General features: G+C 70.0%; 51 protein-coding genes and 3 tRNA genes (1 of these 54 cut by a window edge). 31 read left to right on the forward strand and 23 right to left on the reverse strand.

Annotation, left to right across the window (positions count from 1 at the left end; all coding sequences use genetic code 11):
* Positions 1 to 671 carry the final stretch of a helicase HerA-like domain-containing protein gene (locus tag A3Q40_RS04600; protein ID WP_068100028.1) on the forward strand. Its footprint begins 907 nt before the window's first position, so 671 of the gene's 1,578 nt are visible here — the last part of the coding sequence; the start codon falls outside the window, past its left edge; the stop codon is at positions 669 to 671.
* A 118-nt stretch (positions 672 to 789) separates the two neighbouring features.
* Here the strand turns inward: A3Q40_RS04600 and cmrA are convergent, their stop codons facing one another.
* Together cmrA and A3Q40_RS04610 are read right to left on the reverse strand one after the other, a co-directional pair.
* On the reverse strand, positions 790 to 1,596 hold the full coding sequence (gene cmrA / locus A3Q40_RS04605; protein ID WP_068100030.1) for a mycolate reductase: 807 nt from the start codon (positions 1,594 to 1,596) through the stop codon (positions 790 to 792).
* Between the two features lie 47 nt (positions 1,597 to 1,643).
* Positions 1,644 to 3,674, reverse strand: coding sequence for an NADPH-dependent 2,4-dienoyl-CoA reductase (locus tag A3Q40_RS04610; protein ID WP_068100032.1), 2,031 nt, complete (start codon positions 3,672 to 3,674; stop codon positions 1,644 to 1,646).
* A 75-nt stretch (positions 3,675 to 3,749) separates the two neighbouring features.
* Here A3Q40_RS04610 and A3Q40_RS04615 point away from each other — a divergent pair, with 75 nt between their 5' ends.
* Positions 3,750 to 5,081, forward strand: a complete 1,332-nt coding sequence (locus tag A3Q40_RS04615) for an MFS transporter (protein WP_068100034.1) — start codon at positions 3,750 to 3,752, stop codon at positions 5,079 to 5,081.
* 17 nt (positions 5,082 to 5,098) lie between these two features.
* On the opposite strand, the gene A3Q40_RS04620 is transcribed toward A3Q40_RS04615, so the two are convergent.
* Entirely contained in the window at positions 5,099 to 5,908 is an 810-nt protein-coding gene (locus A3Q40_RS04620; RefSeq protein WP_068105238.1) for an alpha/beta fold hydrolase, read from the reverse strand.
* Between the two features lie 10 nt (positions 5,909 to 5,918).
* A complete protein-coding gene (locus tag A3Q40_RS04625) occupies positions 5,919 to 6,587 on the reverse strand; it encodes a TetR family transcriptional regulator (RefSeq protein ID WP_068105240.1) in 669 nt (222 codons plus the stop codon).
* A gap of 211 nt (positions 6,588 to 6,798) precedes the next feature.
* Between A3Q40_RS04625 and A3Q40_RS04630 the strand changes: the two genes are divergently transcribed.
* The 4 genes from A3Q40_RS04630 to A3Q40_RS04645 all read left to right on the forward strand — a co-directional run bounded on the left by A3Q40_RS04630 (position 6,799) and on the right by A3Q40_RS04645 (position 10,848).
* Positions 6,799 to 7,911, forward strand: a complete 1,113-nt coding sequence (locus A3Q40_RS04630) for a ferredoxin reductase (protein ID WP_068105248.1) — start codon at positions 6,799 to 6,801, stop codon at positions 7,909 to 7,911.
* Between the two features lie 26 nt (positions 7,912 to 7,937).
* Positions 7,938 to 9,140, forward strand: coding sequence for a fatty acid desaturase family protein (locus tag A3Q40_RS04635; RefSeq protein WP_068100036.1), 1,203 nt, complete (start codon positions 7,938 to 7,940; stop codon positions 9,138 to 9,140).
* A gap of 11 nt (positions 9,141 to 9,151) precedes the next feature.
* Complete coding sequence (locus tag A3Q40_RS04640) at positions 9,152 to 9,388, forward strand: hypothetical protein (protein ID WP_068100038.1); 237 nt, start codon at positions 9,152 to 9,154, stop codon at positions 9,386 to 9,388.
* Between the two features lie 275 nt (positions 9,389 to 9,663).
* Positions 9,664 to 10,848, forward strand: coding sequence for a winged helix DNA-binding domain-containing protein (locus A3Q40_RS04645; protein ID WP_068100040.1), 1,185 nt, complete (start codon positions 9,664 to 9,666; stop codon positions 10,846 to 10,848).
* A gap of 32 nt (positions 10,849 to 10,880) precedes the next feature.
* Here A3Q40_RS04645 and A3Q40_RS04650 read toward each other — a convergent pair whose 3' ends face one another.
* Positions 10,881 to 11,678, reverse strand: coding sequence for a LuxR C-terminal-related transcriptional regulator (locus A3Q40_RS04650; protein WP_068100043.1), 798 nt, complete (start codon positions 11,676 to 11,678; stop codon positions 10,881 to 10,883).
* A gap of 144 nt (positions 11,679 to 11,822) precedes the next feature.
* Between A3Q40_RS04650 and A3Q40_RS04655 the strand changes: the two genes are divergently transcribed.
* Positions 11,823 to 13,346, forward strand: coding sequence for an AMP-binding protein (locus A3Q40_RS04655; RefSeq protein WP_068105256.1), 1,524 nt, complete (start codon positions 11,823 to 11,825; stop codon positions 13,344 to 13,346).
* Here the strand turns inward: A3Q40_RS04655 and A3Q40_RS21050 are convergent.
* A complete protein-coding gene (locus tag A3Q40_RS21050; RefSeq protein ID WP_068100045.1) occupies positions 13,343 to 13,771 on the reverse strand; it encodes a DUF732 domain-containing protein in 429 nt (142 codons plus the stop codon). The two genes, A3Q40_RS04655 and A3Q40_RS21050, sit on opposite strands and share 4 nt — an antisense overlap.
* Before the next feature lie 35 nt (positions 13,772 to 13,806).
* Between A3Q40_RS21050 and A3Q40_RS04665 the strand changes: the two genes are divergently transcribed.
* The gene (locus A3Q40_RS04665) at positions 13,807 to 14,448 is read left to right on the forward strand and encodes a YoaK family protein (RefSeq protein ID WP_068100047.1); all 642 of its coding nucleotides are present in this window, start codon (positions 13,807 to 13,809) and stop codon (positions 14,446 to 14,448) included.
* 112 nt (positions 14,449 to 14,560) lie between these two features.
* Here the strand turns inward: A3Q40_RS04665 and A3Q40_RS04670 are convergent.
* Positions 14,561 to 14,633: transfer RNA gene (locus tag A3Q40_RS04670), tRNA-Arg, on the reverse strand.
* Positions 14,634 to 14,745: 112 nt separating this feature from the next.
* On the opposite strand from A3Q40_RS04670, the gene A3Q40_RS04675 reads away from it, so the two are divergent.
* Positions 14,746 to 16,767: a cytochrome c oxidase assembly protein gene (locus A3Q40_RS04675; protein ID WP_068100049.1), complete on the forward strand. Its 2,022-nt coding sequence runs from the start codon at positions 14,746 to 14,748 to the stop codon at positions 16,765 to 16,767.
* Here A3Q40_RS04675 and A3Q40_RS04680 read toward each other — a convergent pair.
* Both A3Q40_RS04680 and A3Q40_RS04685 read right to left on the reverse strand, forming a co-directional pair.
* Complete coding sequence (locus tag A3Q40_RS04680) at positions 16,764 to 17,171, reverse strand: GtrA family protein (RefSeq protein WP_308124844.1); 408 nt, start codon at positions 17,169 to 17,171, stop codon at positions 16,764 to 16,766. The genes A3Q40_RS04675 and A3Q40_RS04680 overlap by 4 nt on opposite strands.
* A 49-nt stretch (positions 17,172 to 17,220) precedes the next feature.
* The gene (locus A3Q40_RS04685) at positions 17,221 to 17,652 is read right to left on the reverse strand and encodes a MarR family winged helix-turn-helix transcriptional regulator (RefSeq protein WP_068105269.1); all 432 of its coding nucleotides are present in this window, start codon (positions 17,650 to 17,652) and stop codon (positions 17,221 to 17,223) included.
* 99 nt (positions 17,653 to 17,751) lie between these two features.
* On the opposite strand from A3Q40_RS04685, the gene A3Q40_RS04690 reads away from it, so the two are divergent.
* From A3Q40_RS04690 to A3Q40_RS04715, 6 genes are all read left to right on the forward strand, one after another.
* Positions 17,752 to 19,599: an ABC transporter ATP-binding protein gene (locus A3Q40_RS04690; protein ID WP_082833756.1), complete on the forward strand. Its 1,848-nt coding sequence runs from the start codon at positions 17,752 to 17,754 to the stop codon at positions 19,597 to 19,599.
* 136 nt (positions 19,600 to 19,735) lie between these two features.
* On the forward strand, positions 19,736 to 20,215 hold the full coding sequence (ssb, locus tag A3Q40_RS04695) for a single-stranded DNA-binding protein (RefSeq protein WP_068100055.1): 480 nt from the start codon (positions 19,736 to 19,738) through the stop codon (positions 20,213 to 20,215).
* Between the two features lie 119 nt (positions 20,216 to 20,334).
* Positions 20,335 to 22,014 (forward strand): energy-dependent translational throttle protein EttA, encoded by a 1,680-nt coding sequence (ettA, locus tag A3Q40_RS04700; protein WP_068100057.1) that lies wholly within the window; start codon positions 20,335 to 20,337, stop codon positions 22,012 to 22,014.
* 247 nt (positions 22,015 to 22,261) lie between these two features.
* On the forward strand, positions 22,262 to 27,121 hold the full coding sequence (locus A3Q40_RS04705; RefSeq protein ID WP_068100058.1) for an NAD-glutamate dehydrogenase: 4,860 nt from the start codon (positions 22,262 to 22,264) through the stop codon (positions 27,119 to 27,121).
* Positions 27,122 to 27,196: 75 nt separating this feature from the next.
* Positions 27,197 to 27,589, forward strand: a complete 393-nt coding sequence (locus tag A3Q40_RS04710) for an acyl-CoA thioesterase (RefSeq protein ID WP_082834073.1) — start codon at positions 27,197 to 27,199, stop codon at positions 27,587 to 27,589.
* A complete protein-coding gene (locus tag A3Q40_RS04715; protein WP_068100062.1) occupies positions 27,586 to 28,254 on the forward strand; it encodes a hypothetical protein in 669 nt (222 codons plus the stop codon). The genes A3Q40_RS04710 and A3Q40_RS04715 overlap by 4 nt, the downstream gene beginning before the upstream one ends.
* 84 nt (positions 28,255 to 28,338) lie before the next feature.
* Here A3Q40_RS04715 and A3Q40_RS04720 read toward each other — a convergent pair whose 3' ends face one another.
* The gene (locus A3Q40_RS04720) at positions 28,339 to 29,961 is read right to left on the reverse strand and encodes a glycoside hydrolase family 13 protein (RefSeq protein ID WP_082833757.1); all 1,623 of its coding nucleotides are present in this window, start codon (positions 29,959 to 29,961) and stop codon (positions 28,339 to 28,341) included.
* 142 nt (positions 29,962 to 30,103) lie between these two features.
* Here A3Q40_RS04720 and A3Q40_RS04725 point away from each other — a divergent pair, with 142 nt between their 5' ends.
* On the forward strand, positions 30,104 to 30,541 hold the full coding sequence (locus A3Q40_RS04725) for a cupin domain-containing protein (protein ID WP_068105282.1): 438 nt from the start codon (positions 30,104 to 30,106) through the stop codon (positions 30,539 to 30,541).
* A 19-nt stretch (positions 30,542 to 30,560) separates the two neighbouring features.
* Here the strand turns inward: A3Q40_RS04725 and A3Q40_RS04730 are convergent, their stop codons facing one another.
* A complete protein-coding gene (locus A3Q40_RS04730; protein ID WP_068100065.1) occupies positions 30,561 to 30,989 on the reverse strand; it encodes a globin in 429 nt (142 codons plus the stop codon).
* An 11-nt stretch (positions 30,990 to 31,000) separates the two neighbouring features.
* Positions 31,001 to 31,924 carry a mechanosensitive ion channel family protein gene (locus tag A3Q40_RS04735; RefSeq protein WP_068100067.1) on the reverse strand — a complete coding sequence of 308 codons (924 nt, stop codon included), beginning with the start codon at positions 31,922 to 31,924 and terminating at the stop codon, positions 31,001 to 31,003.
* 249 nt (positions 31,925 to 32,173) lie between these two features.
* Here A3Q40_RS04735 and A3Q40_RS04740 point away from each other — a divergent pair, with 249 nt between their 5' ends.
* The 3 genes from A3Q40_RS04740 to A3Q40_RS04750 are packed head-to-tail and all read left to right on the forward strand — an operon-like array spanning position 32,174 to position 33,657.
* Complete coding sequence (locus tag A3Q40_RS04740) at positions 32,174 to 32,875, forward strand: HNH endonuclease (protein ID WP_082833759.1); 702 nt, start codon at positions 32,174 to 32,176, stop codon at positions 32,873 to 32,875.
* Between the two features lie 37 nt (positions 32,876 to 32,912).
* Positions 32,913 to 33,188, forward strand: a complete 276-nt coding sequence (gene ctaJ, locus A3Q40_RS04745) for an aa3-type cytochrome oxidase subunit CtaJ (RefSeq protein WP_068100069.1) — start codon at positions 32,913 to 32,915, stop codon at positions 33,186 to 33,188.
* Positions 33,175 to 33,657 (forward strand): DUF5130 family protein, encoded by a 483-nt coding sequence (locus A3Q40_RS04750; RefSeq protein WP_068100071.1) that lies wholly within the window; start codon positions 33,175 to 33,177, stop codon positions 33,655 to 33,657. Before ctaJ ends, A3Q40_RS04750 begins: the two co-directional genes overlap by 14 nt.
* Before the next feature lie 56 nt (positions 33,658 to 33,713).
* Here A3Q40_RS04750 and pepN read toward each other — a convergent pair whose 3' ends face one another.
* Positions 33,714 to 36,302 (reverse strand): aminopeptidase N, encoded by a 2,589-nt coding sequence (gene pepN, locus A3Q40_RS04755; protein WP_068105289.1) that lies wholly within the window; start codon positions 36,300 to 36,302, stop codon positions 33,714 to 33,716.
* Between the two features lie 177 nt (positions 36,303 to 36,479).
* Between pepN and A3Q40_RS04760 the strand changes: the two genes are divergently transcribed.
* Positions 36,480 to 37,091, forward strand: a complete 612-nt coding sequence (locus A3Q40_RS04760) for a mycothiol-dependent nitroreductase Rv2466c family protein (RefSeq protein ID WP_068100073.1) — start codon at positions 36,480 to 36,482, stop codon at positions 37,089 to 37,091.
* 68 nt (positions 37,092 to 37,159) lie between these two features.
* On the opposite strand, the gene A3Q40_RS04765 is transcribed toward A3Q40_RS04760, so the two are convergent.
* Positions 37,160 to 37,852, reverse strand: a complete 693-nt coding sequence (locus tag A3Q40_RS04765; protein ID WP_157889510.1) for a DUF429 domain-containing protein — start codon at positions 37,850 to 37,852, stop codon at positions 37,160 to 37,162.
* A gap of 16 nt (positions 37,853 to 37,868) precedes the next feature.
* On the opposite strand from A3Q40_RS04765, the gene A3Q40_RS04770 reads away from it, so the two are divergent.
* Complete coding sequence (locus A3Q40_RS04770) at positions 37,869 to 38,360, forward strand: ribose-5-phosphate isomerase (RefSeq protein ID WP_068100075.1); 492 nt, start codon at positions 37,869 to 37,871, stop codon at positions 38,358 to 38,360.
* A 34-nt stretch (positions 38,361 to 38,394) separates the two neighbouring features.
* Positions 38,395 to 39,189, forward strand: coding sequence for an Fpg/Nei family DNA glycosylase (locus A3Q40_RS04775; RefSeq protein ID WP_068100077.1), 795 nt, complete (start codon positions 38,395 to 38,397; stop codon positions 39,187 to 39,189).
* Here A3Q40_RS04775 and A3Q40_RS04780 read toward each other — a convergent pair.
* From A3Q40_RS04780 to A3Q40_RS04795, 4 genes are all read right to left on the reverse strand, one after another.
* Positions 39,186 to 39,983 (reverse strand): hypothetical protein, encoded by a 798-nt coding sequence (locus A3Q40_RS04780; protein ID WP_068100079.1) that lies wholly within the window; start codon positions 39,981 to 39,983, stop codon positions 39,186 to 39,188. The two genes, A3Q40_RS04775 and A3Q40_RS04780, sit on opposite strands and share 4 nt — an antisense overlap.
* Positions 39,984 to 40,050: 67 nt before the next feature.
* A complete protein-coding gene (locus tag A3Q40_RS04785) occupies positions 40,051 to 41,067 on the reverse strand; it encodes an iron-containing redox enzyme family protein (protein ID WP_068100081.1) in 1,017 nt (338 codons plus the stop codon).
* Between the two features lie 9 nt (positions 41,068 to 41,076).
* The gene (locus tag A3Q40_RS04790) at positions 41,077 to 42,369 is read right to left on the reverse strand and encodes a sensor domain-containing phosphodiesterase (RefSeq protein WP_068100083.1); all 1,293 of its coding nucleotides are present in this window, start codon (positions 42,367 to 42,369) and stop codon (positions 41,077 to 41,079) included.
* Positions 42,366 to 43,250: a universal stress protein gene (locus tag A3Q40_RS04795; protein ID WP_069972904.1), complete on the reverse strand. Its 885-nt coding sequence runs from the start codon at positions 43,248 to 43,250 to the stop codon at positions 42,366 to 42,368. The genes A3Q40_RS04790 and A3Q40_RS04795 overlap by 4 nt, the downstream gene beginning before the upstream one ends.
* 276 nt (positions 43,251 to 43,526) lie before the next feature.
* On the opposite strand from A3Q40_RS04795, the gene A3Q40_RS04800 reads away from it, so the two are divergent.
* On the forward strand, positions 43,527 to 43,961 hold the full coding sequence (locus A3Q40_RS04800) for an STAS domain-containing protein (RefSeq protein WP_068100086.1): 435 nt from the start codon (positions 43,527 to 43,529) through the stop codon (positions 43,959 to 43,961).
* 87 nt (positions 43,962 to 44,048) lie between these two features.
* Here A3Q40_RS04800 and A3Q40_RS04805 read toward each other — a convergent pair.
* Positions 44,049 to 44,122, reverse strand: a tRNA-Gly gene (locus A3Q40_RS04805).
* Positions 44,123 to 44,310: 188 nt separating this feature from the next.
* Here A3Q40_RS04805 and A3Q40_RS04810 point away from each other — a divergent pair.
* From A3Q40_RS04810 to clpX, 5 genes are all read left to right on the forward strand, one after another.
* Positions 44,311 to 44,384 (forward strand) — tRNA-Pro (locus A3Q40_RS04810).
* A gap of 57 nt (positions 44,385 to 44,441) precedes the next feature.
* A complete protein-coding gene (gene tig, locus A3Q40_RS04815) occupies positions 44,442 to 45,821 on the forward strand; it encodes a trigger factor (RefSeq protein ID WP_068105297.1) in 1,380 nt (459 codons plus the stop codon).
* 225 nt (positions 45,822 to 46,046) lie between these two features.
* Positions 46,047 to 46,643 carry an ATP-dependent Clp protease proteolytic subunit gene (locus A3Q40_RS04820; protein WP_068105298.1) on the forward strand — a complete coding sequence of 199 codons (597 nt, stop codon included), beginning with the start codon at positions 46,047 to 46,049 and terminating at the stop codon, positions 46,641 to 46,643.
* A 67-nt stretch (positions 46,644 to 46,710) separates the two neighbouring features.
* Complete coding sequence (locus A3Q40_RS04825) at positions 46,711 to 47,382, forward strand: ATP-dependent Clp protease proteolytic subunit (protein ID WP_068100088.1); 672 nt, start codon at positions 46,711 to 46,713, stop codon at positions 47,380 to 47,382.
* A 141-nt stretch (positions 47,383 to 47,523) separates the two neighbouring features.
* A complete protein-coding gene (gene clpX, locus A3Q40_RS04830) occupies positions 47,524 to 48,804 on the forward strand; it encodes an ATP-dependent Clp protease ATP-binding subunit ClpX (RefSeq protein ID WP_068100090.1) in 1,281 nt (426 codons plus the stop codon).
* A gap of 85 nt (positions 48,805 to 48,889) precedes the next feature.
* Here the strand turns inward: clpX and catC are convergent, their stop codons facing one another.
* Genes catC through A3Q40_RS04850 form a run of 4 tightly spaced genes read right to left on the reverse strand, consistent with a single transcriptional unit; the run spans position 48,890 to position 52,139 of the window.
* Positions 48,890 to 49,174, reverse strand: a complete 285-nt coding sequence (gene catC / locus A3Q40_RS04835; protein WP_068100091.1) for a muconolactone Delta-isomerase — start codon at positions 49,172 to 49,174, stop codon at positions 48,890 to 48,892.
* 5 nt (positions 49,175 to 49,179) lie between these two features.
* A complete protein-coding gene (gene catA / locus A3Q40_RS04840) occupies positions 49,180 to 50,046 on the reverse strand; it encodes a catechol 1,2-dioxygenase (protein ID WP_068100093.1) in 867 nt (288 codons plus the stop codon).
* A gap of 42 nt (positions 50,047 to 50,088) precedes the next feature.
* Positions 50,089 to 51,192 carry a mandelate racemase/muconate lactonizing enzyme family protein gene (locus A3Q40_RS04845; protein ID WP_068100095.1) on the reverse strand — a complete coding sequence of 368 codons (1,104 nt, stop codon included), beginning with the start codon at positions 51,190 to 51,192 and terminating at the stop codon, positions 50,089 to 50,091.
* On the reverse strand, positions 51,189 to 52,139 hold the full coding sequence (locus A3Q40_RS04850; protein ID WP_068100097.1) for a LysR family transcriptional regulator: 951 nt from the start codon (positions 52,137 to 52,139) through the stop codon (positions 51,189 to 51,191). The genes A3Q40_RS04845 and A3Q40_RS04850 overlap by 4 nt, the downstream gene beginning before the upstream one ends.
* A 210-nt stretch (positions 52,140 to 52,349) precedes the next feature.
* On the opposite strand from A3Q40_RS04850, the gene benA reads away from it, so the two are divergent.
* Genes benA through benC form a run of 3 tightly spaced genes read left to right on the forward strand, consistent with a single transcriptional unit; the run spans position 52,350 to position 57,109 of the window.
* A complete protein-coding gene (gene benA / locus A3Q40_RS04855; protein WP_068100099.1) occupies positions 52,350 to 53,708 on the forward strand; it encodes a benzoate 1,2-dioxygenase large subunit in 1,359 nt (452 codons plus the stop codon).
* A gap of 1 nt (position 53,709) precedes the next feature.
* On the forward strand, positions 53,710 to 54,252 hold the full coding sequence (benB, locus tag A3Q40_RS04860; RefSeq protein WP_068100101.1) for a benzoate 1,2-dioxygenase small subunit: 543 nt from the start codon (positions 53,710 to 53,712) through the stop codon (positions 54,250 to 54,252).
* A gap of 19 nt (positions 54,253 to 54,271) precedes the next feature.
* A complete protein-coding gene (benC, locus tag A3Q40_RS04865) occupies positions 54,272 to 57,109 on the forward strand; it encodes a benzoate 1,2-dioxygenase electron transfer component BenC (protein WP_068100103.1) in 2,838 nt (945 codons plus the stop codon).
* Positions 57,110 to 57,115 lie beyond the last annotated feature (6 nt).

Consider the following 57,115-nt stretch of genomic DNA (forward strand, 5'->3'; position numbering starts at 1 on the left):
AAGCCTTTCTGCAACAGGTGGAACAGACGGTCAAGCTCATCCGCTCGAAGGGGGTGGGCATCTTCTTCTGCACGCAGCTGCCCACCGACGTTCCCGGGCCGGTGCTCTCCCAGCTCGGGGCGCGCGTCCAGCACGCGCTGCGTGCGTTCACCCCGGACGATCAGAAGGCGCTGACCAAGACGGTGCGGACGTACCCCACGAGCGAGGACTACGACCTCGAGGAGGCGTTGACGACGCTCGGGACCGGCGAGGCCGTGGTCACCGTGCTGTCCGAGCGTGGCGCGCCGACTCCCGTGGCGTGGACCAGGATTCGGCCGCCGCAGTCGCTCATGGACACCATCGGCACCGAGGCGATCGCCGCCGCGGCGACGGCGAGTTCGCTGCACGCGACGTACGCGGAGACCGTCGATCGCGACTCGGCGTACGAGCGCCTGTCCGCCCGGCTCGCCCCCGCGCCCGCTCCGGTGGAGCCGACGGCCGAGCCCGAATTTCCGCCGCTGCCAAAGACGTACGACCTGCCGCCGCTGCCGGCTCCCGAGCCGGCCGGCCCGTCCGCCGCGGAGCGGATCATGAGCAATCCCGCGGTGAAGAGCTTCCTGCGGTCCGCCGCCAGTGCGGCGGGGCGGGAGATCTCGCGGAGCATCTTCGGGACGGGGCGCCGCCGGCGGTGACGGCAGTCGGGTTCAGCCGGCGGTGACGGCAGTCGGGTTCAGCCGGCGGTGACGGCAGTCGGGTTCAGCCGGCGGTGACGGCAGTCGGGTCAGCCGGAGATAGCGACGTCCGCGGTGATCACTCGCCGCCGAGCTTCTTGTAGAAGCTGCCCACGATCGGCGCGGTGATGAAACGCGGACTGTACTGTCCCGCAACGGACATGCCCTTGCTGAGGATGCCGGGTACGATGCGCATCTTGTTCTTCTCGAGCCCGTCGAGGGACAGTCGCGCGGTGTAGGCGCTGTCGATCCAGAGGAAGTCGGGGACGAGCTTGTCGACGATCGACGCGTCGGTCGGGTCGGGGGTCTCGGTGCGGACGGGGCCGGGCGCGAGCAGGGTGCAGTGCACGCCGGTGCCGGCGAGTTCGGCGCGCAGGGACTCCGAGAAGGTGTTCACGAAGGCCTTGGTGGCGGCGTACGTCGCGTTGTTCGGGATGGCCATGTTGCCCGCGGCGGAGCCGGTGATCAGGATGCCGCCGGCGCCGCGCGCGATCATGCCGGGGAGGACGGCGAGGGTGAGGTCGTGCACGGCCACCGCGTTGAGCTGGACCTGGGCGCGCTCGTAGTCGGGATCGAGTTTCGCCACCGGGCCGAAGGTGGCGATGCCGGCGTTGTTGCAGAGGATCGAGACGTCGCGGTCGGCGAGCTCGTCGGCGAGGGTTTGGCGCTGCCCGGGGTCGGACAGGTCGCTGACCCGCACCTCGACGGCCACACCGTGCTCACGAGTGAGGCGGTCGGCGAGGGCGTTCAGCAGGTCACCGCGCCGCGCGACGACGATCAGCGAGTGACCGCGAGCGGCGAGCTCGGCGGCGAGGGCTTCGCCGATGCCGGACGACGCTCCGGTCACGACGGCACGGGCATCGACGGTGGGTGCGGGGAGGCTCACGACCGCTCAGGCTAGCGAAGCCGGCGGAGGTCCGGCACCGGGAGAGGTCACAAACGTGCGGCCACCCGCGTCCCCTGCTCGATGGCCCGCTTCGCGTCGATTTCCGCGGCGCGCTCGGCCCCACCGATGACGTCGACACCGATCCCGGCCGTCGTCACGGCGTCGAGCAGCGTCCGAACGGGTTCCTGACCGGCGCAGACGACGACGGTGTCGACGGCCAGGGTGCGCGGTCGGCCGTCGACGGAGATGTGCACGCCGGCGTCGTCGATACGGTGGTAGGTCACGCCGGAGAGTTGCTCGACGCCGCCGTCGACGAGATGCGCGCGGTGGACCCATCCGGTGGTCTTGCCGAGCCGGGTGCCGATGCGTCCTTCGGTCCGCTGGAGCAGGTACACCTGCCGTCGCGGGCTCTCGGGTCGTCGTTCGGTCAACCCGCCGCGCGCGGCCGGATCGTCGGTCACGCCCCACTGACGTCGCCACCGTGCGACGTCGAGGGTCGGCGAGGACGTCGTGGTGAGGAACGTGCAGACGTCGACACCGATGCCGCCCGCCCCGACCACCGCGACGCGATCGCCGATCGGGGCGCGGCCGAGGACCGCGTCGGCGTAGCTGACCACGCTGGGGTGGTCGATTCCGGGAATCGTCGGCACCCGCGGGACGACGCCCGTCGCGAGGACGACGTGGTCGGCGCCGACGAGGTCGTCGACGGTGGCGGTGACGCCGAGGCGGACGTCGACGCCGGCGCGCTCCAGCGAGTGAGTGAAGTAGCGGATGGTCTCCGTGAACTCCTCCTTGCCGGGGATGCGGCGAGCGATCTCGAACTGGCCGCCGATGCGGTCGGTGGACTCGAAAAGCGTCACGCGGTGGCCGCGTCGGCCCAGTTCGACGGCGGCGGCCAACCCGGCCGGTCCGGCCCCGACGACGGCGATGTCGCGCGCCCGCACGGTCGGCGCGAGGACGAGTTCGGTCTCCCGGCCGGCACGCGGGTTGAGTAGGCACGAGGCCTTGCGGTGGACGAAGACGTGGTCCAGGCACGCCTGGTTGCAGGCGATGCAGGTGTTGATCTCGTCGCGCCGACCCTCGGCCGCCTTGGTCACCCAGTCCGGGTCCGCCAGCATGGGACGGGCCATCGAGATCAGGTCCGCGGCGCCGTCGGCGAGCAACTGTTCGGCGACCTCGGGCATGGAGATACGGTTGGTGGCCACCACCGGGACGCGAGCGACGTCGCTGAGGCGACGAATCTCGTCGGCGAAGGCGGCGCGCGGGACCGACGTGACGATGGTGGGGACGCGGGACTCGTGCCAGCCGATGTCGGAGTCGAGCAGATCGACGCCGGCGTCCTCCAGATCGTGGGCCAGGGCCACCACCTCCGGCCAGGTCTGCCCGTGCGCGACGAGGTCCGCGATCGACAGGCGGAACATCAGAAGGAAGTCGGGACCCACGGCCTCCCGCGTGCGGCGCACGATCTCCACCGGCAGCCGACGGCGGTGCGCGGCCGAGCCGCCCCAGCGGTCCGTGCGGCGGTTCGTCGCCGGGGCGAGGAACTGATTGATCAGGTAGCCCTCGCCGCCCATGATCTCGACGCCGTCGTAGCCGGCTTGCTGCGCCAGGCGTGCACACCGCACGTAGGCGTCGATCTGCCGCTCGATGCCGCGGTCCGTGAGCCGCCACGGACGGAACGGGGAGATGGGGGACTTCCGGGACGACGCCGACGCGGCGCCGGGGTGATAGGCGTAGCGGCCCGCGTGCAGGATCTGCAGCACGATACGGGCGCCCTCGTCGTGCACCGCGGCGGTGATGCGGCGGTGCCGGCGCGCCTCGATACGGTTGGTCAGCTTGGCCGCGAAGGGGAGGAGCCATCCGCGCCGGTTCGGGGCGTACCCGCCCGTCACGATGAGGCCGACCCCGCCGCGGGCTCGCTCGGCGAAGTACGCGGCGAGCTTGCCGACGTCGTGCGCACGGTCCTCGAGCCCGGTGTGCATCGAGCCCATCACGACGCGATTGCGCAGGGTCACCGAGCCGATCGTGATCGGGGTGAGCAGCGTCGGATACCGGTGCGCCTGCGAGGTGTCGGTCACGGTCGCCGAGTCTAGGGACGAGGCGCGGCGCCGGACCGGAATCGAGCCGTCCCCGTCGCGACCTATGCTGCGAGCATGGTGGTGGTCGGTGGTCCCGGCACGGTGTCCAGGAAGCAGATCGCGGCGTGGGGCCTGTGGGATTGGGGCGGCGCCGCCTTCCAGGCGGTCATCCTGACGTTCGTCTTCTCCGTCTATCTCACCGACGCCGTCGGCGACGACCTCCCCGGCGGCGTCTCCGCCAGTTCGTGGCTCGGCTGGTCGCTGGGTCTGGCCGGACTGCTCATCGCCGTGAGCGCTCCGGTCTCCGGCCAGCGCAGCGATGCCAGGGGGCGGCGCAAGCGGTCGCTCTTCCTGCTGAGCATCGCCACCGTCGCCGCGATGGCCGGCTTGTTCCTCGTGAAGGACGACTACCACTACCTGTGGCTCGGACTGGTGCTGCTCGCCGGTGGGTCGGTTCTCTTCGAACTCGCTCAGGTGCCCTACACCGCCATGCTCCGGCAGGTCTCCACGCCGGACAATCTGGGCCGGGTGTCCGGGTTCGGCTGGGCGATGGGCTATTTCGGCGGCATCGTGCTCCTGCTGGTGTCCTACTTCGGCTTCATCGCCGGGGAGGGCGACACGCGTGGCTTCCTCGGGATCTCGACCGAGGACGGTCTGAACATCCGCCTGGTCGCGCTGTTCGCCGCGGCGTGGTTCCTCGTCTTCTCCCTACCGGTCCTGCTGGCGGTGCCGGAGCTGCCGCGCACCGATGCGGACTCCGCCGCCGCCCGCGCCGGGTACGTCGAGTCCTACCGAGTCCTGCTGCGCGACGTGCGTGACCTGTGGCGCACCGACCGCCGCACGGTGTGGTTCCTCGTCGCCAGTGCGCTCTTCCGTGACGGCCTCGCCGGCGTGTTCACCTTCGGCGCCGTTCTCGCCGTCACCGTCTACGGCATCTCGGCTGCCGACGTGCTGCTGTTCGGCGTCGCGGCGAACGTCGCCGCGGCGCTGGGGGCGCTCGCCGCGGGGCGCGTCGACGACGCGATCGGACCCAAGCGCGTCATCGTCGTCTCGTTGGCCGCCATGATCGCCACCGGCATCGTCCTGCTGGTGGTGTCCGGGCCCACGATGTTCTGGATCTTCGGCCTCATCCTGTGCCTGTTCGTCGGGCCCGCGCAGTCGTCGTCACGCACGTTTCTCACCCGCATCGTGCCGCCGGGACGCGAGGGCCAGATGTTCGGGCTCTACGCCACCACCGGCCGCGCCGTGTCCTTCCTGGCGCCGAGCCTGTTCGGGTTCTTCGTCTTCGTGTTCGGCTCGGACCGCGCCGGCATCGTCGGGCTGCTGGTGGTGCTCGCCGCCGGGTTGGCCGCGTTGCTCCCCGTCGCTGCGCCGCGTGGTGATCTGGCTCGGGATGCGGTGGTCTGATTCGGCCCGAGAGGTGCTCAGCGAGCGAGGATCTCGTCCGCGAGACGGTCGGGGTCGTCCTCCGGAACCCAATGGCCCACGCCGAGTTCGACGAACTCGTACGGCCCCTCGACGTGCTGCGCACAGCGCTCCGCCGCCACGCGGCCGATGGCGGTGTCGTCGTTGCCCCACACGAACGTGGTGGGCACGGTCACCGGACCGAGGTCGCCGAACTCGCGGGTCATGGCGCGGTACCAGTTCAGCGCGCCGGTGAGCGCGGCGCGATCCCCGACGACGGGCAGGTGGCGATCGACGATCGTCGGGTCCGCCGCGCCGGAGAACATGGCGATCAGGCGACGGGCGTCGTCGGCCAGCAGGACGTCCTCGGCCTTGTTCGGCTGACGGAACAGCTGCATGTACGCGCTGCGCTCCTTCTGGTCCGCGTCGTGGCGCAGGGCCCAGCCGAACGCGCCGGGGTGGGGGACGGACACGGCCGTGAGCGAGCGCACCCGCGCGGGATGCCAGACGGCGACGTGCCAGGCGACGATGGCGCCCCAGTCGTGCCCCACCAGGTCGACCGCGTCGAGGCCGAGGGAGTCGAGCATCCCCACGACGTCCGCCACGAGTTCCTCGATGCGGTAGGCCTCGACGCCGTCGGGTCGGGCGTCGGGGGAGTAGCCCCGCTGGTCCGGGGCGACGACGTAGCGGCCGGCGTCGGCCAGGCGGACAGCGACGTCGTGCCAGCTCGCGCCGGTCTCGGGAAAGCCGTGCAGCAGCAACGCCGGGCGGTTCGCCCGGTCGCCGTACTCGCGTGCGTCGAAGGTCAGGTCGCCCACGGGGATGCGCATGGGCCCCACGCTAGCCGCGTGCGGCGGGGCCTCGCTCCCGGATCGCGGTGCGCGGTTGCCATTGACCCATGCCCAGCATGACCACACGCAGTTGTGCGAGGGCGCGTTCGACGACGTCACGCTCGGCCACGCTGTTCGGCCGCACGTCGAGCAGGTCGACCACGGCCGCCAGCATGGTGTTCACGATGAGGTTGGCGACCATGTCGAGATCGTCGGTGGGCCAATCCTGCAGTGCCGGAATGCGTTCGAGATCCTGAACCAGCTCGTGCACGATGAGCCGCAGCTCGGTGGCGATGGCCCGTCGGACCTCGGGAACTCCGCCGTTGCGCTCGCGGAGGAGAAAGCGGAACTGGACGTCGTGGTCCCGGATCTGACCGACGAGCAGGCCCAGGGATTCGCGCGCGTTCTCGGCCGACGGGTGTCGACGCGCGTCGCGCATGACGCGTCGCAACATGCGCATGCTGTCCTCGACGACGGCGACGCCGAGATCCTCCATCGACGCGAAGTGGCGGTAGAACGCCGTCGGGACGATGCCCGCCGCGCGGGTCACCTCCCGAAGGCTCACGCTGGCGAAACTGCGGTCCTCGATCGTGGCCAGCGTGCCGTCGACCAGCGCACGGCGCGTGCGCTCCTTGCGCTCGGCCCGGCTGGCCGTGGCGGTTCCGGATCGGTCGGACATGAGCTCACAGTAGCCCACCTGCGTGTATGCGTGTGCACTCCGCCGATATCGATGGTGTCCGGGTCACTGCTGGTGAAGGGACGTGTCCGTCGTCACATTGGCCTTGAACGTCCCTGCTCCGGGCTGTCACACTCGTTTCCAGTGAACGGATGTGCACTGTTGTCGGGTGCGGATCCGACGCCCGCGTCCCGCCGACATCGAAGGAGGCTCGATGAGCATCGCCGAACCGGCCGCTCGCCGCCGTCCGTCCCTGCTGTCCAAGCTGCGTCCGCGCCTGTTGGAGACCCTGACCACGCCCCACGCCGTCGACCGCTACCTCGAACTGGTCGACCCCATGGTCACCGTCGACGAGATGCGGGCCGAGGTGGTCGCCGTCCGTCGTCAGACCGCGGACACGGTCACCCTGACCCTGCGGCCGACCTGGCAGTGGGAGGGCCACACCGCCGGACACTTCGTGCAGATCGGCGTCGTGGTGAACGGCATCCGGCACACCCGCTGCTACTCGCCCGTGGGCGCCGCCGGCGCCGACGGCACCATCGAGTTGACCGTCAAGAAGCAGAAGGACGGCATCGTCTCCACCTACTTGGTCGACGCGGCCGAGCCCGGACTGGTGGTGAGCCTCGCGCCCGCCACCGGTACGTTCGAGCTTCCGTCGCCTCGGCCGAGCCACGTCCTGCTGATCAGCGGCGGGAGCGGCATCACCCCGGTGATGTCGATGCTGCGCACCCTGGTGCACGAGGGGTACACCGGGCGCGTCGCGTTCCTGCACTACGCGTTCACCGAGAAGGACGTCTGCTACCGCGCCGAACTCGACCGCATCGCGGCCGAGAACGACAACGTCGACGTCGTGTACGCGTACACCGATCAGCAGGACGGTGGTCATCTCCACGGCTTCTTCGACGCCGACCACCTGACCACCGCCGCGCCCTGGTACGAGTCGGCGCAGACCTTCCTGTGCGGGCCGCCCGGGCTGATGAACGGTGTCACCGCCGTGTTCGACGAGCTCGGGCTCGCCGACGCCCTGCACAAGGAGGAGTTCGTCACCGCGACTCCCGTCGCGGACGGCGACGCCACGGGCACCGTCACGTTCTCCGCGTCGGGCGCCACGGCGGAGAACGACGGCGCCACGCTGCTCGAGCAGGCCGAGAACGCCGGGCTCACTCCGGAATTCGGATGCCGCATGGGCATCTGCTTCACGTGCACCTCGGTCAAGAAGTCCGGATGCACCCGCAACGTCAAGACCGGCGAGACGAGTTCGGATCCCGACACCGAGATCCAGCTGTGCGTCTCCGTTCCCGTGGGCGACGTCGACATCGACGTCTGACCACACCACCACCAGCAGGAGGCATCATGTTCGGACTGTCCTTGTCCTTCCTCCCGTTCGTCGGCTCGGGCTCGAGGCCGGAGCCGACGTCCACCGCCCTCGACAAGCCCGGCACCGACGGCCCCGTCGTCCTGTCGTACGAAGCCGTCGAGGAACTCGGCCGCAAGCTCGACGACCTGCGTGCGCGCACCGTCGCCGATCTCGGCCAGGAGGATCGCGACTACATCTACAAGATCATCAAGGCCCAGCGGGGATTCGAGGTCGCCGGGCGCGGCCTGATGTACCTCGGCTTCTTCCCGCCGGCGTGGATCGCGGCCGTCGGCGCCCTGTCGATGTCGAAAATCCTCGACAACATGGAGATCGGCCACAACGTCATGCACGGCCAGTACGACTGGATGCGTGAGCCGGGCCTGAACTCCAAGAAGTTCGAGTGGGACACCGCGTGCCCCGCCGACCAGTGGCGGCACTCGCACAACTACATGCATCACACGTACACGAACATCCTGGACATGGACCGGGACATCGGGTACGGCATCCTCCGCATGGACAAGGACCAGAAGTGGAACCCGTACTACCTGGGCAACCCGGTGTACGCGTTCCTGCTGATGACCTTCTTCGAGTGGGGCGTCATGCTGCACGATCTCGAGGCCGAGAACGTGGTGCAGGGCAAGCGCAAGTGGAGCGACATCAAGCCGTTGGTCCAGGGCTGGTGGCGCAAGGCCGGCCGCCAGGTCCTGAAGGACTACATCGTCTTCCCGGCGCTCACCGGTCCGCTGTTCGTCCCGACGCTGGTCGGCAACGCGACCGCCAACATCGTGCGCAACGTGTGGGCCTACTCGATCATCTTCTGCGGCCACTTCCCGACCGGTGTGCAGACCTTCACCGCCGAGGAGACCGCGCAGGAGACCCGCGGCCAGTGGTACGTCCGGCAGATGCTCGGCTCGGCCAACATCGAGGGCGGGCCGCTGTTCCACATCCTGTCCGGCAACCTCTCGCACCAGATCGAGCACCACCTCTTCCCGGATCTGCCCGCGCACCGGTACCCGCAGATCGCCCCCGAGGTTCGGGCGCTGTGCGAGGAGTACGGCCTGCCGTACAACACCGGCGGCTTCTTACATCAGATCGGTACTGTGTGGGGCAAGATCTTCAAGCTCGCGCTGCCGAACCGGTTCACCGGTCCGGACACCGTCACCGGTGTGATCATCGAGCGCGAGAAGGCCGCAGCCTGAGGAGGACCTTCGTGGTCGGCAAGTTCGAACGCAACAAGGACACCGTGCAGGAGCTGACCGAGTCCGCCGCCATGCACGTGGGCCGGATCGCCGTCATCATCGCCACGGCGGTCCGCGACGTCACCCGGGAGATCGGCGACCTCGTCACCGACGGCATCGAGATGCGCGAAGCATCCCGCCGCGCCCAGCGCGACAACCGATCCTTCGAGGTGATCGACGGAGAGTTCGAGCAGGTCGCGGAGAAATAGCTCGACCGACGACGCCCCACCCCGGCCGGGGTGGGGCGTTCGTCGTGTGTGGGGTGGGGTCGTGGAGTCTGGACCCCGTATTCCGGTGCCTGGACACCACTATTCGGCCGAAACCGTCGGTGAGCGGTGGGCTGTCAGTTGCAGAACACCTGCTCGTCGGACTTCGCGGACGGGTCGGGCGACCCCGGACGAATAGTGGAGTCCAGGCCCCGGATGCCGGGGCCGGGGTTCCACTATTCCTGTTGCCGCGGACTCACGTGCACGACACTGTCCTCGTGAGAATCACCGACACCCAGCGCCGCGCCCGCCTGATCTCCCGGCATGCGGTGGGAACGGGGGAGTCGCTCACGCCCGACGCGGTGACCGCCCGAGTCCTGGCGCTCCATGCGACCGATCCCGCCAGCGTCTCGCTGCAGGTGATCGCCCGGTCGCGGACCGCCACGCTCGCCGACATCGCGACCGCCATGTACGACGCCCGCACGCTGGTCCGCGTCCTCGCCATGCGCCGGACCCTGTTCGTCGTCGAGAAGCCGTTCATGCCCGTCGTGCAGGCGGGCGCGAGTGCCGGGGTGGCGCGCACCCTGCGGACTCGATTGGTCAAGGAACTGTCGACCAAGCCGACGGACCCCGTGATCGACGACGCCGAGGCCTGGCTCGCCGGCGTGGAGGCGGACGTCGACGTGGCGCTGCGCGCGGCCGGGACGGCGACGGGCGCCGAATTGTCCACGGCCGTACCGGCATTGCGCACCGCTTTTCTGCCGACGACGGACAAGAAGTACGACGTGCGTCGTAACGTCACGTCCACGCTGCTCGCCTTGCTGTCCGCCGAGGGGCGCATGGTGCGGGTGCAGCCGCGGGGGTCGTGGTCGTCGCGGCATCACACCTGGGCGCCGGTGGACTACTGGTGGCCCGACGGGCTGCCCGTGATCGACGAAGCCGAGGCGCGAAACGAGCTGGCACGGCGGTGGCTCGAGGTGTTCGGCCCCGCCACTGTCGACGACCTGCAGTGGTGGACCGGGTGGTCGAAGGGGCACACGCAGAAAGCCGTGGCGGCCGTGGGCGTCTGCGAGGTCGAGCTGAACTCGGGGCCAGGAATCATGCTGTCGGACACGGAGATCGAACCGTCAACCGGTGGTGCGGCGTTGGTGCCCGCGCTGGATCCGACGCCGATGGGCTGGAAGGACCGTCGGTGGTTCCTGCCCGACGCGCTGCGCCCGGCGCTCTTCGACACCTTCGGCAACGTGGGCCCCACCGTGTGGTGGAACGGCCGCGTGGTCGGGGGGTGGGCGGTGCGGCCGGGGGAGGGCGTCGTCACGCGACTGCTCGAGGACGTTCCGTCTCGAGCCGTCGCGGGAATCGCGCGAGAGGCGGCCCGCATCTCCGTCGTCCTGGACGGAACACCGGTCACCCCGTCGTTCCCGACGCCGCTGGAGAAGGAACTGCGAACCTCGGTGCAGTAGTCCACCCCCACGGTGGACAACTGCACCGACAGTCAGGGCAGCAGGCCCGCCCGTCGCGCGGAGGTGGCCGCTTCCATGCGCGTGGTGGCGCCGAGCTTGACCATGATCGACTTCATGTAGCTCTTCACCGTCCCGACGGTCAGCCCCAGCGAATCCGCCACGGCAGCATTGGATTTGCCGGTGGCGACGAGGGCGACGACATCGAGTTCGCGCGCGGTGAGCGAGCAGGACGAGTCGGGTTCGACGCCCCCGACCACGGCGCCGGCGAGGTCCGCTCCGGCTCGGTCGAGCGCGGCCTTCACGGCCGGATCGTCGACACGCGCGGCGAGCATGCGGAGGTTCGCGTACGCGCTGCGAATGTGTTCGCGCAGCCGATCGGAGCGAGCCCGCTCCTCGTCGACCGCGAGTTCCTGCCCGACGCGACGGGCCTCGTCGCTCAACGCATCCAGGACCCGTCCGCCGATGATGCCGACGCGGTGATTCGCGCCGTAGAGCACGCCGACGTGGCGTTCGTTCACCACGACGGGCGCCGCGATCATGGCGCGCAGACCCTCGGCGGCGATGATCGCGTCGTACCGGTGGCTGATGACCGACGTGGTGGTGTAGTCGTCGACCGAGACGGTCCGGCCGATCTGCAAGACTCGCCCACCCAGGCCCTGCCCGGGATCGAGGGTCACGCCGTCGAGTGCGCCGACCGACCGGCCGCAGAAATGGGCGAGCGACAACTTCCGCGACGCGCCGACCGTGCCGCCGAAGGCGAGCGAGACCCCCGTGGCCTCCCGCAACCGGGCGACGGCGGTGTCCATGCGCGTACTCGTACTGGCGATCATCTCTCCGTCTCCCTGCCCATCACTCACTTCGGAGGGTATCGGGCGCCACGTGGTGTGGACCACACTGAATCACAGAACGAGCGAAAGGACACCACTGTGCACGGAGTTGCCTCGGCACCTGCAGCGGCCGACACCACGGCCGCCATCACCGCCCTCGCGGAGACCTACGGCGCCGCATCGCTGAACGTCGCTGCCGTGCTCTGCGACGACCACGATCCGTCGGCGATCGCCTTCACGTTCGTCGACGTCGACGCCGCCGGCGCGCTCACCCACCACGATCTGACCTTCGGCGACCTCGCCGACAAGTCCGCGCGCTTCGCCACGGGACTCACGTCGATGGGCATCGGTGAGGGCGACCGCGTCGGCGTGCTCATGAGCAAGCGGGAGGAGCTGATCGTCGCGCTGCTGGCGATCTGGCGACTCGGCGCCGTCCACGTGCCGCTGTTCACCGCGTTCGCGACGCCGGCGATCGAGATGCGGGTGACGGCCGCGGCGGCGCGCGTGGTCGTCGTCGACAGCGACCAGCGGCCCAAGCTCGAGGGCATCGACGGCATCGTCGTCGTGGAGACCGGCCCCGGTTTCGACGCGATGGTCACCGAGAACGAGCCCCTGGCGTCGTCGGTCGCGGTGGGTGGCGACGGCATCATCGTCCAGCTGTTCACCTCGGGCACCACGGGTCGCCCCAAGGGCGTGCCGGTGCCGGCGCGGGCGCTGGCCTCGTTCGTCGCGTACATGACCTACGGACTCGACGTGCGCGAGGACGACGTGTTCTGGAACGCCGCCGACCCCGGCTGGGCGTACGGGCTGTACTACGCGATCCTCGGGCCGATGGCGATGGGTCGACGCAGCCTGATGCTGCACGCCGGCTTCACCCCCGCGGTGACGTCCGCCGTCATGACCACCTTCGGTGTCACCAATTTCGCCGCCGCGCCCACCGTCTACCGCAGCCTGAGCAAGGACCCGTCCGTGGGCGGGCTGTCCCTGCGTCGGGCGTCGTCGGCGGGCGAACCGCTGACGCCCGACGTCCTCGTCTGGGGCGAGAAGGCGCTGGGGGTGACCGTGCGGGACCACTACGGGCAGACCGAACACGGCATGGTCATCGTGAACGGATGGCACGACGACGTGCGCGCCGAGGTGATTCCGGGGTCGATGGGCACGCCGTTGCCGGGCTTCGCCGCGGGGGTGATCGACGGCCAGATCGCGTTCGACGTCGCCGGCTCGCCGCTCATGTGGTTCGACGGCTACCTCGACGACCCCGACAAGACCGCCGAACGGTTCACCGAGGACCGCGCCTGGTACCTCACCGGCGACGCGGGCCGGGTCGAGGACGGCTCCTACTTCTTCTCCGCGCGCAACGACGACGTCATCATCATGGCCGGGTACCGCATCGGCCCGTTCGACATCGAGAGCGTGCTGGTCGAGCACCCGTCCGTGATCGACGTGGCCGTGGTGGGCCAGCCCGACGACATCCGCGGCGAGGTGGTCGAGGCGTACGTGGTGCTCGCGCCGGGCACCGAGGGCTCGGCCGAACTCGAGGCCGAGTTGCAGCAGCTGGTGAAGACGAAGTTCGCGGCGCACGCCTACCCGCGGACCGTGCACTTCGTCGACGCCCTGCCCAAGACGCCGAGCGGCAAGATCCAGCGATTCCTGTTGCGCCGCAAGCGTTAGTTCGGCAGCAGGGCGCGGAACTCGGGGCAGTACGCCCCGATCGCGGAGCCGACGATGGCCCCGGCTGCACCCTGGTCCCACTTGCCGCCGCTGCCGGTGGTCACCGCGTCCACCTCGGCGATCACCGGCGCGCCCTGCTGCAGCTCGGCGCAGATGCCCCGGCCGAGGATGACCATGGTCTCGGGGTCGGCGAAGTCGACGGCCCCGGCCCGCAGGCCGGCGACGAACAGATCGTCGGCCGCGACGGCGTCGGCTCCGGTGGGGACCGCGGGGCCGGCGACGGCGGGGGTGCTCTGCTCGGTGGTGGGGTCCTCGGACGTCCGCGGGGCCCCGTCGGACGTCGCTGGTGGGTCGGCGGGCGGGTCGGACGGTGCACATCCGGCGAGTGCCAGCGCGCACGCCCCGGCGGCGAGGAGTCGGCGCATCACCGCAGCGACGCTACCCGGCTCGGGGTGGTGGAATGTCCCGCGTGATCGACGACGTGCGCGAGTTCCGAACGGTGGCGGGCCTCGCCGCGGTGGCCGGCTTCGTCGACGGCGTGGGGTTCGTCGCGCTCGGCGGCTTCTTCCTGTCCTTCATCACCGGCAACTCGACCCGCAGCGCGGTGATGCTCGTGGGCGGCGACCTCGGGGCGGTGGCGGTCGGCCTGTCGATCGTGGCGACGTTCGTGGTCGGCGTGATCGTCGGGGGAGTGGTCGGGGCGGTCGCGGACCGTCGTCGGCGGTCGGCGGTATTGGCGACGGTCGCGGTTCTGCTGGCCCTCGCCGGGGTGGTGCACCTGCTGGTGCACGCCACCCTGCCGTCGGCCCTGGTCCTCACTGCGGGCATGGGCGCGCTGAACGCCGCGTTCGCCCGTCGCGGTGGGGCCGTCGCCGTCACCTACATGACCGGCATGCTCGTCACCGCCGGGTTGCGCGTGGCCGATCGGGTTCTCGGGCGCGGGACCGCGACCTGGCTGCAGCCATTGGGACTCTGGACGGCACTGACTCTCGGGGCCGTGGCGGGAGCGGCGGCGTACCGGCTGCTGGGGTTCACCGCGCCGGCGATCGCTCTGGCGGTGGTGGTTCTGGCGGCCGGCGTGGCGTATCGGGCCGGGCAGTAGCGGCGACGGGGGTGCGGCGGGCTTCCCGCTGACGGTGTCGACGTGTGCTGACGGTGCACCGTCCGTGAACGCAGGAGCGATCAGCGGGAAGGCCGGGCGCCGGGACGCGGAGTGCCCCCGGCAGGATTCGAACCTGCGACCAAGGGATTAGAAGGCCCTTGCTCTATCCCCTGAGCTACGGAGGCGCACGGAGAGTGTAGCCAAGCGACCCTCGGCGCCACACCGGTCCCGTCGGGTGTGGCGCATCTACTACAACCTGTCGGTGATTGGGCGGCGAACGGCTTCTACCCTGGAAGCATGGCAACCACCGAGGTCCGACCCGTGACGACGCCCGAGCGGGGCGCGGGGTCGTCGGGCGTCGCCGCGGGAGCCGGCCTGGTCGCGGCGGTCGTCGCGGCGCTGATCGTCGCGCTGTCCGCGTCGCAGGCCCTGGTGCTGCTCGGCATTCCCGATCCGGGGCCCGTCACCACCTACGGACTGCCGGCGGTGCGGGCGCTCGGGGAGATCGCCGCCGTGATCGCGATCGGGTCGCTGCTGCTCGCAGCTTTCCTGGTCCCGCCGCAGGCGTCCGGCGTCCTCGACGTCGACGGCTATCGCGCGGTGCGCACCGCCTCCGTCGCCGCTGCCGTATGGGCCGCGTGCGCGATCGTCCTGGTACCGCTGACCCTCTCGGACACCTCCGGTCAGCCGCTCGGGCAGGCGCTCGAGCCGGCGAATCTGTGGTCCGGCCTCGCGCAGGTGGAACTGGCACGGGCCTGGCAGTGGACGGCCATCATCGCGCTGATCCTCACCGTCGCCGCGCGCAGCGTGCTCCGCTGGGGCTGGACTCCCGTGCTCCTGCTGGTCGGTCTCGCCTCGCTCATGCCGTTGGCGCTCACCGGACACTCGTCGTCCGGCGGGTCGCACGACGTCGCCACCAACAGCCTGATCCTCCACCTCGTCGCGGCCTCGTTGTGGGCCGGCGGACTCTTCGCACTGCTGGCGCACGCCCGTCGTCGCGGCGCGCACACCGACGTCGCAGCCCGCCGGTTCTCGGCCGTCGCGCTGATCGCGTTCGTCGTCATGGGGGTGAGCGGCGTGGTCAACGCCTTCGTCCGCATCACCCCGTCCGACCTGATCGACACCACGTACGGCCGCCTGGTACTGGCGAAGGTGGTGGCGCTGATCGCGCTCGGAACGTTCGGCTACGTCCACCGCCGGCGGTCACTGCCCGACCTCGCCGCGGACCCGTCGTCACGCTCCGCGCTCGCCCGCTTCGCCGGCGCCGAGATGCTGGTGTTCGCGGCCACTGTCGGACTGGCCGTGGGACTCTCGCGCACCCCGCCGCCCGCCGGTGACGGTCGCGAGCTGACCCTCACCGAGGTCGAACTCGGCTACGACCTGACCCGGCCGCCGTCGTTCGCCACCTTCGTCACCGACTGGCGCTTCGACCTGATCTTCGGCACCGCCGCGATCGTGCTCGCCGCGGTCTATCTCGTCGGTGTGCGTCGCCTGACCCGACGCGGCGACACCTGGCCCATCGGCCGCACCGTCGCGTGGGTCCTGGGGTGTCTGAGCCTGCTGGTCGCCACGTCGTCGGGCATCGGCCGGTACTCGATGGCCATGTTCTCCGTGCACATGGGCGCACACATGGTGCTCTCGATGCTCACGCCGGTGCTGCTCGCGCTCGGTGGTGCGGTCACGCTGGCGCTGCGAGTACTGCCGGCCGCCGGGAAGAACGGTGTGCCCGGACCGCGCGAGTGGATCCTCGCCGCGCTCCACAGTCCCGTGTCGCGCTTCCTCACCCAGCCCGTGGTGGCCGCCGTGATCTTCGTGGGCGGGTTCTACGCGCTGTACCTCGGCGGGATCTACGACTCGGCGGTCGACTCCCACGGCGCGCACCTGCTGATGAACCTGCACTTCCTGCTCAGCGGCTACCTCTTCTACTGGGTGGTCATCGGGGTCGATCCGGCGCCGCGTCGACTGTCTCCGGTGACCAAGCTGGCCATGGTGTTCGGGTCGCTGCCGTTCCACGCCTTCTTCGGTGTCGCGCTGATGAGCACCGAATCGGTGATGGGGGAGCAGTTCTTCCGCGGACTGGGCCTGCCGTGGAACCAGGACCTGCTGGCCGATCAGCGTCTCGGCGGCGGCATCGCCTGGGCGACGGGCGAGATCCCGCTGCTGCTGGTCATGATCGCGCTGCTGGTGCAGTGGTCCGCGAGCGACCGGAAGGAAGCAGTGCGGACCGACCGCGCCGCGGACCGCGACGACGACGCCGAACTCGCCGCCCACAACGCGATGTTCGCCGAGCTGGCCCGACGCGACCGCGACGGCCGCTAGAAGACCCACCCCCGCAACGCGAGGAAGCGGAGTCCGCCGACCACGGCGGTCACCGTGACCACCAGCAGGGCGGATGCGAGCGCGCTCGTGTTCGGGGCGGCAACCTCGAGCGCCGTGACGGCCGCCGTGGACACCATGAGACCCACGAGGGCGAGCCCGCCGGCTTCCCACTGCGCGGTGAACCAGTGGACCCGCTCACCGGCGTGGAACGTCAGGCGGCGGTGCAGCTCGTTGGCGAGAACGGTGGACGCCGCGGCGCCGGCGACGTTCGCGATCACGCGACCCTCGGGCTGCATCAGGACGAACACCGCGACGTAGAGGACGTTGCTCACGGCGCCGACGGCCGCGAAGCGGACCAGTTGGGGAACGACGGAATCGTTCCGCACGACCGCAGCAGCGATCACCCGTCCCCTCATGAGACAGGCCTGTTCCCGGTTCGGGACCGACCTAACCTCACGACGGATCGACGGCCGTGACGAGGCGGCCGAGCAGCGCCTCGAGTGCGCGCTGGTCGCCCTCGTCGAGCACGTCGAACAACCCGGCCGACGCGCGTCGCTGTGCGCGGGCGACGTCCGCGGCGAGGGCACGCCCGTCGTCGGTGAGGTCGACCAGGACGGCACGGCGGTCGGTGTCGTCGGGTCGACGCCGGACGAGCCCGGCCTCGACCAGGGCGTCGACCACGTCGGTGACCGAGCGGGGCGCGATGCGCAGGCGATCGGCGAGATACCCGGGCCGCACGGGGCCGTTGCTGCGCGCCAGCACCTTCAGGGCTCGCCCGTGCGAGGGCGGGAGTCCGAACGGTTCGAGAGCGGCCAGATGACGCCGTCGCAGCGCGCGCGCGACGGTGATCGTGAGGTCGCCGAGATCGCGGTCGGAGGAATGCACGGACCACATCCTACGTTGTAGCGGTCAGCCTCATAGTGAGGTAACCTCATCGTTATTCGGCCTGCGACCCACGAGGCCGACCGAAACCCGGGAGGTTCCATGCATCCCACTCCCACTCCCACCCCCACCCCGGCGCTCCGCGCCGATCCCGCCGGTGTTTCTCCCACCCCGGCGCTCCGCGCCGATCCCGCCCCGCTCCGCCGGGTGGTCTCCCTCTTCCGTCCCTACCGCACCCGCGTCCTCGCCGTCGCCGCCGTCATCACCGCGAGCGCCGTCGTCGCCCTGGCGTCGCCGTTGCTGCTGCGCGAGATGCTCGACCACGCCATTCCCGACGGCAACACCACGCTGGTCACTCTGCTCGCCGCGGGCATGATCGCCGTCGCCGTGGTCACCAACTGTCTCGGCGTCGCCCAGACGTGGATGTCCAACGGCATCGGCCAGGCCCTCATGCACCGCCTGCGGGTGCAGGTGTACTCGCATCTGCAGCGGCAGTCGCTCGGCTTCTTCGCACGGACCCGGACCGGCGAGGTGCAGTCCCGCATCGCCAACGACATCGGCGGCATGCAGTCCGTCGTCACCAACACCGCCACGTCCATCGCGCAGAACGCGACCACGGTACTCGCCACCGTCGTCGCCCTGTTCCTGCTCGACTGGCGGCTGGCGCTGTTCTCCCTGCTCATCCTCCCGGTGTTCGTGCGCATCGCCCGCCGAGTCGGGGAGGAGCGTCGTCGTATCTCCACCGTCCGTCAGCGTCTGCTCTCGGAACTGTCGGTCCAGGTCGAGGAGTCGCTGTCGGTCAGCGGCGTGCTGTTGGGCAAGACCACCGGCTCGGGATCGGTTCTCACGGAACGGTTCTCGTCTCGCTCCGCCGAGGTCGCCGATGTCGAGCTGCGCTCGACCATGGCCGGCAAGTGGCGGATGGCGACCATTTCGATCAGCTTCGCGGCCATGCCCGCGTTGGTCTACTGGTTCGCCGGGGTGACCATCGGGCACGGCAACACGATCACCGTCGGCACGCTCGTCGCGTTCACCACCCTGCAGACCCAGCTGTTCAGACCGACTATGTCGCTGCTGAACACCGGGGTGGAGGTGCAGAGTTCGCTCGCCCTGTTCGGCCGTGTCTTCGAGTACCTGGACCTGCCGGTCGACATCGACGAGCCGGCCGCGCCGATCGCGATGGACCCCCGCCGGGCTCGTGGCGACGTGCGGTTCCGTGACGTGAGCTTCCGCTATCCGGGGTCGAGTACACCGACCCTCGAAGGCATCGACCTGGCCGTCCCGGCCGGGAGCACGCTCGCGGTGGTCGGTGCCACGGGTGCCGGCAAGACCACCCTGGGTTATCTCACCGCCCGTCTGCACGATCCGGAGTCCGGCAGCGTCGAGATCGACGGTGTGGACCTGCGGTCGCTCCCGCTCGCGACCGTCGCCGACCTGGTGGGCGTGGTGTCGCAGGAGACCTACCTGTTCCACGACACCATCCGGGAGAACCTGCGTTTCGCGAAGCCCTCGGCCACCGACGAGGAGATCGAGAACGCCGCCCGCATCGCGCAGATCCACGAGTTCGTGCTCGCCCTGCCGGACGGCTACGACACCCTGGTCGGTGAACGCGGATACCGCTTCTCCGGCGGGGAGAAACAGCGGCTGGCGATCGCCCGCACGGTGTTGCGGGACCCACCGATCCTCGTGCTCGACGAGGCCACCAGCGCTCTCGACACCGCCACCGAGCGGGCGGTCGCGACGGCGATGGACGAGCTCGGCCGGGGCCGCACCCGGATCGTCGTCGCCCACCGGCTCTCCACCGTGCGGCACGCGGACCTCATCGTGGTGCTCGACCACGGCCGGATTCTGGAGCAGGGCACGCACGACGAGCTGGTGGCGGCCGACGGCGCCTACGCCGCCCTGCTCGCCGCCCCGGACTTCGAACCGGAGGCCGTCCCGGTCGGCTAGGAACGACCCTGTCAACCCCCTCCTCGTGCCCTGTGGATCACCGTCCCCGGGGCACGGTCCGGCGCACCCCGGTCGTCGCGGCCCGACGGCATCCTCGGCGAGGTACCGGCAGAACCGCCGGACGGGAGGGGGAGAGATGAACGACGTCTGGACGACGGTGGTGGGCACCGTCATCACCGATCCGATCAAGCGCACCACGCAGGCCGGGGACGAGGTGCTCGGCTTCCGGGTGGCCAGCAACTCGCGCCGGCAGGACCGGGCGACGGGGGACTGGATCGACGGAGACACGCTCTACGCGTCGGTGTCCTGCTGGCGACGACTGGTCTCGGGCGTGGGGGCCTCGCTGATGAAGGGCGACCCGGTGATCGTCTACGGACGCGCCCGCACCAGCGAGTACACCACCAAGGAGGGGGTGGGCCGGTCCGGTCTCGAGATCACCGCGACGGCCGTCGGGCCGGACCTCTCGCGCTGCCAGGCCACCCTGCAGCGGCCGCGGCGCGACACCGTCCCGGCCGAGTCCGACGCGGGCGAACCCGCCGACGTGGACGGCCCCCCGGACCTCACCGAGGACGAGGCCGACGTGCATCGGGACGCCGTTCCGACGCCGGTCGGGTAGGACCCGGGTGCCGGTCGCGCGGCCCCCGGGTCGGCGATCGGCACCTCGCTCCGGCGATTGGGGTGGCGAGGGGCGTCCCGGTAGACTCCGATCGCATCTGACCACTTCGAGAGGAACCCGTGGCGGAATTCATCTACACCATGAAGAAGGTGCGCAAGGCGCACGGCGACAAGGTCATTCTCGACGACGTGACCATGAGCTTCTACCCGGGAGCGAAGATCGGCGTGGTCGGCCCCAACGGCGCCGGCAAGTCCTCGATCCTCAAGATCATGGCGGGCATCGACCAGCCCGGCAACGGCGAGGCGTTCCTCGCGCAGGGCGCGTCCGTCGGCATCCTCATGCAGGAGCCGGAGCTCGACGAGACCAAGACGGTCCGCGAGAACGTCGAGGACGGCCTGGGCGACACCATGGTGCAGCTCAAGCGGTACAACGAGATCGCCGAACTCATGGCCACCGACTACTCGGACGAGCTGATGGAGGAGATGGGCGAGCTGCAGGAGAAGCTCGACCACGCCGATGCGTGGGAGATCGACTCGCAGCTCGAGCAGGCCATGGACGCCCTGCGTTGCCCGCCGCCGGACGAGAGCGTGGTGCACCTGTCCGGTGGTGAGAAGCGGCGCGTCGCGCTCTGCCGGCTGCTGCTGAGCAAGCCCGATCTGCTGCTGCTCGACGAGCCCACCAACCACCTGGACGCCGAATCGGTGCTGTGGCTCGAGCAGCACCTCGCCGCCTACCAGGGCGCCATCCTGGCCGTCACCCACGACCGGTACTTCCTCGACCACGTCGCACAGTGGATCTGCGAGGTCGACCGCGGTCGCCTGTACCCGTACGAGGGCAACTACTCGACCTACCTCGAGAAGAAGGCCGAGCGTCTCGAGGTCCAGGGCAAGAAGGACCAGAAGCTGCAGAAGCGGCTCAAGGACGAGCTGGCCTGGGTCCGCTCCGGCGCCAAGGCCCGTCAGGCCAAGAACAAGGCCCGCCTCGATCGGTACGACGAGATGGCCGCGGAGGCGGAGAAGACGCGCAAGCTCGACTTCGACGAGATCCAGATCCCCAACCCGCCGCGCCTCGGCGACGTGGTGGTCGAGGTCTCGCACCTGGACAAGGGCTTCGACGGCCGCATCCTCATCAAGGACCTGTCGTTCACGTTGCCGCGCAACGGCATCGTCGGTGTCATCGGCCCCAACGGTGTCGGTAAGTCGACGCTGTTCAAGACCATCGTCGGTCTCGAGCAGCCGGACAGCGGCGAGGTCAAGATCGGCCAGACGGTCAAGCTCAGCTACGTCGACCAGAACCGCGCCGGCATCGACCCGTCCAAGACGGTGTGGGAAACGGTGTCCGACGGGTTGGACTTCATCACCGTCGGCACCCAGGAGTTCCCGTCCCGCGCGTACATCAGCTCGTTCGGGTTCAAGGGCCACGATCAGCAGAAGCCGTCCGGAGTGCTCTCCGGTGGTGAGCGCAACCGTCTGAACCTGGCGATGACGCTCAAGCAGGGCGGCAACCTGATCCTGCTCGACGAGCCCACCAACGACCTCGACGTCGAGACGCTGGGATCGCTCGAGAACGCGCTGCAGGAGTTCCCCGGCTGCGCCGTGGTCATCTCGCACGACCGCTGGTTCCTCGACCGGACCTGCACCCACATCCTCGCGTGGGAAGGCGGCTTCGGCGACAACGAGGCGGCCTGGTACTGGTACGAGGGCAACTTCGAGGGCTACGAGGCCAACAAGGTCGAGCGGCTCGGTCCCGACGCCGCCCGTCCGCACCGCGTCACCCACCGCAAGCTCACGCGCGACTGACGCACCCTGCACGACCGGCCGGCGCCGACGGAGTTCGCTCCGTCGGCGCCGTCGCCGTTCGCGGGGCCGTCACGCGCAGTGCACTTCGTGCGCCGCATACCGCCGCCGAATGTACTGGCCGGTAACCGGATTGCCCCCGAATCGCCGCCCACCCACGCCCCTGCCCACCGGCCGACACCGTTAGGGTCGAACGAGACCGCCCACCCTCGTCGCGGTGGCGCGACCCGGGTCGGAAGGTGGAGCGCAGATGGCGGAATCGGACGCCCTCACGACGGAGCAGGTGCAGGCCGCCTACTTCGGTGACGTCGACCCGGGCGAACTCGGCCGAACCAGCGACGTCGATCCCGCGGAGATCGTGCGACTCCACACCGAGCTCGCGTCTTCGCGTCGACCCGGCACCCCGGTTCTGGCGTTGCGCCGCGGCACCGACAGTCGCGTCGGGATGGCCCTCCAGATCGTCACCGACGACATGCCGATGCTCGTCGAGTCGGTGACCGCCTGGCTCAGCGGCGTCGGGATCGCCGTGATGGACGTCGTCCACCCCATCCTGCGCGTCGACCGGGACGACGACGGTCGGCTGCGCGGCGTCCTCGGGTCGGCGACGCCCGCCGACGAGGCCGCCCGCACGGAGAGGGGCGGCGAGGTGCTGGAGTCGTGGATCCACGTCGTGCTCCACCCCGCGGCGTCGTCGGACACGTTCGACGCGCTCGAGGACGCCCTGATCGCCGTGCTCCGGGACGTGCGCCGCGTCGCCGACGACAGCGCGGACATGCGCGACCGGCTGCTCGACCTGGCGGCGGGACTCGACCGGGAGCGCCAGGACGGGGCCGTCGGTCCCGAGGCACGGGTGGGAGCGGCGCGACTGCTGCGGTGGCTCTCCGAGGGCAACTTCCGACTCCTGGGCAGCTGCCGTTACTCCGTCACCGATGCGTCCGCCACCGGGGACGGTGGCCTGACTCCGATCGAGGGCACCGCGCTCGGCATCCTGCGCGCCGACGGTTCCGGTGACGCCGACGGGTCCGCGCACGTCGGGGACTTCGATCTGCCGACCGACCGGGTGGTGGCCCGCGAGGACCTGCTGGTGCTGACGCAGGCGTCGGGTTCGACGTCGGTGCATCGGACGGTGCACCCCTACTTCGTCGGTGTCCACGACCTCGACGACGAAGGAAACACGGTGGGAGAGCATCGATTCGTCGGGCTCTTCACCATCAGCGCGCTCTACGGCAACGCGCTCGACATCCCGGTGGTGGGGGATCGGGTGCGCTCGGTCATCGAGCGTGCCGGTCACACCCTGACCTCCTGGTCGGGCCAGGTCATGCTCGAGTCCATCCAGGCGGTGCCGCGGGTGGAGCTCTTCTCCGCCGATGCGCGGTCCCTGTACCGGGTGGCCACCGCGGTGGAGCGCAGCGGGCTGCGCCGTGACGTGCTGGTGTTCCTGCGCCGCGACGGCTACGGGCGCTTCGTCTCGGCGCTCGTGTACCTCCCGCGGGACAGCTACACCACCCGTGTTCGGCTCGAGACGCAGCGAATCCTGGTGCAGGAGTTGGGCGGAACGGGCATCGAGTACGAGGCGCGGGTGACGGACAGCCCACTCGCCCTGGTGCATTTCACGGTGCGCTTCACCGGTCAGTCCGCGGACGCCGTCGACGTCTCCGAGGCCAACGCCGAGCGCATCCGCGGTCTCATCGCCGAGGCCACGCGCAGCTGGGACGACGCGGTGCGCACGGCGGCGGCGACGACGTCACGGGTGTCGCCCGACATGGCCGCGCGCTACGCCGCCGCCCTGTCCGAGGCGTACAAGCAGGACTTCGGCGTGGCCCGCGCGCTCAGCGACATCGCCCGCGTGAGCGAGCTGACCGGCGACGCGATCGACATGTGCCTGTACCGCCCGGAGAACTCCGAGCGCGGCCGCTGGCGCTTCTCGCTGTATGTCTCCGGGGCGGAAGTGTCACTCTCGCAAGTGCTTCCGGTTCTCCAGAGCCTCGGCGTCGAGGTGGTGGACGAACGTCCCTACGCCGTGGTCCGACCCGACGGGGTGCGCTGCTGGATCTACGATTTCGGTCTCGCTGCCGAGCCCGAGGTGCTCGGTGACGTCGACCCCGCCGAGCTCGGTGCCCGGTTCACCGACGCCTTCCACGCCGTCTGGTCCGGCCGGGCCGAGGCCGACCGCTTCAACGAGCTCGTCCTGCGGGCGGGACTGGACTGGCGTCGCGCCGTCGTGCTCCGTGCGTACGCGAAGTACCTGCGGCAGGCCGGCTTTCCCTACAGTCAATACACCGTCGAGGGCGTGCTGCTGGCGGACCCACGCGCCGCGCGTCTGCTCGCGGATCTGTTCGACGCGCAGTTCGACCCGGATGCGGTCGACGAGGCCGGGACGCGGTCCGAGGAGCGCGCGACCGAGCTCGCCGACACGCTGACGCAGCTCATCGACGAGGTGGTCGGCCTCGAGGCCGACCGAGTGCTGCGATCTCTGCTCGGTCTGATCCGCGCGACGCTGCGGACCAACCACTTCGTGCGGGGAGCCGACGGGGCGGCGCGGCCGTTCCTGTCGCTCAAGTTCGATCCGCGGGCCGTCGACGTGTTGCCCCAACCGCGTCCGCGGTTCGAGATCTTCGTGTACTCACCGCGGGTGGAGGGCGTGCACCTGCGCTTCGGTGCGGTCGCCCGCGGCGGTCTCCGGTGGTCCGACCGCCGTGACGACTTCCGCACCGAGGTCCTGGGTCTGGTGAAGGCGCAGGCCGTCAAGAACGCCGTGATCGTGCCCGTCGGCGCCAAGGGTGGCTTCGTCGTCAAGCGGCCGCCGGTCGCCACCGGCGACACGGCCGCGGACCGGCAGGCGACGCAGACCGAGGGCCGGGCGTGCTACCGCATGTTCATCGCGGGCCTGCTCGACGTCACCGACAATCTCGATCCCGAGACCCGCGCGACGGTGCCGCCGACGCGCGTCGTCCGTCGGGACGACGACGACACCTACCTGGTGGTAGCCGCCGACAAGGGCACGGCCACGTTCTCGGACCTCGCCAACGAGGTGTCCGCCGAGCACGGCTTCTGGCTCGGCGACGCCTTCGCGTCCGGCGGGTCGGTGGGCTACGACCACAAGGCCATGGGCATCACGGCCAAGGGCGCGTGGGAAAGCGTCAAGCGGCACTTCCGCGAACTCGGCGTCGACACCCAGCGGGACCCGATCACCGTCATCGGCATCGGCGACATGAGCGGCGACGTCTTCGGCAACGGCATGCTGCTCAGCGACCGTCTCCGGATCGTCGCGGCGTTCGACCACCGCCACGTTTTTCTCGACCCCGATCCCGACCCCGCGGCGTCGTTCGCGGAGCGGCGACGACTGTTCGAGCTCCCGCGCTCGTCGTGGCGGGACTACGACTCCGACCTCATCAGCGCCGGCGGAGGCGTGTTCGACCGCACGGTGAAGTCGGTGCCGATCGGTCCGGAGATTCGAGCGGCGCTCGGCCTGAAGGACGACGTGACGGCGCTGTCGCCGCCGGACCTCATGCGCGCGATCCTGCGCGCCCCGGTCGACCTCTTCTGGAACGGCGGTATCGGCACGTACATCAAGGCGCGCACGGAGTCCCACGCCGACGTGGGGGACAAGGCCAACGATGCGGTGCGCGTCAACGGGGCCGACGTGCGCGCGAAGGTGGTCGGCGAGGGCGGCAACCTCGGGGTCACCGCCCTCGGTCGGATCGAGTACGCCCTGGCGGGCGGCAAGATCAACACCGACGCGGTGGACAACTCCGCCGGAGTCGACTGCTCCGACCACGAGGTCAACATCAAGATCCTGCTGGACTCGGCGGTCACCGCCGGCGATCTGGACCCCGACGAGCGCACCGACCTCCTGGCGTCCATGACGGACGAGGTGGGCGCCCTGGTGCTCGCCGACAACGTGGCGCAGAACGAGGTGCTCGGCGTCTCCCGCTCCCACGCGCCCGACCTGCTCGGCGTGCACGCACGCCAGATCGCGGACCTCGAGCGCGACGGCCGCGTCGACCGGGAACTCGACGCCCTTCCGTCCCCGGCGGAGATCGACCGACGCCTCCAGCACGGGATCGGACTCACCTCACCCGAGCTGTCGACCCTGCTCGCGCACGTCAAGCTGGCCGTGAAGGAAGACCTGCTGGCGACCGAATTGCCGGACAGCGACGTGTTCGCTCCGCTCCTGGTCGACTACTTCCCGCAGCCGCTACGCGAGCGCTTCGCCGGCGCGGTCCGGTCGCACCCGCTACGACGGGAACTGGTGGCCACGCGCATCGTCAACGACACCGTCGATCACGCCGGGCTGACCTACGCCTACCGGCTCGCCGAGGATTCCGGTGTCGGCAGCACCGACGCGGCGCGGGCCTTCGCCGCGACCACCGAGATCTTCGGCCTGCACGACCTGTGGGACGAGATCGCACGCACGGACATGCCCACCGCCGCCTCGGACGCCCTGGTGCTCGAGAGCCGGCGGCTGCTCGATCGGGGCTCGCGGTGGTTGCTGACCAACCGGCCGCAACCGATCGCCGTCGGCGCCGAGATCACCCGCTTCGCCCGCAAGGTCCGGTCGATGGCGCCGCACCTGTCGGAATGGACGGCCGGTCGGCTCGCGGACGCGGGTCTCGCACGATCCACCGCGGCGATCGAGCTCGGTGCGCCGACGGACCTGGCGCACAGGGTGTTTCGGCTTCTCGACGTCTTCTGCCTCCTCGATGTCGTCGAGGTCGCCGACATCGGCGGCGCGGACGAGGTGGAGATCGCCAAGGTCTACTACGCCCTCAGCGAGCACCTGGGCATCGACTGGCTGCTCGGCGCCGTGTCCACGCTCGAACGCGGCGACCGGTGGCATTCCCTCGCTCGGCTGGCGCTGCGGGACGATCTCTACTCGTCGCTGCGGGCGCTCACACTCGACGTCGTCGACGGCGGCGCCCCGGGGGAGACCCCGCAGGAGATGATCGCGGACTGGGAGTCCACCAACGCCTCCCGGCTGGGACGGGCGCGAGCCGCCCTGACGGAGATCGGCGAGTCGGGAACCGTGGACCTCGCCACCCTGTCGGTGGCGGCGCGGCAGATCCGGAGCATGGTTCGGGCCGCGAGCACGGGCGCCGGCACCCGCTAGGTTGTCGGGGTGACCGATCGCGAAGAGGACGAGCCCGTCGGATTCCACTGCCCCGTCGAGGTGCGGTGGTCCGACATGGACGCCTACCAGCACATCAACCACGCCCGCATGGTGACGCTGCTCGAGGAGGCGCGCATTCCGTGGTTGATGGCGGACGGCGTCCCCACCGCGACCCTCCGCAACAGCGCCGTGATCACCGACCTGCGCGTGCGCTACCGCGGTCAGCTGCGTCACGACGACTCTCCGCTCGACGTGGTCATGTGGACCCAGCAACTCCGGGCGGTGGATTTCACCGTCGGGTACGAGGTGCGACCGCACGGCGCGGCCGTGTCCACCCCGCCGTCCATCGTCGCCTCCACGCAGATCGCCGTGTTCGACATCGCGACCCAGCGACTGCGCCGACTCGCGCCCGCCGAGCGGGAGTACCTCCAGCGCTGGGTGCGTGCGGACACGACCGGCCGCCCGTGACCGGCGCCCTCGCCGAACGGTCGCTCACCCTCCCGGCCCCGTCCGACCGGAGCGACCTGTCCACCTTCCTCGGGCACGTCACGCGGCTCGACGCGGCCGCCGTGGTCCGTCTGCGGCGACGCGCGCCCGATCACGTCGTCGCCTGGTGCGAGACCGGGTTCGACGTCCTGGCCACCCGCGCGGTGCGCGGCTCCCTGCAACCAGCGGACGTGACCGTCGCCGCCGACGGATTGCGCGCGCTGCTCGCCGGCGCGGGATCGGCACCGTTCGATCCGGGGTTCGCGATGGATTCCGCCTGGCGCGGACCGGTTCCCGGCGAGCGTGCCGACGGCTTCGTCCACGTCGAGGACATCCCCGGGCCCGTTCTGGTCGATCTCGCGGAGCGCGGCGTCGCCCTGGCCCGCGAGCACGGCGGGGAGCACGGCCCACCGACCTCATTGCTCGATCAGACGGTGCTGACGGCCCGGTCCGCCGACGAGTCCGTGGACATCCCCATGCGGCTGGTATTCGCGCTCAACGCGATGAAGTTCGTGCCCGGGGAGGACTCCGACGACCGCGTGCGGGTGCGGCTGCACCGCTCGTGGGTGCGCCTCGACGCGCGCTACGGCTCCGTCGTCCGCGCTCGGGGTGCGTCGATCCCGCTCATGGTGACCCGGGGGCGCTGACGGTTCGTTCCCGCGCAGGTTCCGGTCACCCTCACCGGTTGCAACCTGAGCGCTTGACCGGAACCCGCGCAGCGCGGACGGACGTCAGACCAGCCAAGCGGCGGAATCGCCCGCCAACATCCCGTCGACGACGGGGGTCGAGGACAGCAGCACCGACCCCGGCGGCAGCGGGACGGGCTCGGAGGTGGTGTTGAGGGCGCAGACCAGTCCGCCGCGCCGCCGGAAGGCCAGGCATCCCGGCGGGCTGCCGTACCAATCGAGTCCGGGGTGGGCGAACTCCGGCCGCGTCGCCCGCAGCTCCAGAGCCGTCCGATGGAAGTTCAGCATCGAGTCGGTGTCCTCGAGCTGCGTCTCGACGGTCAGGGAGGCCCACTCCGCGGGGATCGGCAACCACGGCTCGCCGGTGCCGAAGCCGAACGGCGGCTCGTCGCCCTCCCAGGGGAGGGGCACCCGGCAGCCGTCGCGACCCTTCTCCGTGCCGCCCGACCGGAACCACGCCGGGTCCTGTCGGGCGTCGTCCGGAACGTCGGCGCTGGGCAGGCCGAGCTCGGCGCCGTTGTAGAGGAACACCACCCCGGGCAGTCCGAGCGTGACCAGGGCCATCGCGCGGGCCCGGCGGGTGCCGAGTTCGCCGCCGCCGTACCGGGTGACCTCCCGGTCGATGTCGTGGTTCGACAGGGTCCAGGTCGGCACACCGGGCGTGCCCTCGGTCTCGGCGAGCGCCACCGCGGCGAGGGAGTTGTCGACGGCGTCCTTGACCTCGTCGGCGTCGAACGCTGCCTCGGCGAGTCGGAAGTTGAACCCGAGCGTGAGCTCGTCGGGTCGAAGGTAGCGGGCGAAGCGCTCGTTGTCGCGCACCCAGACCTCGCCGACCGTCATGGCGTCGTACTCGTCGACGACCCGGCGGATGGCGCGGTGGATCTCGTGGACGCCGTCCTGGTCGAACCGCGGGTCGCCGTCCGCGTTGCGCATCAGTTCGTTGGTGGTGAGGTCCATGTCCGACAGCTCGGCCGGCTTGGCCATACCGTGCGCGACGTCGATACGGAATCCGTCGACCCCGCGGTCGAGCCAGAATCGCAGCGTGGCCTCGAGGTCGGCGCGAACCTCGTCGTTGTGCCAGTTCAGGTCCGGCTGCTCCGGCGCGAAGATGTGCAGGTACCACTGACCGGGTGTGCCGTCGGCCTCGGTGACGCGGTGCCACGCCGGACCGCCGAAGATGCTGGGCCAGTTGTTCGGCGGCTCGGATCCGTCCCCACGCCCGTCACGGAAGATGTACCGATCGCGCTCGGGGCTACCGGGTCCGGCCTCCAGAGCGGCCCGGAACCACGGGTGCTCGTCGCTGGTGTGGTTCGGCACCAGGTCCATCGTCACCTTGATGCCGCGCGCGTGCGCGTCGGTGATGAGGCCGTCCATGTCGTCGAGCGTGCCGAACAGCGGGTCGATGTCACGGGGGTCGGACACGTCGTACCCGTGGTCGACCATCGGGGACCGCATCACCGGGCTCAGCCACAGAGCGTCGATGCCGAGCAGTTCGAGATAGCCCAACTTGTCGCGAACTCCGGCGAGGTCGCCGACACCGTCTCCGTTCGCGTCCGCGAAGGAGCGGGGATAGATCTGGTAGAAGACCGCGTCGGACCACCAGGGTGCCCCGGCACCGCCGCGACGGGCGGCGATGGCTCTGCTGGCGCGCGTGTTCACAGCAGTCATAGTGCCAGTGCCGGGGACGGACACCGTCGTGGCGTGGACTTCCCTCGGGCCGGTGCAACCGCCCGTCGACGGTAAAGCAACCACGAGTCGGTTTCGTAGGGTATTTTCAGGGCGATCGTCAAGCCACGGTAAAGGAATGCACATGACCACTCCCGTTTTCGAGGCCGTTCGCCTCGACGACGTCGAGCTCACCGCCGCCCCCATCGATCCCTCGTGGATCGTCGCGGGCAATCCCGTCGCCCGCAGCGGGCAGTGGTCCTGCAGCCCCGACACCACCACGTCGACCTGGGTGTGGGACGGCACGGCCGGCACGTTCGACTGGTACTTCGAGCAGGACGAGACCATCCACGTCATCGAGGGCGAAGTGATCGTCACGTCCGCCGGGCAGCCGCCGCGCACCCTCCGCGCGGGCGACGCGGCGCTCTTCCACGCCGACACCTGGGCCCGCTGGCACGTGCCGCACTACGTGCGCAAGCACGCCATCCTGCGTCCGCACATCCCGCGTCCGATCTGGTTCGCCATGCGCGTCGCCCGCAAGCTGCGGGGCGGGGGCGCACGGTCGGGCGGCTTCACGGGCTGACCGGCCCGGCAGGGGCGGCTCAGATCGGGGAGTTCATCATCGACTGTGCGGCCATCTCGATGTAGTCGACGAACTGCTGTCGGTGCTCGTCGTCCATCGTGTCCGAGTCGATCGACGCCAGCGCCGTGTGCATGGCACGGAGCCACGCGTCGCGCTCGAACGGGCCGATGACGAACGGGTTGTGCCGCATCCGCAGCCGCGGGTGGCCGCGCTCGTCCGAGTACGTGCGCGGGCCACCCCAGTACTGCTCGAGGAACATCCGCATACGCCGCTCCGCCGGCCCCAGGTCCTCCTCCGGGTAGAGGCGCCGCAGGATCTCGTCGCGCTCGACCTCCTCGTAGAACCGGGCCGTCAGGACACGGAAGGTCTCCGCGCCACCGACGGCGTCGTAGAACGTCTGCGCGGGCTTCGCGGGCTGTTTCGCCGGGGTGTCGCCGCCTGCTGTCATCGGGGGAGTCCTCACGTGGTCGCGGAGCTGGTGGCGGTGCCGAACGGGCGACCGTTGGGGTACGGCGCGGCGATACCGGCCTCGTCGAACGCCTCCAGTATCCGTCGGTTCAGACGGCGCTGCACCGCCCACTGGCGCCCGGGCCGGACCTTGACGGTCAGGCGCAGGGTCACGGTGTCGGATGTCACCGCGTCGACGCCCAGCATCTGCGGAGATTCGAGAATGTCGTCGTCGAAGTCGCCGTGCGCGATCGCCTCGGTCGCGGTCCGCTCCGCCACCTCGCACGCGGTGTCGATGTTCGCGGTATGGGCCACGGGGAGGTCGAGCACGGCCACGGCGTGGCCCTGGCTCATGTTGCCCACGCGGAGAACTTCGCCGTTGCGGACGTACCAGAGGGTGCCGGAGATGTCCCGCACGGTGGTGACGCGCAGACCCACCGTTTCGACGGTGCCCGTCGCCTCGCCGAGGTCGACGATGTCACCCACCCCGTACTGATCCTCGAGCAGCATGAAGATGCCGGACAGGAAGTCCCGCACCAGGTTCTGCGCACCGAAGCCCAGCGCCACGCCCACGATGCCGGCCGAGGCGATGAACGGGGCGACGTTGACCCCGACGATGGACAGAGCCGACAGCACGAACCAGACCAGGATGGTCACGGACACGCCCGACTTCAGGACGGACCCGATGGTGCGGGCGCGCTGCGACCGGCGTTCGTGGACGATGTCGGCCTGCAACTTCGTCGACGTACGTTCACGGAGCGGCTTGAGCAGGGCGGGTTTGCGCCCGTCGCCGGGGCGCCGCAGCGTCACCCGGTCGATGGCCCGGTGCAGCACGAATCGGAGCACCAGCGCCAACGCGAGATAGCCCACGATCTGGAGCGGACGGTCGACCAGCCAGTCGCGGCCGGTCTCGGACAGCGCAAGAGTCGAGAACACGGCGAAGAGTCTACGGATCGGCCTCCCGGCCCCGGCCCCGTGAATCCGGTCCGGGGTCCCGAGAATTCACCCGCCGGACGGTTCACCGACCCCCGAAACGCCGTGCGTCCTGCGTCGATCCGTGATGCACTGTTGTCGACGTCACGTGTGTCGGCGTCGGCCGCACTCCGGCGGCGCGATGCCGACCGACGCGCACCAGACCCGCCCCCGGCGGGGTCGACAGCGCGTGTGGTGCGTACTGGAGGTGGCATGACGAAGAACCGGCCCGCAGCCCTCGCCGAGCATCGACAACTGTCGCCCACCGACGCGCGTTCCGCGCCGTCCGCGCCGTCGTCGGGGGCCCACACCAGTTCCGGCCATCGAGCCCTGCGCTCGGTGACCGCCGACCCGCTCCACCGGGACGCGCTGCCCGCCGGTGACGACTCCGTCCCGGCCTGGCTCTCCCGTCGCGTGCTCCTGCTCAACGCGACCTACGAACCGCTCACCGCCCTGCCCATGCGTCGCGCCGTCGTTCTCCTCGTGTGCGAGAAGGCCACCGTCGTGCACGACGACGACCAGGGGCCGGTGGTCCGCTCCGTCGACCTGGCTCTGCAGGTTCCGTCCGTGATCCGCCTCCGCACCTACGTGCGCGTGCCGTATCGGGCCCGCATCCCCATGACGCGGTCGGCGCTCATGCACCGTGATCGCTTCCGGTGCGCCTACTGCGGAGGCAAGGCGGAAACCATCGACCACGTCGTGCCGCGCAGCCGCGGCGGCGGCCACTCGTGGGAGAACTGCGTCGCCTGTTGCGGTCCGTGCAATCACCGCAAAGCGGACAAATTGCTGTCCGAGCTGGGATGGACCCTGCGGGCTGCCCTCACACCGCCGACGGGACCGCACTGGCGGCTGCTGGCCGGCATCAAGGAGCTCGACCCGACGTGGCTTCCCTACCTCGGCGAAGGTGCTGCCTGAGCGGACGCCCCCGGGCCCGTCCACTAGGCTGAGCGGCGTGAGCATCCTCGAAACCACGGTGATCTTCGGACTGATCCCGCTCGTGATCTTCCTCGCGTTGTTCGTCTTCGCGAAGATCACGTCTCGCGCACCGGCACCGCGTCCGGCTCCCTACCGGTTGGGGCAGACCTGGACGCACGCGCCGGTGCTGTGGACGGCGACGGACGAGGTCACGCCGTACACACATCAAGCGGGTGCTGCGCACTCGGGACACGCCGAGCTCACCGCGGGCTCGCAGGCACTGATCGGAGGCCGGGCAAGTGGCAAGTGGTGAACTCGCGCATCGTGTGGTGAACGAGGAGGACCTGCCCGTCGGCCACGTCGTCACGGCCAGCGGACGCGTCTCCGGCGTGCACCAGGTGGGCACGCCCAACCCCGACCTCTCGCCCTTCGCGGCCGACGAGCTGATCCAGCTCGACGAGACGTTGATCGAGGCGACCAGGCGCACGGGCATCCGGTTCAGCATCGTCGTCGGTGACCTCGGTGCGGACCCCGCCGTGGGTGCCGAGCAGGCGCTCGCCGCGGCGCCGGAGTCCGAGTACTCCGTGCTCATCGCGGTCTCGCCCAACCAGCGGGTGATCGAGGTCCGGTCCGGTCGCGGCATCGCGCACCGGGTCGACGATCGGATCGCGCAGCTCGGCGTCACCGCCGCGCTGAGCCCGTTCCGCGACGGCGATCTGATCGACGGCCTCGTCGCGGCCGTCCGCGTCATGAGCGCGGCGATCGCGAGCCCGTCCGCCTGACGCTCACCCCGAACATCCGAGAGCCCGTCACCGATCGGTGACGGGCTCTCGGCGTGTCAGGCCCGGTCCGCGGCGCGGGCGCGCAGAGAGCGGACCACGCCCGCCCGGCCCTCGACGACCAGCCGCGCGAGCGCCGGGGGATGATCGCCCTCCAGGAACGCGTCCGCGGCGGCGACGGCGTCCTCGGAGATCGCCCACGACGGGTAGAGGCCGACCACGACCGTCTGCGCGACCTCGCTGGAGCGGCGTGCCCACACGTCGGCGACGACGTCGAAGTAGCGCTGGACGAACGGCGCGAGCAGCTCGCCCTGGCCGACGCCGGGGAACGCGCCGATGATGGCCCGCGCGGTGATGTTGGGCAGACTGTCGTCCTCGATGACCGAGGTCCACGCCCGCTCCTTCACGGCGGCCTGCGGCCGAGCGGCGCGCGCGGCCGCGGCGTGCCGTGCTCCCGCTGCGGTGTTGTCGCGCTCCGCCTCGGCGTCGATGGTCGGCGTCTCGTCGCCGGTGTCCACGGCACCACTGCGAGCGAGCGCAGTGACGATGCGCCACCGCAGATCGGTGTCCACGGTCAGGCCCGTCAGGCCCTGCCCCGTCGTGTCGCCGTCGAGCAGCGCCCGCAGCACGTCAAGATGCCGGTCGGCGAGCACCGACGACGTCAGGGCGCCGACGTGGGCGAGCTGGTGGTCGGAACCCGGCTCGGCGGCCCGGGCCAGTTCCAGCACCCGGTCCGCGAAGCCCGGCCAGCCGGTGCTCTCGGCCCACTCCGGATCGGCGTAGGAGCCGAGGGCGGTCTGCGCCTGCAGCAGCAGCCGCTGCACCACACCCACCTCCGTCTCGGCGTCGACCCCGCGCTCGACCAACGCGACGAAATCGCGGGCCTTGGTCTCGGCCTGACGGGTCATCTCCCACGCCGCCGACCACGCCAGGGTGCGGGGGAGCGACTCGGCGATGTCGCCGATCCGCGACGTCAGGGTCTCGAGCGACGCCGGGTCGAGGCGCAGCGAGCAGTAGGTGAGATCGTCGTCGTTGACCAGGACGAAGCGCCCCGCGGGGACGCCCACCAGCTCGGCCACGTCGGTGCGCTCGGCCGCGTCGAGGTCGAGTTCGACGCGGTGGGTGCGGACCAGCTTGCCGGTCGCGTCGTCGTCGTACACCCCGACCGCGATGCGGTGGACACGACGCTCGCCCGCACCGGGTTCCGCCGGCCCCTGCACGACGGCGAACGCCGTGTAGGTGCCGTCGTCACCGACGGTGAAGTCCGGGGTCAGCGTGTTCAGTCCCGTGGTGCGGAGCCACTGCGCGCCCCAATCCGACAGGTCCCGTCCCGACGCCGTCTCGAGGGCCGACAGCAGATCGTCGAAGGTCGCGTTGCCGTAGGCGTGGTCGCGGAAGTAACTGCGCAGGCCGGCGAGAAAGTCCTCGAGTCCGACGTAGGCGACGAGCTGCTTGAGCACGCTGGCGCCCTTGGCGTACGTGATGCCGTCGAAGTTCACCTCCACGGCGGCGAGGTCGGGGATGTCGGCCGCGATGGGGTGCGTCGAGGGCAGCTGATCCTGGCGGTAGGCCCACGACTTCTCGACGTTGGCGAAGGTCGTCCACGCGTTGGTGTACTCGGTGGCCTCGGCCTGGCAGAGCACCGAGGCGAACGTCGCGAAGGACTCGTTGAGCCACAGATCGTCCCACCAGCGCATGGTGACGAGATCACCGAACCACATGTGCGCCATCTCGTGGAGCACCGTCTCCGCGCGGCGCTCGTAGGAGTAGCGCGTCACCTTGGACCGGAAGACGTAGTCCTCGAGGAACGTGACGGCGCCCGCGTTCTCCATCGCGCCCGCGTTGAACTCCGGCACGAACAGCTGGTCGTACTTGCCGAAGGCATACGGCGTGCCGAAGTTGTCGTGATAGAAGCGGAAACCCTGCTTGGTCTCGGTGAAGAGCCGCTCGGCGTCCATGTGGTCGGCGAGCGACGCGCGGCAGTAGATGCCCAGCGGAATGGTGCCGTGGTCGTCGCTGTAGCTGTCGGTCCACTTGGCGTAGGGCCCGGCGATCAGCGCGACGAGGTAGGTGCTCATCACCGGCGTCGTCTCGAAGACGTGGCGCACCCCGGCGATCTCGTCACCGGTCTCGGTGTCCCCGGCGGCCGCGTTGGAGATCACGGCCCAGCCCGACGGCGCGGTGACCGTCAGCGCGAACGTCGCCTTGAGGTCCGGCTGGTCGAAGCAGGCGAACATGCGCTTGGCGTCGGCGGTCTCGAACTGGCTGTAGAGATAGACCGATCCGTCCGCGGGGTCGACGAAGCGGTGCAGTCCTTCCCCGGTGTGGGAGTAGACGCAGTCGGCGACGACGGTGAGCTCGTTGGTCTCGGCAAGGTCCGGCAGTGCGATGCCGGTGGACTCGTCGTAGTCCGAGACGTCGAGGTCGGTGCCGTTGAGGGTCGCGCTGTGGACGTCGGCCGCGACGATGTCGACGAACGTCGACGAACCGGGCGTGGCGGTGAACGACACGGTGGTGCTCGACCGGAAGGTCTTCTCGCCCGGCCCACCGGCCGAGTCGGTGAGATCGAGGCCGATGGCGTAGTGCGACACGGCGATCAGGCCCGAACGGGTCTCGGCCTGGTCCCTGGTCAGATTGGGAGCAACCACGTGCACCCTTCCTTCTCGTGGGCGGATGATGCGCGGAGGTGAACGGAGCTCGTGCTCTCCGCACGGGCTCGACACTTCCCATCATGTCTCGTCCGGGAGATGGGGGTACAAACAGGTGTGGGCGCACCGCGCACAGCGCGGGTGCGAGCGCACAGTTACCACGACGGAAGGACAGATGTGAGCGAGACCAAGGACGTGGCGGATTTCTGGTTCGACCCCCTCTGCCCGTGGTGCTGGATCACCTCGCGGTGGATCCTCGAGGTCGCGAAGGTCCGCGACATCGAGACCAACTTCCACGTCATGAGCCTCGCGGTGCTGAACGAGGGCCGCGACCTGCCCGACGAGTACCGCGAGTTGATGACGAAGGCGTGGGGTCCGGTACGCGTGGCCATCGCGGCCGCGCAGGAGAAGGGGGACGAGATCCTCGAACCCCTCTACACCGAGATGGGCACGCGAATCCACAACGAGGGCAACAAGGACTTCGCGAGCGTCGTCGAGTCCTCGCTCGCCGCACTGGATCTGCCCGCCGAACTCGCGTCCGCGGCCACCAGCACGGATTACGACGACGCGCTGCGCAAGAGCCACCACGCCGGAATGGACAAAGTGGGTGACGACGTCGGCACGCCCACCATTCACGTCAACGGCGTCGCGTTCTTCGGACCCGTCCTCTCGCGCATTCCGCGCGGCGAGGAAGCCGGCAAGTTGTGGGACGCCTCGGTGATCTTCGCGTCGTACCCGCACTTCTTCGAGCTCAAGCGAACTCGGCACGAGGATCCGCAGTTCGACTGAGCGACAGACACTCTCGATCTCTGTTGCAGCGGGGGTCGGCGCCACGGCGTCGGCCCCCGCCGCACGTCTCACACCACGATGCGGTCGGCGGGCGACCGGCCGAACGTCAGAGCCTCTCCGTCGCGCCAACGCCGGGCCGACCACGCGGCGGCCACCGCGTCCAGGACGTCGTCGAGCGCGGGGCCGTCGTCCAGTACGGCCGTGGCCTCCAGCACGGCGGCCGGGTCGACGACGGCGTCCAGTGCCGTCAGACGCTGCGCGAGACCCCGAGCCCGCTTCTTGGATCCGAACGCCACCTCGGGTGCGAGAGCGCGGAACGACGATTCGGGATGGACCTCGATCACCCGGTTCCGGTCCGGTGACTTTCCCAGCGCCGCCGACCAGTCCAGGATGTGCCGGCACAGGAACCAGGCCTGCTTGCTGATCGCCTTACCGGTCCGGGCGCGCGACGCCGCACACGCCTCCTCGTACGACGAGGCCCGGACCGCGTCGGCCACGGGGGTGGGGAACAACGAGGAGCGGGCCGGGCCGAGAAAGGCCCGCAGCGCGACCTCCGAGTCTCGCGTTTCGTCGACCGGCACCACGAGCGGCATGTCGACGCCGACCACGGCGCAGTCGGCGGTCGTCCGAAGCACGTCGGCCGGGGTGTCCGCGAGGTGCAGGCGCAGAGCGCCGTCGGCGAGAACGGCCACCACCCAGCGGCCGGCGGCGCCGTCCACACCGGCGACCGGGGGAGCGGAGGCCGAGCCGGTGCCGCGCACCTGTCAAACTCTAGCCATGCGCGTTTACCTGGGTGCCGATCACGCCGGCTTCGAGTTCAAGAATCAGATCATCGACCACCTCCGCGAGTCCGGGCACGAGCCCGTGGACTGCGGTGCGTTCACCTACGACGCCGTCGACGACTACCCGGCGTTCTGCATCGAGGCCGCGCGCCGCACGGTGGCCGATCCGGACAGCCTCGGCCTGGTGCTCGGCGGATCCGGCAACGGTGAGCAGATCGCTGCCAACAAGGTGCCCGGCGCGCGCTGCGCCCTGGCGTGGAGCGTGGAGACGGCGCAGCTGGCCCGCCAGCACAACAAGGCGCAGCTGATCGGCATCGGCGGCCGGATGCACACCCTGCCCGAGGCCCTCGCGATCGTGGACGCGTTCCTCGAGACGCCGTGGTCCGGGGAGGAGCGGCACCAGCGTCGCATCGACATCCTCGCCGAGTACGAGCGCACGGGCGACGCGCCGGCAGTGCCCGGAGCGCCCGCCGGCTCCGAACAGTAAGGCCCCACACCCTTCCCACCGGACAGGACCGCTCATGCCCGAGGGTCACACCCTGCATCGTCTGGCCCGCGCGCACCAGAAGTCCTTCGCCGGTCAGGAACTCGAGGTGTCCAGTCCGCAGGGGCGGTTCGTCGAGGGCGCGGAGTGGGTCACCGGGCATGTGCTGCTGCGCGCCGATGCGTGGGGCAAGCATCTGCTGCACCGATACGACAACGGGGCGATCGTGCACGTGCACCTCGGCCTCTACGGCAAGTTCACCGATCAACCCGTGCCCATGAAGGATCCGGTCGGCCAGGTGCGGATGCGGCTGGTCGGCCGGGACAAGGGCACCGATCTGCGTGGGCCGACGCGCTGCGAGATCTTCGACGAGTCCGACGTCGACGCGCTCGTGGCGCGGCTCGGTCCGGACCCGCTGCGCCGAGAGTCCGACCCGGACAAGGCGTTCCACCGCATCCACAAGTCGTCGGTGGCGATCGGTGCGTTGCTGATGGAACAGGACGTGGTCGCGGGCATCGGCAACGTCTACCGCGCCGAACTGCTCTTCCGACACGGCGTCGACCCGTTTCTGCCGGGCAGGAAGCTCGATGTGGAGCGGTGGTCGGAGATGTGGGTGGACCTGGTCGACCTCATGAAGCTCGGGGTGCGGCGCGGGCGCATCGTCACCCTGCGCCCCGAACACGACAGCGCGGCCTCCCGGGGTCCCGGAAGGCCGCGCAGTTACGTCTACAAGCGGACCGGGCTGCCCTGCCGGATCTGCGGAACGCCGATCCGTACGCAGGACATGAAGGGCCGCAACCTCTTCTGGTGCCCGACCTGCCAGGCGGACTAGAAGTCGAAGCCCCCGCCGAGGTCCATGCCGCCGCCGTCGTAGCCACCGACGTCACCGCCGTCGTAACCCGCGCCGCCGTCTCCGCCGTCGTAACCTCCGTCAGCGCCGCCGCCGTCGCCCCCGTCGTTCATGCCGTCCTGGTATCCGTCGCCGTATCCGTCCTCGAACGCCTGCGCGTCGTACCCCACGCCGGCCATGCCCGAGAACATCGCGGAGAACAGGAACATCGACCCGACGCCCCAGGCGCCGGCCACGAGGGCGGGCTTCCACCACGGTTCGGAGTACCAGCCGGCCGGCACGGGGCGGCCGGCGACCCGGCCACCGGGGTAGTAGTTCGGCGTCTTCTCGCTCGGGGCGGGCGCCGCGGTGACCTGTCGGCCCTCGAAGTCGACGGTGCGTTCCTCGGTGACCTCACCGGCCGACTTCTGCCCGTCGATGGTGGGCACGTCCGGGCCGGGGTCCATGCCCATGGCGAGGCGCGCGGCGCGGATGTAGTAGAGGCCTTCGAGGGCGGTCTGCTTGGCCAGTCGCGCCTGGGCCGAGGTGCGCGCCTGATCGATCTGCGAGCCCGCCGCGGTGTAGCGCTCGGAGGCGTCGGCCAGGGCCTGCTTGGACGCGGTATCGCTGCCGACCAGATTGAACACCTGCCCGCCGAGCCGCTCGATCGCTTGCCGCGCATCGGCTTTCGCGTCGTCGACGGCGGCGGCCTCGCGCTTGCCGGTGTTCTTCTGGGAGACCATCACGACAGCGCCCACCAGGGCGATGACGACGACGATCAGCAGCAGGGGTTCCATCGTTCCTCCAACGTCGGCTTCGGAATCCAGTGTACGGAGGCCCCGAATCGGACGAATCGGACGAGCGTCAGAGCTCGATGGTGCGACGGCCCTCGGCCCAGGTGTCCATGAGGTGCGCGGCGAATACGTCCTCGACGTACCCGAGCGCCCGCATCCCGAAGACGACGTCCGCCTCGAGAGCGGGATCGCGCGTCACGAGGTCCCCGACGACGTCGTGTCGCATCACCTGCTCGTGCACCGCGTCGGCCTCGACGTGCTCGGCGTAGAAGGCCACGCACCGCTCGTCGAACCCGAGCCGGCGCAGGGCGGCGACGAGGCGTGACGAGCCGGGCGACGAGGTGATCTCGGTCGCGGCGAGGTGACCGGCCGCGGCGCCGCGCCACCGCCGGTGCAGCCCGAAGAAAGACATGAGGTTGACCGGGGCCAGCGTGGGAGCGCCCACGCGATCGAGGTAGCCGAGGTACGACGAGTCGAGGCCGGCGGCCTCCAGGAGGTCCCGGAAGAGCACCTGGTGCATGCGGGATCCGCGACCGCCGCCGAACTCGTCGAACTCCACGGCGACGTAGGCCGCCTTGGCCTGTCCCTGCAGACGCGGGATGGCCCACGCGTGCGGGTCGGCCTCCTTGAGGTGGTAGAGCGACCGGTGGGCGAGGTACTCGCGCATCTGCTCGGCCGTGCCGTGATCGCGGAGGTGGTACGACGGGCCGCTGCCGTCGACGTGTTCGGTGGCGAGCGCGTCCATCTCGTCGTCGACCGAGCCGCCGGCGGGCACTCGGGCGCGCAGGTGGTCGAGGAAGAGGGCTTCCATGTCGCCGCGCAGGCGGAGCAGCTCGGTGTTCCACTCCCAGGCATCGTCCACGCCGACGAAGCTGCGGTAGTGCAGCTCGTAGCAGACGTACAGCGCGAGGTGCAGGTCGTCACCGTACGGATCGGCCCCGGTGACGGCGGTGCCGGCGAGAGCCGCCGATCCCGAGTCGGGGGTCGTTGCCAGGGCGCCGATCACCGACTCCGACAGCGGCCCGCGGGGAGCGGGCAGAGCGGCGGCGGCCTGAACTGCGGGGGCGGAGGACAGAGTGGACGTCACGACTCGCGACTACCCGTTCACCGGGGGTCCGAACATCGGAGCGGCGGCGGATGTTCGGTCGAGCAGGTACGTCGCGGCATCGAGCACCACGCTGCGGTCGTAGGTGAGGCGGTAGTCGAAGCCGGGGTCCGGGCCGTCGTGGACCACGCGGGCCAGCATCCCGGCCGTGAGGTGCGGACTCACGACGATCAGCGTGTACTCGGCCGCGATCGGGTCGTCGGGCGCAACGTCCATGGTTCGCAGGTTGGGCAGGGTCGGCAGCGCGGCACGGTGCGCGTCGCGCCCGAACACGGCGACCAGAGCGCCGGACGTGCCGACTCCTCGGGCTGCGTCGATCGCCTCGGTGTCGAGTGGGAAGGCGTAGGGGATGGTTGTGAGCACGACCGTCGACGGGCCGTTGGCCAGTGCCTGTCGCTCCAGGCGGCGCGACAGTGAGACGACGAGTTCGCCGTCCGCCCGCTGCACCCGTCCGGACGCCGCGCCGACGGCGAACGGTGTGGCCCGCGGCCGACGACGTGCGGTGATGCCGACGGCGGTGCCGACGGGGGCGGTGTCGGCCGTCGTGTCGAGCGTGGCGACCGACCGGGTCGGCTCGGGAGCCCGCCGAGGCAGCGGCGCCGGCTCGCCGAACAGGTAGCCCTGGCCCAGGCCCGCACCCAGATCGAGGGCCAGCCTCAGGTGCTGTTCGGTCTCGATACCCTCCGCGAGGACGCGCGCCCCGGTCCGCCCCGACTCCGCGGCCACGGCGGAGACGACCGACGCGGTGTCGTCCGCGGCTCGGGCTTGCGTGAACGACATGTCGAGCTTGATGACGTCCGGCTCGAGGAAGGGGAGCAGCGCCAACGACGCGGTGTCGGCGCCGACGTCGTCGACCGCGATCATCCATCCGCGGCCGCGGATGCGATCGACCGCCCGGAGCAGGGCGGCGGGGTCGACGAGCAGATCGCGTTCGGTGATCTCCACGACGACGGACAGCTGCTCCGCACGCTGCAGCAGGTCCACGGCATCGGGGGGCACGAACCCGTCGGTGACCCCGGGCTCGATGTTGACGAAGAGCAACTGACCCGGCGGCAACGGTGCCGAAAGCGCGCCGCGCAGTGCGCTGACCCGGCACAGCCAGTCGATCTCGCGCAGGCGGCCCGCGGCCCGTGCCGCCGCGAACAGTTCCTCCGGCCGCTCGAACGGGGAGCCCGCCGGACCGCGGGCGAGGGCCTCGACGCCGACCATCGCCCGCGTCGTCAGATCCACCACCGGCTGATAGAGGGAGCGGACCTCGACGACGTCCGGCAGAGCCGGCGTCACCTGGTCTCGTCTCCGGCCGGGACGACCACCACCGGGACCTCGACCGAATGCAGGACCGCGCGTGAGGTCGAGCCGAGCAGGAGGGACCGGAACCCGCCGCGGCCGCGACGTCCGACCACGACCGTCGAGGCGGACGCCGACCGGGCGACGAGTTCGCGGACCGGTCGATCGCGCACCACCACGCGCTCGACGTCGACGGTCGGAAATTCCTCGGACCACCCCGCGAGCGACTCGGCCAGGGCGGCCTGCTCACCCTCCTCCGTGCGAGACCAGGCGTCGGGCTCGAGATGCAGGTCGACGTCGCTCCAGGCATGCACGGCGACGAGCCGCTCTCCGCGGGCCGCGGCCGTCGTGAACGCGAGACGCAGGGCGGGCATGCTGTTGGCCGTTCCGTCGACGCCGACCACGACGGGCCCGGTCGCCCGGGCCGTTCCGGCCGGGACGACGGCGACGGCGCAGCGCGCGTGGGTGGCGACCGCCGTGCTGACCGACCCGGACAGGCCCCCGGTGAACTCGCCCAGTCCGCGGGTGCCCACGACCACGAGCCACGCCGTCTCGGACCGGTCGACCAGGACTCCGGCCGGTGTGCCGTGGTCCGACTCGACGTCGATGCGGACTCGGGCATCGCCGAGCCGGTCCCTTGCGACGCGTCGGGCCCGGCTGAGGACGGCGTCCGCGGTGGACCCCGGCGGACTGTCGACGGTCGCGGTCACGTGGACCCCCGAGGCCACCGCGGTGAGGAGAATCAGGTCCAGTCCCTGTCGCCCCGCCACGTCGGCGGCCCAGGACACGGCGTCCTCCGCGTCGGCCGAACCGTCCACCCCCACCACCACCGGTCCGCGACGACTCGTACTCGCGCTGCCCGGTCCTGTGTCCGCCATGAGGACAGTGTCGTCGGCGATCGACCGGGCCGCGGCGAAACGCGCTGATTGCAAACGCAACGTAGTTATCGATAAGCGACGCCATCGTTACCGTATCGAGACGCTGAGATCGCTGCCTCGTCATGTCCACGGTCGAATCTGAAGACACAGCCGCCGGACGGGGCGATCCTCTCGCCGAGACCGACGACTCCATACCGCACTCGGTGCAGACCAGCGCCGCGCACGGATTAGACACCGGTCCCGGACCGGGATGCACGACGACAGGGGAGCCACACCATGAGCGCACTCGAGACCTTCGCCTACGACATCGCCTCCACCGACCGTGCCGACGGCGCCGTCGCGCGACCCGCGGACCTCACCGTCGTCGATCACGATCGCGACGGGGTGGCGGTCCTCTCCATCGGCGGCGAGATCGACCTCGGCACCACCCCGGAACTGCGCGAGATCCTGGTCCGCCTCGCCGCGCGGCGGGAGGACGCCGTCGTCCTCGATCTCTCCGACGTGACGTTCCTCGGGTCTGCCGGAGCCGTCCTGCTCCTCGATGCGGCGTCGGCCGTCGCCGCCCGGCCGATGGCACTGGTCGCGACCCACCCGGCCGTGCGACGCCCGCTCGATCTGCTGGGGGTCTGCTCGCCCATCACGGTGTACGGCGACCTGGACGAGGCCGTCGCGTCGTTCGCGGACGACGACGTGCTCTCCGAGGTGGGCTGACCCTCCCTGTCGAACCCCGGCACGACGCAACACGGCCCCGAACTCCGCGGAGTTCGGGGCCGTCTCTGTTCGTCGACGTCTTCTGTCTGGAGCGGGCGACGGGAATCGAACCCGCGTAATCAGTTTGGAAGACTGAGGCTCTACCATTGAGCTACGCCCGCATGCCGACGGCGAGTCCGGGATCGCCGGCCCGTCGCCTGCGAGGAGACTGTACCGAACCCGGCGCGGGAATCGTAAATCGGCCCGGCGTCGACCGAGCGTGCGTGGTCACCGTAGGATCGACCGCGCGAGGACGGGGTCCGACGCGTGCCGTGTCCGGGCGCGACGTACCTGCGCCCCTGCACATGAACGGGATGTGGCGCAGCTTGGTAGCGCATCCGCTTTGGGAGCGGAGGGTCGCAGGTTCGAATCCTGTCATCCCGACCCCGACCGGGCTCGGGCCCGTGAACACCCGACGAACCACACGAAGGAGCCATGTCCGTGAAGAGCACCGTCGAGCAGCTCAGCCCGACGCGAGTCCGTATCAACGTTGAGGTGCCCTTCGAGGAGCTCAAGCCTGATTTCGATCGCGCCTACAAGACGCTCGCCCAGCAGATCCGTCTGCCCGGATTCCGTCCGGGCAAGGCACCCGCCAAGCTGCTCGAGGCCCGCGTCGGTCGTGCGAACGTGCTGAACCAGGTGGTGAACGACGCGCTTCCCGGCAAGTACAACGATGCGCTGACCGCCACCGAGCTCAAGCCGCTCGGCCAGCCGGACATCGAGATCACCAAGCTCGAGGACGGCGAGGAGATCGCATTCACCGCGGAGGTCGACGTCCGTCCCGAGATCACGCTGCCCGACTTCTCGTCGCTGGCCGTGACCGTCGATCCGGTCGAGATCACCGACGAGGCCGTCGACGAGCAGCTGCTCTCGCTGCGTCAGCGTTTCGGCACCCTCACCGGCGTCGAGCGTCCCGCACAGACCGGCGATTTCGTCTCCATCGACCTGTCCGCGACGGTCGACGGTGAGAACGTCGAGGAGGCGTCCACCGAGGGTCTCTCGCACGAGGTCGGCTCGGGCCAGCTCATCGAGGGCCTCGACGACGCCATCGTCGGCCTGTCGGTCGGCGAGTCGAAGGAATTCGGCACCACGCTGCTCGCCGGCGAGCACGCCGGCCGCGAGGCCGTCGTGACCGTGACCGTCAAGTCGGTCAAGGAGCGCGAGCTGCCGGAGCCGGACGACGAGTTCGCGCAGCTGGCCAGCCAGTTCGACACCTTCGACGAGCTCCTTGCCGATCTGCGCGAGCGTGTCGGTCGCGTCAAGAAGGTCGAGCAGGCCGGGCAGATCCGGGACAAGGTGCTCGAGGCGCTTCTCGAGCAGACCGAGGTGCCCGTGCCCGAGGCCTTCGTCAAGGCCGAGGTCGACTCCGCCCTGCACGACGCGATCCACCCGCTGGACCACGACGAGGACAAGCTCGCCGAGCAGCTCACGGCGGCCGGCTCCTCGCGCGAGGAGTTCGACGCCGAGGCCAAGGCCAACGCCGAGAAGTCGGTGAAGACGCAGCTCCTGCTCGACACCATCGCCGACGCCGAGTCGGTGCAGGTGGGTCAGGACGAGCTGACGCAGAACATCGTGTTCCAGGCGCAGCGCTACGGCATCGCGCCCGAGCAGTTCATCCAGCAGGTGCAGCAGGCCAACCAGCTGCCCGCCCTGTTCGCGGACATCCGCCGCAGCAAGGCCCTCGCCACGATCGTCGATCGCGTGCAGGTGACCGACACCGCGGGTGCGAGCGTCGACACCAAGGAACTGTTCGGCGAGCCGGACGGTGACGACAGCGGCGAGAGCAACGACGACGGCGAGAACACGGCCGCCGAGCAGTAATAACGCTGACAGCGAACGACGGCGGTTCCGGGACTCCGGAGCCGCCGTCCTTCGTTAGTGTCGGTGTCGAGAAGGCGTGCGGCGGACGGGGGACCTCCCGCCGCCGCGTCGGACGAGACAACACCACGAGCACCATCCGAGCACCAGAAGGCAGGTAACGTGACCAGCACGAACCCGGTCGGTAAGTCCGGCCCCGCGGGATCGATCCACCAGGCCGCTCCGGTCATGACGTCCGCGACCGCCGGACTCAACCTCTCCGATTCCGTCTACGAGCGCCTGCTGCGCGAGCGCATCATCTTCCTCGGCACCCAGGTCGACGACGACATCGCCAACAAGCTCTGCGCGCAGATCCTGCTGCTCTCCGCCGAGGACCCCACCCGCGACATCGCGCTGTACATCAACTCGCCCGGTGGCTCGGTCTCCGCGGGCATGGCGATCTACGACACGATGAACTTCGCCGAGTGCGACGTCGCCACCTACGCGATGGGACTCGCGGCGTCGATGGGCCAGTTCCTGCTGACGGCGGGCACCAAGGGCAAGCGGTACGCCCTCCCGCACGCGCGCATCATGATGCACCAGCCCTCCGCCGGCATCGGCGGCAGCGCCGCGGACATCGCGATCATGGCCGAGCAGTTCGCGCTCACCAAGCGCGAGATGGCCGAGCTCATCGCGCAGCACACCGGCCAGTCGTTCGAGCAGGTCACCGAGGATTCCGACCGCGACCGGTGGTTCACGGCGCAGCAGGCACTCGAGTACGGCATGGTCGACCACGTCATCACCCGTGCGCAGCAGGCCGGGGGCACCAGCGGAGCCGACAACTGACGCTCGGCGACACCCGTCACCCCTCCTTCGCGCCGCTCGCGGCACGTTCTCACACCTGGAGACTTCCATGACAGAACTGTTCGACCCCCGCAAGACCTTCGCGCCGGGATCCACCTCGCCCGTGGGCCCCGACTCCCGCTACATCCTGCCGTCGTTCGTGGAGCACTCGAGCTACGGCGTCAAGGAGTCCAACCCGTACAACAAGCTGTTCGAGGAGCGCATCATCTTCCTCGGCGTGCAGGTGGACGACGCCTCGGCGAACGACATCATGGCGCAGCTGCTGGTGCTCGAGGGACTCGATCCCGATCGGGACATCACGATGTACATCAACTCGCCCGGTGGCTCGTTCACCTCGCTGATGGCCATCTACGACACCATGCAGTACGTGCGGGCCGACGTGGCCACCGTCTGCCTGGGCCAGGCGGCCTCCGCCGCGGCGGTGCTGCTGGCGGCGGGTGCGCCCGGCAAGCGGGCCGCGCTGCCGAACGCTCGCGTGCTGATCCACCAGCCGTCCACCGGCGGCGTGCAGGGCCAGGTGTCCGATCTCGAGATCCAGGCCGCGGAGATCGAGCGCATGCGTCGACTCATGGAGACCACCCTGGGTCGCCATACCGGCAAGGACGCCGACGTGATCCGCAAGGACACCGACCGGGACAAGATCCTCACCGCCGAAGAGGCCAAGGACTACGGGATCATCGACACCGTGTTCGAGTACCGGAAGCTCTCGGCTCGCCGCTGACGGACACTCCGACACGTTCTCGCCACATCTCTGCCGCGCGGCGTGTGGACGGGTACGGTCGCAGGCAGAAGTTCGGCTCCCCGCCGTCGCGTCGGCGTGCGCGGGGAGCCGAATGCGAACGACAAGTGAGGATCGATTCCCATGGCACGCATCGGAGACGGTGGCGACCTGCTGAAATGCTCTTTCTGCGGGAAGAGTCAGAAGCAGGTCAAGAAGCTCATCGCCGGGCCCGGCGTCTACATCTGCGACGAGTGCATCGACCTCTGCAACGAGATCATCGAAGAGGAGCTGGCCGAGTCCAGCGAGGTCAAGCTCGACGAGCTGCCCAAGCCCGCCGAGATCCGTGACTTCCTCGAGAACTACGTCATCGGTCAGGACGCCGCGAAGCGTCGGCTCGCCGTGGCGGTCTACAACCACTACAAGCGCATCCAGGCCGGGGACAAGGCCCGTGATTCGCGGGGCGAGTCCGTCGAGTTGGCCAAGTCCAACATCCTCATGCTCGGCCCCACGGGCTGCGGCAAGACCTACCTGGCGCAGACGCTCGCGAAGATGCTCAACGTGCCGTTCGCCATCGCCGACGCCACCGCGCTCACCGAGGCCGGTTACGTGGGCGAGGACGTCGAGAACATCCTGCTGAAGCTGATCCAGGCCGCGGACTACGACGTCAAGCGGGCCGAGACCGGCATCATCTACATCGACGAGGTCGACAAGATCGCGCGCAAGAGCGAGAACCCGTCGATCACTCGCGACGTCTCCGGTGAGGGTGTGCAGCAGGCGCTGCTGAAGATTCTCGAGGGCACGCAGGCGAGCGTCCCTCCGCAGGGCGGACGCAAGCACCCGCACCAGGAGTTCATCCAGATCGACACCACCAACGTGCTCTTCATCGTGGCCGGCGCGTTCGCCGGTCTCGAGAAGATCGTCTCGGACCGGGTGGGCAAGCGCGGCGTCGGTTTCGGCGCCGAGGTGCGGTCGAAGGCGGAGATCGACACGCAGGACCACTTCGCGGAGGTCATGCCGGAGGATTTGATCAAGTTCGGTCTGATCCCGGAGTTCATCGGCCGTCTGCCCGTGGTCGCGTCGGTGACCAACCTGGACAAGGACTCCCTGGTCACCATCCTGTCGGAGCCGAAGAACGCGCTGGTCAAGCAGTACACCCGCCTGTTCGAGATGGACGGGGTGGAGCTGGAGTTCACGCCGGACGCGCTCGACGCCATGGCGGAGCAGGCCATCCACCGGGGGACCGGTGCCCGCGGTCTGCGCGCCATCATGGAGGAGGTGCTCAACCCGGTGATGTTCGACATCCCGAGTCGAGACGACGTCGCCAAGGTGGTGGTGACGGCGGAGACGGTGAACGACAACGTGCTGCCGACCATCGTTCCGCGCAAGCCCGATCGTCCGGAGCGACGCAACAAGAGCGCCTGAGCTGCACACGACGCGAGCCCCCGATCCGCGCGGATCGGGGGCTCGTCTCGTTCGGGGGTGCAGCGGCCGGGCGTGGCCCGGGTGATCAGCCCGCCGCGATGTCCGACGGGTGCTGCGCCAGCGGGGTGACCGCGATGGTCATGTACGGGAACAGCGGGAGATTCCACAGGATCTCGTGGAGACGAGCGTTGTCGGCGACGTCGAAGATCGACAGGTTCGAGTACTGCCCGACGCATCGCCAGATGCTGACCCACTCACCTCCTCGCTGCAGGTCCTGCGAGTACGCCTTCTCGCGAGCGAGCGTGTCGGCGCGGACGTCGGGATCGAGATCGTGCGGGATCGCGACGTCCATGGTGACGGCGAACAGCATGACGATCAGACCCGGTCGGCGCGGTCGAGCACGAAGTCGTAGGTGACCTCCTGGCCGCCGTCGACGTCGCGGGGGTCGAGCACGAGCTCCGGCTTCACGGCGCTGGCGACGTCGTCGTCGTTGTGGGCGTCTCCGGGGAAGTACAGCTGCGTGGTGATCTGCTCGTGGCCGGTAGCACCGACCTTGAGGTGCAGGTGGGCGGGGCGCCACGGGTGCCAGCCGGCCGCCGAGATGAGCTTGCCGCATGCGCCGTCGGTGGGGATCTGGTACGGCGCGGGCTTCAGCGTCCGGATGCGGAAGTGGCCCTGATCGTCGGCCGTGACGGTGCCGCGTAGGTTCCACTCGGGAATGCCGGGGGCGAACTGCGAGTAGAACCCGTCGGCGTCGGCGTGCCAGATCTCGATCACGGCACCGGGGAGCGGGGAGCCGTCGACGCCGGTGACCTGGCCCTGGAAGACCAGTGGGGTGCCCTGCTCGCCGTCGCGCGTCGGAAGGACGGCGTCGCTGCCGAGTTCGGGGGCGCCCGGCACGTAGTAGGGGCCCTCGATGGTGCCCTTGCTGCCGTCGCGGTTCTCGCTGGCCACCTCCTCCACGACGTGCTCGACCCACACGTCGAGGAACAGCGGCCATTCGCCGTCCTGACCGACGGAGATGAGCCAGGCCTTCAGGGCGTTGTACTCCTCGTAGGTCACCTTGTGCTCGCGGACCGTGCGGTGCACCGCGTCCAGCACCTCGCGGGCGAGCATGCTCACGCGCCCCGGCGGGGTCGAGGCCGACATCGCCTTGTCGGTCGTGAAGCGCTGGGTGGCGTTCGCGCCGGAGGCGGCGGCTGTGGCGGTGGCGCCGGAATCGGTGGCGGTTGCGGTGGTCATGGGATTTCCTTCGGTTCGGTTCGGGGCTGTGGGCTGGTGGGGTCAGGTGTCGGTGCGGTAGTGCGCGAGCTTGTCCTCGTCGATCTGCACGCCGAGGCCGGGGCCGGGTGGCACCTGCAGCTCTCCGCCCGCGATGGTCAGGGGCTCGGTCAGCAGGTCGTCGGACATGTCGAGGAAGTTGGAGAGTTCACCCGCACGGCGGGAGGTGGTGTCGAAGGCGGCGCCGAACGCGACGGTGCACGCGGACCCGAGCTGTCCGTCGATCTGGTTGCCCATCACGACCTCGACGCCCAGTCCCTCGCACAGGTGGTGTGTACGTCGGCCGCCGGTGAAGCCGGATCGGGACGTCTTGATGCTCACGGCGGTGGCCGAGCCGCCGAGGATCTCGCGTGTCACCTCGGCGGGGGTGACCGCGGATTCGTCGGCGACGAAGGGGACCGAGAGCTGCGAGACCAGCCACCGACGCCCCAGGACGTCGTCAGCCGGGCAGAGTTCCTCGGCCAGGGACAGATTCAGGTCGGCCATCTCCGCCATCGCGCGGGCGGATTCCGACGCGGTCCAGCCGCGGTTACCGTCGACGTAGAGTTCGACGTCGTCGCCGAGGCCCTCGCGCAGTGCCCGGACGACCGCCGTGTCGAGGGACACCGGCCGACGGCCGACTTTCACCTTGAACGTCTCGATGCCGTACTCGCCGCGCATGCGGCGGGCCTCGTCGACCATGGCGGCGGGAGTGTCGAACCCGAGCATGTGGCTGACCCGCATGCGGTCGCTCCATCCGCCGAGCAGCTCGGTGACCGAGGTGTCGAGGGTGCGACCCAGCGCATCCCAGATCGCCATGTCCACAGCGGCTTTCGCGACGGGATTGCCGACCGTCCGCGACAGTCGGCCGTGCACGGCCTCGCGGTCGAGCAGGGTCAGTCCGATCACGGCGGGCGCGAAGATGTCCTCGATCACCGCGGCGACGCCGCGCTGGGTCTCCCCGTAGGTGAACGGGCGGGGCGGCGCATCGGCCACCCCGACGACACCGTCGTCGGTGTGGACGCGCACCAGAACGTGGGTGGCGGCGTGGATCTCGCCGCTGGCGAAACGAAGTGGCTTGCGGTAGGCGATGGTGTAGGGAATCGCTTCGACAGCAACGATTTTCACAGCGGTCCTTCGACGATGGTGGCGAGGCGGGCGGACTCGGGTGCAGAGCCGGCGGTGACCGCGTCGGGCGGGAGAATGCCGGAGTCCTCGAGGGCCCGGATCAGGGAATGGACCGCGGCGGGAGCGTCGCGGTGGAAGGCGAGGGCGAGGTCGATGGTCTCGGCGCCGGTGACGTCACGGAAGACGACGCCGTCGAGCTTCATGGACCGCACCGATTCGGGGACCAGGGCCACGCCGAGTCCGGCGGAGACGAGAGCCAGGAGTACGGACGTGTCCGGTGCCTCGTGCGCGCGGCGAGGGGTGAAACCGGCTGCGCGACAACTGCGTACGACGACGTCGTTGACCGCGGAATGAGTGTCCGCGTACATCACGAAGCCGTCGTGGGCGACGTCGAGGACCTCGAGCGACGGCTCGTCCGCCAGTCGGTGGTCCGCCGGCAGCGCGAGGACCAGCGATTCGGTGGTGAGGGTGCGGACCACGAGATCGTCGCCCGCCACCGGTGGTCGCAGGACGGCGAGGTCCAGTCGGTCCGTCCGCAGACCCTCCACCTGAGCGGGGGTGAGGAGATCACCGTGGATCTCGAGGGCGATGCCGGGAAGCCGTTGCCCGACCGCACGGGCGATCGCGGGGAGTCGATCGAACGCTGCGGTGCCGGTGAAGCCGACCCGGACCAGGCCCGTGTGCCCCTCGTCGATCCGGCGAACGGCGTCGACGGCGTCGCCGAGGGCGGCCAGGATGCGCACGGCTTCGCGATGGAAGTAGGCGCCGGCCGGCGTCGGGGTCACCTGGCGCGTGGTGCGGGCCAGCAGAGTCACACCCAGTTCGGCCTCGAGCTGACGCACCGACTGCGACAGCGCCGGCTGCGCGAGGAAGAGCCGTTTGGCCGCCTGGCCGAAATGACGTGTCTCGGCCACGGCGACGAAGTGGCGCAGGTGACGCAGTTCCATGCGGTCCTCGCTTCCGGGTCCTGACGGGGTGGTGACCGCTACCACAGTAGGACCGTCGTCCATCGCAGACAAAGACATGATCGGGCCGTATTGATCGCTGACGGTGATCAACGGGCACCCTGGTCGGGTCCGGGCAAAACCCTGGTGTGACCCGCGCCACCGGTCGTCAGGATCGAAGCATTCCCCGCATCGACCCGAAGGGCCCTGACGATGACCGACACCCTGGACAACGTTCGCGCACGCGTCGACGGCGCCGTCGTGGACGACGAGGCCGCCGGCGTGTATCGCGCCAACCGCTCCATCTTCACCGACGAGCAGATCTTCGAACTGGAGATGACACACATCTTCGAGGGCAACTGGATCTACCTCGCGCACGAGTCGCAGCTGCCGAACCCCGGTGACTACTTCACCGTCCACATGGGCCGTCAGCCGGTGGTGATCACCCGCGACAAGGACGGGGAGCTGCACTGCCTGATCAACGCCTGCGCCCACCGCGGTGCGATGCTCTGCCGCCGCAAGACCGACAACCGCACCACCCTCACCTGCCCGTTCCACGGGTGGACGTTCCGGAACGACGGCACGTTGCTCAAGGTGAAGGACCCCGAGGGAGCCGGGTACCCGGAAACCTTCGACGTCGACGGCTCGCACAACCTCACTCGCGTCGCGAAGTTCGGGAACTATCGCGGCTTCCTGTTCGGGAGCCTGAACCCCGACGTGCCGTCCCTCGAGGAGCACCTCGGCGACACCACGAAGATCATCGACATGCTCGTCGACCAGTCGCCGGAGGGGCTCGAGGTGCTCCGCGGATCGTCCACCTACACCTTCGACGGCAACTGGAAGGTGCAGGCGGAGAACGGCGCCGACGGATATCACGTCTCCGCCGTCCACTGGAACTACGCGGCCACCACCTCGCGCCGGAACAACGGTGAGTCGACCAACACGACCAAGGCGCTCGACGCCGGCGGGTGGGGCAAGTCGGGCGGCGGGTACTGGTCCTACCCGAACGGGCACCTCTGCCTCTGGACGTGGGCGGCCAACCCGCAGGACCGCCCCTTGTGGGACAGCATGGACGAGCTCAAGAAGACGCACGGCGACGCCAAGGGCGAGTTCATGGTCAAGGGTTCGCGCAACCTGTGCCTGTACCCGAACGTCTACCTGATGGACCAGTTCTCGACGCAGATCCGGCATTTCCGACCCATCGCGCCGGACAAGACGGAGGTGACCATCTACTGCATCGCGCCCAAGGGCGAGAGCAAGGAAGCCCGCGCCCACCGCATCCGGCAGTACGAGGACTTCTTCAACGCCTCGGGCATGGCGACCCCCGACGACCTCGAGGAGTTCCGCTCCTGCCAGCTGACCTTCCAGGCGACCGCCGCGCCCTGGAACGACATGAGCCGCGGCGCCGAGCACTGGCTGACCGGACCGGATCCCGTCGCGACCGCGCTGGGGATGGACGGCGTCATCTCCGCCGGCGTGAAGAACGAGGACGAGGGCCTGTTCGCGGTCCAACACGGCTACTGGCGGTCCACGTTGCTGGCCGCCCTCGACCGCACCACCGAAGGGCAGTGACGTGACCACTCCATCCGACACCCGTACCCCCGACACCCCGACCACCATCGGAAAGACGATCACCCAGAACGACGTCGAGCAGTTCCTCTACCGCGAGGCGCGGTATCTCGACGACCGTGAATTCGAGCTGTGGCTCACCTGCTACGCCGACGACGTCGAGTACTGGATGCCGTCCTGGGGTGACGACGATCGACTCACCGAGGATCCGCAGACCGACATCTCGTTGGTCTACTACGAGAACAAAGGTGGCCTCGAGGATCGCGTGTTCCGTATTCGCACCGAGCGTTCGAGCGCGACGTCGATTCCGGAACCGCGCACCAGCCACAACATCTCGAACGTCGAGGTCATCTCTCGGCGAGGTGATCTCGTGGACGTGCGCTTCAACTGGCACACCATGTACTTCCGCTACAAGACGGTGGACCCGTACTACGGCACGTCCTTCTACACCATCGACTTCTCCGGCGAGTCCCCGCTGATCCGTCGCAAGACGGTGGTGCTGAAGAACGACTACATCCACCACGTGGTGGACATCTACCACTTCTGACGGCACGAGAGGAGAACTCATGAGTCACCGTGTCGCGCTGGCCTTCGAGGACGGCGTCACCCGCTTCATCACCTGTTCGGACGGGCAGACGGTGGCGGACGCGGCCTACCGGTCGCGCATCAACATCCCTCTCGACTGCCGCGACGGGGCCTGTGGCACCTGCAAGGCCGTGTGCGAGTCCGGCGAGTTCGACGGCGGCACCTACCTCGAGGACGCGCTGTCCGACGCCGAGGCCGCGGACGGCTACTGCCTGCCGTGCAGCATGACGCCGCAGTCGGACCTGGTGCTCCAGATCGCGAGCACCTCCGCGGTGGCCAAGACGCGCGCCGCGACCTACACCACGACGGTCACGGCGGTGGATCGCCTGTCGCGCAGCATCGTTCGACTCGCGGTGGCCGCCCCTGCCGGCGTGGACCTGGCCTTCCTGCCCGGCCAGTACGTCAACATCGAGGTGCCGGGATCGGACGCGTCGCCCGAGCGAGACGGCGGCGTCGACACCCGGTCCTACTCCTTCAGCTGCGTTCAGGGGTCGTCCGAACTCGAGTTTCTGATCAAGCTGATCGACGGCGGGCTGATGTCGTCGTGGTTGTCCCGCGCACAGGTGGGTGACGCCGTGTCGTTCACCGGTCCGCACGGCAGCTTCTTCCTGCGTGAGGCAGAACGCCCGGCCCTGCTGCTGGCCGGCGGGACGGGCCTGGCGCCGGTACTCGCGATCCTGCGAACACTCCGGGAGAGCGGCAGCGACCGACGGGTGCACCTGATCTACGGCGTCAGCACCGACGACGATCTGGTCTGCCTCGACGTCCTGCGCGACCTCGAATCGTCGCTGACGAACTTCACCTGGGACTACTGCGTGTCCGATTCGGCGTCCTCCGCTCCGCACACCGGGTACGTGACCGGGCTGATCGAGGACCGCCATCTGAACGACGGCGACGTCGCGGTGTACCTGTGCGGTCCACCGCCGATGGTCGAGGCGGTGCGCACGCACTTCGCCGATCGGGGCGTCGAGCCGACGGGCTTCTACTACGAGAAGTTCGCGCCGTCCGCCGGGGCCGCCGAAGCCGGTCCGGCGACGGTCACGGCGCCGGCCGAGGCGGTGTCGGTCGAGGCGGAGTCGGTCAAGGGGGAGCCGTCGGTGGAGCCGCCGGTCGAGACCGCGCCGATCGCCGCCGGCGCCCCGATCACGAACGACACCGACGCTCTCCTCGACACCGAGAACACCGACGTCACCGACGACACCGTCCGGAGGCTCTGCGGCCGGGAGGTGTTCGCGTCTCGCGTGACGACGTCGGCCGCGACCATGCGCACGACGGTCGAGTCCCGGGACGAGGTCGCCACGGCGCGTGCGGTGGCGGGGCAACCGATGCTGCCGCCTGCCGGTGGTGACGGCAACGGGGTGGTGACCGACGACTCGGGCCGCGACGTGGCCGCGGCCTCCGGCGATGTCGCGAGCACGGTGGCGGGACAATCGATCCTGTCCGGACGCGACCCGCTCGAGCCTCTCGTCGTGCCGACCGCCCCGGCCCGCTCGGCGACGGGCCCGTCCGGGTCGTCGGAATCGTCCCAGCCGGCCGCTCCGGCGTACGAGATCGGCGAGGAGCACCCGTCGGTCCACGAGTCGGATGCGGTCTTCGAGGCGCGACGGGCTCTCGAACTGGGCGCGCTGGAGCTGGTCGTCGGCCGGTTGTCGTCGCAGCAGATCGCCGGGTACCGACTGCTGGCCGAGGCGACAACCCGCTACGTCGACGGGGACCGCTTCGTCGACGCGGCGGCCTACACCGACACCAACGCCGCGTTCCACGACTACCTCTTCACCGCCACCGGCAACGAGCACCTGTTGCAGGCGTACACCGCGCTCGGCGTGAAGGCGGCGATGGCGGAGGTCCTGCGCGGGGCGACGTGGTGCGATCCGCGCTGCGCTCAGGACCACCTCGACATCGTGGACGCCGTCGAGGCCGGCGACCGCGACCGAGCTCGGACGCTGATCGCCGACCACGCCGAGCGGTCGAAGGCCACGATGAAACGCGCCATGGCCGACACGCTGGCGGCGAAACGTCCGAAGTTCGTCAGCCCCGGCCGGTTCGCGGGCAAGGTCGTGACCGTCACCGGCGCGGCGCAGGGCATCGGCGAATGGGTGGCGCGGCGGATCGCGGCCGAGGGCGGCACGCTGGTTCTGGCGGACCGCTCCGAACTCGTCGAGTCGCTGGCCGTCGAACTGACCGGACAGAACCACTCCGGCGGTGCGGTCGCCGCGGTGCTCGCCGACCTCGAGACCTTCGAGGGGGCGGAGGCGCTCGCCGCCGCGGCGATGGAGCGTCACGGCCGCATCGACGTGGCCGTCCACGTGGTCGGCGGCACCATCTGGGCCAAGCCGTACCAGGAGTACCCACCGGACCAGATCGAGAAGGAGATCCGTCGGTCGCTCTTCCCGACGCTGTGGTCCTGCCGAGCGGTGTTGCCGCACATGATCGCCGGTGGTGGGGGCACCATCGTCAACGTCTCGTCGGTCGCCACGCGCGGCATCCACCGGGTGCCCTACGCCGCGGCGAAGGGCGGCGTCAACGCCATCACCTCGGCGCTGGCGCTGGAGGCGGCGCAACACGGTGTCCGGGTGGTCGCGACGGCGCCCGGCGGAACGGACGCACCGCCCCGGCGGATCCCGCGTGGACCGGGCCCGGCCGACGATCGGGAGCGAGGCTGGTACCAGGATCTGGTCGACCAGACGACTGCCTCGTCGTTGATGGGCCGGTACGGCACGCTCGACGAGCAGGCGGCCGCGATCTGCTTCCTGGCCTCGGACGAAGCGTCGTACATCACCGCCACGGTCCTGCCGGTCGCCGGCGGCGACCCGGGCTGAGCCGAC

Source organism: Rhodococcus sp. PBTS 1, assembly GCF_001620025.1.
In the GTDB taxonomy this organism is placed as follows: Bacteria; Actinomycetota; Actinomycetes; order Mycobacteriales; family Mycobacteriaceae; genus Rhodococcoides; species Rhodococcoides kroppenstedtii.

Coding starts and splice junctions, on each gene's coding strand:
- A3Q40_RS04615 (WP_068100034.1), top strand. CDS start 3,750: ATGGTGGTGGTCGGTGGTCCCGGCACGGTGTCCAGGAAGCAGATCGCG.
- A3Q40_RS04620 (WP_068105238.1), bottom strand. CDS start 5,908: ATGCGCATCCCCGTGGGCGACCTGACCTTCGACGCACGCGAGTACGGC.
- A3Q40_RS04625 (WP_068105240.1), bottom strand. CDS start 6,587: ATGTCCGACCGATCCGGAACCGCCACGGCCAGCCGGGCCGAGCGCAAG.
- A3Q40_RS04630 (WP_068105248.1), top strand. CDS start 6,799: ATGAGCATCGCCGAACCGGCCGCTCGCCGCCGTCCGTCCCTGCTGTCC.
- A3Q40_RS04635 (WP_068100036.1), top strand. CDS start 7,938: ATGTTCGGACTGTCCTTGTCCTTCCTCCCGTTCGTCGGCTCGGGCTCG.
- A3Q40_RS04650 (WP_068100043.1), bottom strand. CDS start 11,678: ATGATCGCCAGTACGAGTACGCGCATGGACACCGCCGTCGCCCGGTTG.
- A3Q40_RS21050 (WP_068100045.1), bottom strand. CDS start 13,771: ATGCGCCGACTCCTCGCCGCCGGGGCGTGCGCGCTGGCACTCGCCGGA.
- A3Q40_RS04665 (WP_068100047.1), top strand. CDS start 13,807: ATGTCCCGCGTGATCGACGACGTGCGCGAGTTCCGAACGGTGGCGGGC.
- A3Q40_RS04675 (WP_068100049.1), top strand. CDS start 14,746: ATGGCAACCACCGAGGTCCGACCCGTGACGACGCCCGAGCGGGGCGCG.
- A3Q40_RS04690 (WP_082833756.1), top strand. CDS start 17,752: ATGCATCCCACTCCCACTCCCACCCCCACCCCGGCGCTCCGCGCCGAT.
- ssb (WP_068100055.1), top strand. CDS start 19,736: ATGAACGACGTCTGGACGACGGTGGTGGGCACCGTCATCACCGATCCG.
- A3Q40_RS04705 (WP_068100058.1), top strand. CDS start 22,262: ATGGCGGAATCGGACGCCCTCACGACGGAGCAGGTGCAGGCCGCCTAC.
- A3Q40_RS04710 (WP_082834073.1), top strand. CDS start 27,197: ATGGACGCCTACCAGCACATCAACCACGCCCGCATGGTGACGCTGCTC.
- A3Q40_RS04720 (WP_082833757.1), bottom strand. CDS start 29,961: ATGACTGCTGTGAACACGCGCGCCAGCAGAGCCATCGCCGCCCGTCGC.
- A3Q40_RS04725 (WP_068105282.1), top strand. CDS start 30,104: ATGACCACTCCCGTTTTCGAGGCCGTTCGCCTCGACGACGTCGAGCTC.
- A3Q40_RS04730 (WP_068100065.1), bottom strand. CDS start 30,989: ATGACAGCAGGCGGCGACACCCCGGCGAAACAGCCCGCGAAGCCCGCG.
- A3Q40_RS04740 (WP_082833759.1), top strand. CDS start 32,174: ATGACGAAGAACCGGCCCGCAGCCCTCGCCGAGCATCGACAACTGTCG.
- A3Q40_RS04770 (WP_068100075.1), top strand. CDS start 37,869: ATGCGCGTTTACCTGGGTGCCGATCACGCCGGCTTCGAGTTCAAGAAT.
- A3Q40_RS04775 (WP_068100077.1), top strand. CDS start 38,395: ATGCCCGAGGGTCACACCCTGCATCGTCTGGCCCGCGCGCACCAGAAG.
- A3Q40_RS04780 (WP_068100079.1), bottom strand. CDS start 39,983: ATGGAACCCCTGCTGCTGATCGTCGTCGTCATCGCCCTGGTGGGCGCT.
- A3Q40_RS04795 (WP_069972904.1), bottom strand. CDS start 43,250: ATGGCGGACACAGGACCGGGCAGCGCGAGTACGAGTCGTCGCGGACCG.
- A3Q40_RS04800 (WP_068100086.1), top strand. CDS start 43,527: ATGAGCGCACTCGAGACCTTCGCCTACGACATCGCCTCCACCGACCGT.
- A3Q40_RS04820 (WP_068105298.1), top strand. CDS start 46,047: ATGACGTCCGCGACCGCCGGACTCAACCTCTCCGATTCCGTCTACGAG.
- A3Q40_RS04825 (WP_068100088.1), top strand. CDS start 46,711: ATGACAGAACTGTTCGACCCCCGCAAGACCTTCGCGCCGGGATCCACC.
- clpX (WP_068100090.1), top strand. CDS start 47,524: ATGGCACGCATCGGAGACGGTGGCGACCTGCTGAAATGCTCTTTCTGC.
- catC (WP_068100091.1), bottom strand. CDS start 49,174: ATGCTGTTCGCCGTCACCATGGACGTCGCGATCCCGCACGATCTCGAT.
- catA (WP_068100093.1), bottom strand. CDS start 50,046: ATGACCACCGCAACCGCCACCGATTCCGGCGCCACCGCCACAGCCGCC.
- A3Q40_RS04850 (WP_068100097.1), bottom strand. CDS start 52,139: ATGGAACTGCGTCACCTGCGCCACTTCGTCGCCGTGGCCGAGACACGT.
- benA (WP_068100099.1), top strand. CDS start 52,350: ATGACCGACACCCTGGACAACGTTCGCGCACGCGTCGACGGCGCCGTC.
- benC (WP_068100103.1), top strand. CDS start 54,272: ATGAGTCACCGTGTCGCGCTGGCCTTCGAGGACGGCGTCACCCGCTTC.